The 57,136-nt window shown below is 31.7% G+C and carries 64 protein-coding genes (2 of these 64 running past the window's edge); 29 read left to right on the plus strand and 35 right to left on the minus strand.

Features of this window, described 5'->3' with window-relative positions:
- The 4 genes in view from ACIJYA_RS01175 to msrB are tightly spaced (at most 27 nt apart) and all read left to right on the plus strand, a layout consistent with a single transcriptional unit that may run on beyond the window.
- Positions 1-650: the 3' portion of an NAD(P)/FAD-dependent oxidoreductase gene (locus tag ACIJYA_RS01175; protein WP_435088657.1), read on the plus strand. Its footprint begins 592 nt before the window's first position; only the last 650 of its 1,242 coding nucleotides appear in the window; its start codon lies off the left edge, out of view; the stop codon is at positions 648-650.
- A gap of 27 nt (positions 651-677) precedes the next feature.
- On the plus strand, positions 678-1,547 hold the full coding sequence (locus ACIJYA_RS01180) for a DMT family transporter (RefSeq protein WP_435089240.1): 870 nt from the start codon (positions 678-680) through the stop codon (positions 1,545-1,547).
- Complete coding sequence (locus ACIJYA_RS01185) at positions 1,540-2,490, plus strand: D-2-hydroxyacid dehydrogenase family protein (RefSeq protein ID WP_435088658.1); 951 nt, start codon at positions 1,540-1,542, stop codon at positions 2,488-2,490. The genes ACIJYA_RS01180 and ACIJYA_RS01185 overlap by 8 nt, the downstream gene beginning before the upstream one ends.
- Before the next feature lie 3 nt (positions 2,491-2,493).
- Positions 2,494-2,865 (plus strand): peptide-methionine (R)-S-oxide reductase MsrB, encoded by a 372-nt coding sequence (msrB, locus tag ACIJYA_RS01190; RefSeq protein WP_435088659.1) that lies wholly within the window; start codon positions 2,494-2,496, stop codon positions 2,863-2,865.
- A 28-nt stretch (positions 2,866-2,893) separates the two neighbouring features.
- Here msrB and grxC read toward each other — a convergent pair whose 3' ends face one another.
- Both grxC and ACIJYA_RS01200 read right to left on the minus strand, forming a co-directional pair.
- The gene (gene grxC, locus ACIJYA_RS01195) at positions 2,894-3,148 is read right to left on the minus strand and encodes a glutaredoxin 3 (RefSeq protein WP_435088660.1); all 255 of its coding nucleotides are present in this window, start codon (positions 3,146-3,148) and stop codon (positions 2,894-2,896) included.
- Positions 3,149-3,151: 3 nt separating this feature from the next.
- Entirely contained in the window at positions 3,152-3,448 is a 297-nt protein-coding gene (locus tag ACIJYA_RS01200; RefSeq protein ID WP_435088661.1) for a TIGR03643 family protein, read from the minus strand.
- A gap of 120 nt (positions 3,449-3,568) precedes the next feature.
- Between ACIJYA_RS01200 and ACIJYA_RS01205 the strand changes: the two genes are divergently transcribed.
- From ACIJYA_RS01205 to ACIJYA_RS01275, 15 genes are all read left to right on the plus strand, one after another.
- Positions 3,569-4,183: a LysE family translocator gene (locus ACIJYA_RS01205; protein WP_435088662.1), complete on the plus strand. Its 615-nt coding sequence runs from the start codon at positions 3,569-3,571 to the stop codon at positions 4,181-4,183.
- A 111-nt stretch (positions 4,184-4,294) separates the two neighbouring features.
- Complete coding sequence (locus ACIJYA_RS01210) at positions 4,295-5,533, plus strand: amino acid ABC transporter substrate-binding protein (RefSeq protein ID WP_435088663.1); 1,239 nt, start codon at positions 4,295-4,297, stop codon at positions 5,531-5,533.
- Between the two features lie 63 nt (positions 5,534-5,596).
- Positions 5,597-6,490 carry a branched-chain amino acid ABC transporter permease gene (locus ACIJYA_RS01215; RefSeq protein ID WP_435088664.1) on the plus strand — a complete coding sequence of 298 codons (894 nt, stop codon included), beginning with the start codon at positions 5,597-5,599 and terminating at the stop codon, positions 6,488-6,490.
- On the plus strand, positions 6,490-7,542 hold the full coding sequence (locus tag ACIJYA_RS01220) for a branched-chain amino acid ABC transporter permease (protein ID WP_435089242.1): 1,053 nt from the start codon (positions 6,490-6,492) through the stop codon (positions 7,540-7,542). Before ACIJYA_RS01215 ends, ACIJYA_RS01220 begins: the two co-directional genes overlap by 1 nt.
- Positions 7,542-8,282, plus strand: coding sequence for an ABC transporter ATP-binding protein (locus ACIJYA_RS01225; RefSeq protein ID WP_435088665.1), 741 nt, complete (start codon positions 7,542-7,544; stop codon positions 8,280-8,282). The genes ACIJYA_RS01220 and ACIJYA_RS01225 overlap by 1 nt, the downstream gene beginning before the upstream one ends.
- Entirely contained in the window at positions 8,282-9,067 is a 786-nt protein-coding gene (locus tag ACIJYA_RS01230) for an ABC transporter ATP-binding protein (protein WP_435088666.1), read from the plus strand. The genes ACIJYA_RS01225 and ACIJYA_RS01230 overlap by 1 nt, the downstream gene beginning before the upstream one ends.
- Entirely contained in the window at positions 9,067-9,771 is a 705-nt protein-coding gene (locus tag ACIJYA_RS01235; protein WP_435088667.1) for an AzlC family ABC transporter permease, read from the plus strand. Before ACIJYA_RS01230 ends, ACIJYA_RS01235 begins: the two co-directional genes overlap by 1 nt.
- Positions 9,761-10,084, plus strand: a complete 324-nt coding sequence (locus tag ACIJYA_RS01240; protein ID WP_435088668.1) for an AzlD domain-containing protein — start codon at positions 9,761-9,763, stop codon at positions 10,082-10,084. Before ACIJYA_RS01235 ends, ACIJYA_RS01240 begins: the two co-directional genes overlap by 11 nt.
- On the plus strand, positions 10,084-10,995 hold the full coding sequence (glaH, locus tag ACIJYA_RS01245) for a glutarate dioxygenase GlaH (RefSeq protein ID WP_435088669.1): 912 nt from the start codon (positions 10,084-10,086) through the stop codon (positions 10,993-10,995). Before ACIJYA_RS01240 ends, glaH begins: the two co-directional genes overlap by 1 nt.
- Positions 10,996-11,027: 32 nt before the next feature.
- The gene (locus ACIJYA_RS01250) at positions 11,028-11,795 is read left to right on the plus strand and encodes a pyrroline-5-carboxylate reductase (RefSeq protein WP_435088670.1); all 768 of its coding nucleotides are present in this window, start codon (positions 11,028-11,030) and stop codon (positions 11,793-11,795) included.
- A 2-nt stretch (positions 11,796-11,797) separates the two neighbouring features.
- Positions 11,798-12,586, plus strand: a complete 789-nt coding sequence (locus ACIJYA_RS01255; RefSeq protein WP_435088671.1) for an ABC transporter ATP-binding protein — start codon at positions 11,798-11,800, stop codon at positions 12,584-12,586.
- A complete protein-coding gene (locus ACIJYA_RS01260; RefSeq protein ID WP_435088672.1) occupies positions 12,586-13,293 on the plus strand; it encodes an ABC transporter ATP-binding protein in 708 nt (235 codons plus the stop codon). Before ACIJYA_RS01255 ends, ACIJYA_RS01260 begins: the two co-directional genes overlap by 1 nt.
- A gap of 1 nt (position 13,294) precedes the next feature.
- The gene (locus ACIJYA_RS01265; protein WP_435088673.1) at positions 13,295-14,305 is read left to right on the plus strand and encodes a branched-chain amino acid ABC transporter permease; all 1,011 of its coding nucleotides are present in this window, start codon (positions 13,295-13,297) and stop codon (positions 14,303-14,305) included.
- A 35-nt stretch (positions 14,306-14,340) separates the two neighbouring features.
- On the plus strand, positions 14,341-15,672 hold the full coding sequence (locus ACIJYA_RS01270) for a branched-chain amino acid ABC transporter permease (RefSeq protein WP_435089244.1): 1,332 nt from the start codon (positions 14,341-14,343) through the stop codon (positions 15,670-15,672).
- A gap of 120 nt (positions 15,673-15,792) precedes the next feature.
- Positions 15,793-16,554, plus strand: a complete 762-nt coding sequence (locus ACIJYA_RS01275; RefSeq protein WP_435088674.1) for a sulfite exporter TauE/SafE family protein — start codon at positions 15,793-15,795, stop codon at positions 16,552-16,554.
- A 57-nt stretch (positions 16,555-16,611) separates the two neighbouring features.
- On the opposite strand, the gene ACIJYA_RS01280 is transcribed toward ACIJYA_RS01275, so the two are convergent.
- From ACIJYA_RS01280 to ACIJYA_RS01400, 25 genes are all read right to left on the minus strand, one after another.
- Positions 16,612-17,802 carry an ABC transporter substrate-binding protein gene (locus tag ACIJYA_RS01280; RefSeq protein WP_435088675.1) on the minus strand — a complete coding sequence of 397 codons (1,191 nt, stop codon included), beginning with the start codon at positions 17,800-17,802 and terminating at the stop codon, positions 16,612-16,614.
- 76 nt (positions 17,803-17,878) lie between these two features.
- On the minus strand, positions 17,879-18,763 hold the full coding sequence (locus ACIJYA_RS01285) for a DMT family transporter (protein WP_435088676.1): 885 nt from the start codon (positions 18,761-18,763) through the stop codon (positions 17,879-17,881).
- Complete coding sequence (locus ACIJYA_RS01290; protein ID WP_435088677.1) at positions 18,741-20,222, minus strand: aldehyde dehydrogenase; 1,482 nt, start codon at positions 20,220-20,222, stop codon at positions 18,741-18,743. The genes ACIJYA_RS01285 and ACIJYA_RS01290 overlap by 23 nt, the downstream gene beginning before the upstream one ends.
- Positions 20,223-21,005 carry an alpha/beta fold hydrolase gene (locus tag ACIJYA_RS01295; RefSeq protein WP_435088678.1) on the minus strand — a complete coding sequence of 261 codons (783 nt, stop codon included), beginning with the start codon at positions 21,003-21,005 and terminating at the stop codon, positions 20,223-20,225.
- A 1-nt stretch (position 21,006) separates the two neighbouring features.
- A complete protein-coding gene (locus ACIJYA_RS01300; RefSeq protein WP_435088679.1) occupies positions 21,007-21,594 on the minus strand; it encodes an amino acid synthesis family protein in 588 nt (195 codons plus the stop codon).
- Complete coding sequence (locus tag ACIJYA_RS01305) at positions 21,594-22,760, minus strand: LLM class flavin-dependent oxidoreductase (RefSeq protein ID WP_435088680.1); 1,167 nt, start codon at positions 22,758-22,760, stop codon at positions 21,594-21,596. The genes ACIJYA_RS01300 and ACIJYA_RS01305 overlap by 1 nt, the downstream gene beginning before the upstream one ends.
- A 1,124-nt stretch (positions 22,761-23,884) precedes the next feature.
- Entirely contained in the window at positions 23,885-24,223 is a 339-nt protein-coding gene (locus ACIJYA_RS01310; protein ID WP_435088681.1) for a hypothetical protein, read from the minus strand.
- Complete coding sequence (locus ACIJYA_RS01315) at positions 24,224-26,674, minus strand: primase-helicase family protein (RefSeq protein ID WP_435088682.1); 2,451 nt, start codon at positions 26,672-26,674, stop codon at positions 24,224-24,226.
- A complete protein-coding gene (locus ACIJYA_RS01320; protein WP_435088683.1) occupies positions 26,667-26,978 on the minus strand; it encodes a hypothetical protein in 312 nt (103 codons plus the stop codon). Before ACIJYA_RS01320 ends, ACIJYA_RS01315 begins: the two co-directional genes overlap by 8 nt.
- Positions 26,962-27,387, minus strand: coding sequence for a hypothetical protein (locus tag ACIJYA_RS01325; protein WP_435088684.1), 426 nt, complete (start codon positions 27,385-27,387; stop codon positions 26,962-26,964). The genes ACIJYA_RS01320 and ACIJYA_RS01325 overlap by 17 nt, the downstream gene beginning before the upstream one ends.
- Positions 27,347-27,556, minus strand: coding sequence for a hypothetical protein (locus ACIJYA_RS01330; protein ID WP_435088685.1), 210 nt, complete (start codon positions 27,554-27,556; stop codon positions 27,347-27,349). The genes ACIJYA_RS01325 and ACIJYA_RS01330 overlap by 41 nt, the downstream gene beginning before the upstream one ends.
- Entirely contained in the window at positions 27,546-28,301 is a 756-nt protein-coding gene (locus ACIJYA_RS01335) for a hypothetical protein (protein ID WP_435088686.1), read from the minus strand. The genes ACIJYA_RS01330 and ACIJYA_RS01335 overlap by 11 nt, the downstream gene beginning before the upstream one ends.
- Positions 28,302-28,324: 23 nt before the next feature.
- Positions 28,325-28,753, minus strand: a complete 429-nt coding sequence (locus ACIJYA_RS01340; protein WP_435088687.1) for a hypothetical protein — start codon at positions 28,751-28,753, stop codon at positions 28,325-28,327.
- 100 nt (positions 28,754-28,853) lie between these two features.
- Positions 28,854-29,051: a hypothetical protein gene (locus ACIJYA_RS01345; protein WP_435088688.1), complete on the minus strand. Its 198-nt coding sequence runs from the start codon at positions 29,049-29,051 to the stop codon at positions 28,854-28,856.
- Entirely contained in the window at positions 29,048-29,569 is a 522-nt protein-coding gene (locus ACIJYA_RS01350; protein WP_435088689.1) for an ssDNA-binding protein, read from the minus strand. Before ACIJYA_RS01350 ends, ACIJYA_RS01345 begins: the two co-directional genes overlap by 4 nt.
- The gene (locus ACIJYA_RS01355) at positions 29,566-29,859 is read right to left on the minus strand and encodes a hypothetical protein (protein ID WP_435088690.1); all 294 of its coding nucleotides are present in this window, start codon (positions 29,857-29,859) and stop codon (positions 29,566-29,568) included. Before ACIJYA_RS01355 ends, ACIJYA_RS01350 begins: the two co-directional genes overlap by 4 nt.
- A gap of 179 nt (positions 29,860-30,038) precedes the next feature.
- Positions 30,039-30,464, minus strand: a complete 426-nt coding sequence (locus ACIJYA_RS01360; protein WP_435088691.1) for a hypothetical protein — start codon at positions 30,462-30,464, stop codon at positions 30,039-30,041.
- Between the two features lie 248 nt (positions 30,465-30,712).
- Positions 30,713-32,311 (minus strand): tyrosine-type recombinase/integrase, encoded by a 1,599-nt coding sequence (locus tag ACIJYA_RS01365; RefSeq protein ID WP_435088692.1) that lies wholly within the window; start codon positions 32,309-32,311, stop codon positions 30,713-30,715.
- Positions 32,312-32,510: 199 nt separating this feature from the next.
- Positions 32,511-33,476 (minus strand): 2OG-Fe(II) oxygenase family protein, encoded by a 966-nt coding sequence (locus tag ACIJYA_RS01370; protein ID WP_435088693.1) that lies wholly within the window; start codon positions 33,474-33,476, stop codon positions 32,511-32,513.
- Positions 33,476-34,426, minus strand: coding sequence for a DMT family transporter (locus tag ACIJYA_RS01375; protein WP_435088694.1), 951 nt, complete (start codon positions 34,424-34,426; stop codon positions 33,476-33,478). The genes ACIJYA_RS01370 and ACIJYA_RS01375 overlap by 1 nt, the downstream gene beginning before the upstream one ends.
- Positions 34,423-36,006 (minus strand): choline dehydrogenase, encoded by a 1,584-nt coding sequence (locus ACIJYA_RS01380; protein ID WP_435088695.1) that lies wholly within the window; start codon positions 36,004-36,006, stop codon positions 34,423-34,425. Before ACIJYA_RS01380 ends, ACIJYA_RS01375 begins: the two co-directional genes overlap by 4 nt.
- Positions 36,003-36,539 carry an HD domain-containing protein gene (locus tag ACIJYA_RS01385; RefSeq protein ID WP_435088696.1) on the minus strand — a complete coding sequence of 179 codons (537 nt, stop codon included), beginning with the start codon at positions 36,537-36,539 and terminating at the stop codon, positions 36,003-36,005. Before ACIJYA_RS01385 ends, ACIJYA_RS01380 begins: the two co-directional genes overlap by 4 nt.
- Positions 36,540-36,544: 5 nt before the next feature.
- Positions 36,545-37,378, minus strand: a complete 834-nt coding sequence (locus ACIJYA_RS01390) for a TauD/TfdA dioxygenase family protein (protein WP_435088697.1) — start codon at positions 37,376-37,378, stop codon at positions 36,545-36,547.
- Positions 37,378-37,845: a thioesterase family protein gene (locus ACIJYA_RS01395; protein ID WP_435088698.1), complete on the minus strand. Its 468-nt coding sequence runs from the start codon at positions 37,843-37,845 to the stop codon at positions 37,378-37,380. The genes ACIJYA_RS01390 and ACIJYA_RS01395 overlap by 1 nt, the downstream gene beginning before the upstream one ends.
- Positions 37,846-38,574, minus strand: coding sequence for a class II aldolase/adducin family protein (locus ACIJYA_RS01400; RefSeq protein ID WP_435088699.1), 729 nt, complete (start codon positions 38,572-38,574; stop codon positions 37,846-37,848).
- Between the two features lie 34 nt (positions 38,575-38,608).
- Here ACIJYA_RS01400 and ACIJYA_RS01405 point away from each other — a divergent pair, with 34 nt between their 5' ends.
- On the plus strand, positions 38,609-39,496 hold the full coding sequence (locus ACIJYA_RS01405; RefSeq protein WP_435088700.1) for a 3-keto-5-aminohexanoate cleavage protein: 888 nt from the start codon (positions 38,609-38,611) through the stop codon (positions 39,494-39,496).
- The gene (locus ACIJYA_RS01410) at positions 39,496-40,437 is read left to right on the plus strand and encodes a 3-hydroxyacyl-CoA dehydrogenase NAD-binding domain-containing protein (RefSeq protein WP_435088701.1); all 942 of its coding nucleotides are present in this window, start codon (positions 39,496-39,498) and stop codon (positions 40,435-40,437) included. Before ACIJYA_RS01405 ends, ACIJYA_RS01410 begins: the two co-directional genes overlap by 1 nt.
- Position 40,438: 1 nt before the next feature.
- Here ACIJYA_RS01410 and ACIJYA_RS01415 read toward each other — a convergent pair whose 3' ends face one another.
- The 4 genes from ACIJYA_RS01415 to ACIJYA_RS01430 all read right to left on the minus strand — a co-directional run bounded on the left by ACIJYA_RS01415 (position 40,439) and on the right by ACIJYA_RS01430 (position 44,357).
- Positions 40,439-41,227: an SDR family oxidoreductase gene (locus ACIJYA_RS01415; protein ID WP_435088702.1), complete on the minus strand. Its 789-nt coding sequence runs from the start codon at positions 41,225-41,227 to the stop codon at positions 40,439-40,441.
- A gap of 3 nt (positions 41,228-41,230) precedes the next feature.
- Positions 41,231-42,256 (minus strand): quaternary amine ABC transporter ATP-binding protein, encoded by a 1,026-nt coding sequence (locus ACIJYA_RS01420; RefSeq protein ID WP_435088703.1) that lies wholly within the window; start codon positions 42,254-42,256, stop codon positions 41,231-41,233.
- A complete protein-coding gene (locus ACIJYA_RS01425) occupies positions 42,256-43,275 on the minus strand; it encodes an ABC transporter permease (RefSeq protein WP_435088704.1) in 1,020 nt (339 codons plus the stop codon). Before ACIJYA_RS01425 ends, ACIJYA_RS01420 begins: the two co-directional genes overlap by 1 nt.
- A gap of 65 nt (positions 43,276-43,340) precedes the next feature.
- The gene (locus ACIJYA_RS01430; protein ID WP_435088705.1) at positions 43,341-44,357 is read right to left on the minus strand and encodes a glycine betaine ABC transporter substrate-binding protein; all 1,017 of its coding nucleotides are present in this window, start codon (positions 44,355-44,357) and stop codon (positions 43,341-43,343) included.
- Between the two features lie 129 nt (positions 44,358-44,486).
- Here ACIJYA_RS01430 and ACIJYA_RS01435 point away from each other — a divergent pair, with 129 nt between their 5' ends.
- Positions 44,487-45,611: a TauD/TfdA family dioxygenase gene (locus tag ACIJYA_RS01435; RefSeq protein ID WP_435088706.1), complete on the plus strand. Its 1,125-nt coding sequence runs from the start codon at positions 44,487-44,489 to the stop codon at positions 45,609-45,611.
- Between the two features lie 2 nt (positions 45,612-45,613).
- Here ACIJYA_RS01435 and ACIJYA_RS01440 read toward each other — a convergent pair whose 3' ends face one another.
- Genes ACIJYA_RS01440 through ACIJYA_RS01455 form a run of 4 tightly spaced genes read right to left on the minus strand, consistent with a single transcriptional unit; the run spans position 45,614 to position 49,033 of the window.
- Complete coding sequence (locus ACIJYA_RS01440) at positions 45,614-46,255, minus strand: glycerophosphodiester phosphodiesterase family protein (RefSeq protein WP_435088707.1); 642 nt, start codon at positions 46,253-46,255, stop codon at positions 45,614-45,616.
- A 1-nt stretch (position 46,256) separates the two neighbouring features.
- Entirely contained in the window at positions 46,257-46,634 is a 378-nt protein-coding gene (locus tag ACIJYA_RS01445; protein WP_435088708.1) for a VOC family protein, read from the minus strand.
- A gap of 3 nt (positions 46,635-46,637) precedes the next feature.
- Positions 46,638-48,068: an aldehyde dehydrogenase family protein gene (locus tag ACIJYA_RS01450; protein WP_435088709.1), complete on the minus strand. Its 1,431-nt coding sequence runs from the start codon at positions 48,066-48,068 to the stop codon at positions 46,638-46,640.
- Positions 48,069-48,091: 23 nt separating this feature from the next.
- Complete coding sequence (locus ACIJYA_RS01455; protein WP_435088710.1) at positions 48,092-49,033, minus strand: NAD(P)-dependent oxidoreductase; 942 nt, start codon at positions 49,031-49,033, stop codon at positions 48,092-48,094.
- A 60-nt stretch (positions 49,034-49,093) separates the two neighbouring features.
- Here ACIJYA_RS01455 and ACIJYA_RS01460 point away from each other — a divergent pair, with 60 nt between their 5' ends.
- The 7 genes from ACIJYA_RS01460 to ACIJYA_RS01490 form a co-directional block, all read left to right on the plus strand.
- On the plus strand, positions 49,094-49,837 hold the full coding sequence (locus tag ACIJYA_RS01460) for a maleate cis-trans isomerase family protein (protein ID WP_435088711.1): 744 nt from the start codon (positions 49,094-49,096) through the stop codon (positions 49,835-49,837).
- A gap of 4 nt (positions 49,838-49,841) precedes the next feature.
- A complete protein-coding gene (locus tag ACIJYA_RS01465; RefSeq protein WP_435089246.1) occupies positions 49,842-51,008 on the plus strand; it encodes a M24 family metallopeptidase in 1,167 nt (388 codons plus the stop codon).
- A 39-nt stretch (positions 51,009-51,047) separates the two neighbouring features.
- Complete coding sequence (locus tag ACIJYA_RS01470; RefSeq protein WP_435088712.1) at positions 51,048-52,133, plus strand: ABC transporter ATP-binding protein; 1,086 nt, start codon at positions 51,048-51,050, stop codon at positions 52,131-52,133.
- A gap of 125 nt (positions 52,134-52,258) precedes the next feature.
- Complete coding sequence (locus ACIJYA_RS01475) at positions 52,259-53,380, plus strand: extracellular solute-binding protein (RefSeq protein WP_435088713.1); 1,122 nt, start codon at positions 52,259-52,261, stop codon at positions 53,378-53,380.
- 69 nt (positions 53,381-53,449) lie between these two features.
- A complete protein-coding gene (locus ACIJYA_RS01480; RefSeq protein WP_271523879.1) occupies positions 53,450-54,697 on the plus strand; it encodes an ABC transporter permease in 1,248 nt (415 codons plus the stop codon).
- 2 nt (positions 54,698-54,699) lie between these two features.
- Positions 54,700-55,554, plus strand: a complete 855-nt coding sequence (locus tag ACIJYA_RS01485; protein WP_435088714.1) for an ABC transporter permease — start codon at positions 54,700-54,702, stop codon at positions 55,552-55,554.
- A 53-nt stretch (positions 55,555-55,607) separates the two neighbouring features.
- Positions 55,608-57,136 carry the 5' portion of a 3-hydroxyacyl-CoA dehydrogenase NAD-binding domain-containing protein gene (locus ACIJYA_RS01490; protein ID WP_435088715.1) on the plus strand. 694 nt of this gene lie beyond the right edge of the window, so the window shows 1,529 of its 2,223 coding nt (coding positions 1-1,529); its start codon is at positions 55,608-55,610; the stop codon falls past the right edge of the window.

Below are 57,136 nucleotides of genomic sequence, written 5' to 3' on the forward strand. Positions count from 1 at the left end.
CAAGAAATCCAAGAAAGATCCTTTTAAAACTTTTTGATTTATTCTTAAAGAAAGGTGGAAAATTTAATAAGGTAAATATTAAAGATATTAATTTTGATGAAGAAAAACCAGTTTTTAAAACTGAAAATCAAAGTTTTATTTTTGATAAAGTGATAATTGCTTGTGGTGCTTTTTCTAAAAAGTTAACAGATAATTTAGGTGAAAGAATACCTCTAGATACTGAAAGAGGTTATCATGTTCACTTTAAAGGCTGTGATCATTTATTAAGTAGACCAGTTATTTTTTCAAATAGAGGTTTTGGGATTACTCCAATGGAACAGGGTTTAAGAGTAGTCGGAACCGTTGAATTTGGTGGATTAGATAATCCGATATCAAAATCAAGAGTTAAAAACTTAATTGATAATGCCAAATATATGCTTGGAGATTTACCCGAACATGAAGATGAATGGTTGGGATTTAGACCTTCATTACCAGATTTCCTTCCAGTAATGGGTCCATCAAAAAATCATAAAAATGTTTTTTATTGTTTTGGGCACCATCATTTAGGTTGGACATTAGGCCCAATTTCTGGAAAGATTGTTTCTGGAATGATCGCAAACGAAAATACAAATTTAAATTTAGATCCTTATAGTTCATTAAGATTTAGTTAATTTATGCAAAATGTAAGAGCGTACATAATGCTAGTGTGCGCCACACTATTTTGGGCAGGCAATTTCATGGTAGGAAAATTTGCATCTTTAGAAAACATTCCACCAATGTCACTTGTATTCTTTAGATGGTCTCTTGTTTGGTTAATTCTTTTACCTTTTACCTACAAAGAAATAATTAAAAATAAAGTTATAATTATAAATAATTTGCCTTTGTTATTTTTTTTAGCTTTTACAAGTGTTGGATTATTTAATACTTTTACGTATTTATCCTTAGTTCACACCCAAGTAATTAATGCTTCTCTTTTTAATACAGCTATTCCTGCAGCTATAATTTTTTTATGTTTTTTATTCAAAATTGAAAAAACTAACAAATTTCAAATACTTGGATTGATATTATCTGTATTTGGAATTTTATCGATAATTACAAAACTTGATTTAAACGTTTTGTTAACTTTAAATTTTAATAAAGGAGATCTTATAATGATTGGTGGAGTTATTACCTGGGGTTTGTATTCTGCTTTTTTAAAAAATAAAAAATTTACTTTACCACTTTTAACTCTGGTTCATGTTTTATGTACTTTTGGTTTAATATTTATATTTCCACAATTTCTTTATGAGTACTCTCAAGGACTAAGAGTTAGTTTTAACTCGAATCTTTACTACACTTTAATATATCTGGCATTATTCCCAAGTATAGGTTCTTATTATTGTTGGGCAGGAGCAGTTTCAATCATAGGAGCTAATAGAGCGGGTATTTTTTTATCATTAATCCCTTTTTTTAGTACAATAATGGCAATAATTTTTTTTAATGAACAATTTAATTTTTTTCATTTAATTGGATCAATTTTAATTATATTAGGTTTATTTTTATCAAATAAGAAAGTTCAAAATGCTTAAAGTTGCAATATTAGATGACTATCAAGATGTTTCACAAGAATTTGTGGATTTAAAAAAATTATCTGGAAAATATGAGTTTAAAATTTTTAGTGAACCTTTTTTGGATGAGGCTGATGCCATCGAGCAACTAGCTGATTTTGAAGCACTGCTAATTATGCGTGAGCGAACACCAATAACAAAAAATATAATCGATAATCTAAATGATCTTAAATATATCATCACAAGTGGCTCAAGAAATAAAGCGATTGATTTAGAGGCTGCTAAAAAAAGAAAAATTATAGTTTGTGGTACAGAGATTAACTTTAATCCCACATGTGAATTAACTTGGGCTTTAATATTGGGGTTATCAAAAAATCTTAAAACTGAAATTGATAATATGTACCAAGGCTACTGGCAAACAACGATAGGCTTTGAACTTAAAGGAAAAATCATTGGTTTAATTGGCCTTGGAAGAGTGGGTTCACAGGTTGCTAAAATCGCAAAGGCTTTTGGCATGCAAGTAATGGCTTGGAGTGAAAATTTAGATTTAGACAAATGTAAAGAATTAGATGTACTTCCATGTACTAAGGAAGATTTAATTAAAACATCAGATTATATCTCAATTCATGTTCAAGGTGGAGAGCGTTATAAAGATTGCATAACAATTAAAGAATTTGATCAAATGAAAAAAACAGCTTTTTTAATTAATACTTCTAGAGGTTCAATTGTAAACGAAGATGATTTAATAATTGCTTTATCAACCAATGTTATTCTTGGTGCAGGATTAGATGTTTATGAAAAAGAACCTTTGCCAGAAGGAAATAAATTAAGATTTTTGTCAAATGCGTTACTCACACCACACATTGGTTATGTAACTGCTGAAAATTATAGTATTTTTTATACTCAGATGATTGAAGATCTTGAGGCTTGTGTTGAAGGGAAACCTTTAAGAGTTATAGAATAAATAATGACAAAAAAAATTAATCCTAACCTTACTGCAGAACAACAATTAGTTTTATTTGAAGAGGGAACTGAACTGGCAGGCACAAGTGAACTTAATCATGAGAAAAGAGAAGGAAGTTTTCATTGTGCTAATTGTGGAGAAAAGTTATTTGACTCAAACACAAAATATGAAAGTGGATCTGGTTGGCCTTCATTTTATCAGTCATTACCTGATGTATTTGAAACTAAAACTGATCATCATTTAGGTTACGCTAGAACTGAATACCACTGTAAAAAATGTGGTGGACATCATGGACATATATTTGAAGACGGACCAGAGCCAACTGGAAAAAGATACTGTAACAATGGTGTTTGTTTGGTTTTTAAGCCAAAATAACCCAATTTTATTTAAATAAAATTATTTTTTATTTTAAAAGATCTTGTAGCTTGTTCTCTTTTTCTAAAGTTCTAACATCATCGTAGCCACCCATATGTTGATCATCAAAGAAAATTTGAGGAATAGTCCTTTTACCATTAGCTTTTGTAATCATCTCATCCATGGCACCATCAACTGTTGCAATGTTAATTTCTTTATATTCAACGTTATTTCTAGTTAATAATTTCTTAGCAGCTTCACAGTAATTACAAAGTGGCCCTGTATAAATGGTAACTGATTTCATCTCTTATAAATAATCATTCTTTTTAATTTTACTAGTAATTTCTTTTCTAGAGTATTCAAATTTTTTCCTATGTTTTATACTTTTTTGATTAACTCTTTTTCTCCATAATCTAAAGGAGGTAGGTTTCACTGATCTTCGCATAATCTTAATAACCTCAGATTCTGTCTTACCAGTCTTTTTTTCTATTTCTTCAAAAGTGATCCTATCTGCCCAGGCAGCCCAAACGATCCAATCTGGATCATCCACTTTTGGCTCTGGATTTTTAACTCTAGTTATGGGGGTGTGACCTTTTTTTTTCATAAATCCTTTATATTTGAAAAAAATGATTAATGCATTTTTTTTAGGGTATGATATTATGATTTTGATAGTCCATCTTAGCCATCTTTAGCTCCCGGTTTTTTTGGACTATCTATCCTTAAAATGTTTCCCTTAAATTATTTCCTATTTTTACAAATAATCCTGTTTTTATTTATTACACCTGGTACCCCTCGAATTGTAATCATTTCATACTCAATGAATTATGGAGTTCAAAAATGTATTTGGACTGCACTGGGAGATATTACGGCAAATTTTATACAAGCTACTTTAGTTATTTTTGTAATTGGATCTTTTTTTGTCGATAATCCAAATTTTTTAAATATTTTTAAATGGGTTGGAGTAACTTATATTTTATATCTTGCTTATGATCTTTATAAATCAAAACCTAAAGATGTAAGTTCAGATAACATTTCATCAAAAAGTTTATTTTCTTTTTTTAGAGATGGTTTTTTAGTTGCAGGAACAAGTCCAAAGGCATGGATGTTCTTTCCATTAATATTTCCACAGTTCATTGATTTTAATTCAAACTATGTTGTTCAATTCTTTATTTTAATTACAACGTATGTTGTTTTAGATTTTTTATCTTTGATTGCTTATGCAGTGCTTGCTAGAAAATTAATTGTTTGGATAAAAGCTAATCCTAAGGTTATTAATACAATTTCAGCGTGCGTTTTAGTTATTATTGCGATTATCATTGCTTTTATTCAAAAGTATTAAGTTGCAAGGTGTGTATTAGTTATAATAGCTATGCATAATACTATCTTGTTAATTGATCATTTTAAGGCTTTAATTAGTTTTTAAATTTAAAAACTAGAAAAGGAAAATAAAATGAAAATTAGAAACATAATTATTACATTAGTTTCTGCAATTGCACTTTTAATTTCAGCTTCAACTGTATCTTTCGCGAAGGTTGTTGGAGATAAAATTATTTTAGGTGCAGCTGTTTCATTAACTGGAAAATATTCATCAAATGGTGTTCATACTCAAAACGGCTATAATTTGGCTGTTGAGAGAATTAATAGCATGGGTGGTGTTAAAGTTGGTGGAAAAAATTACAAGTTTGAAATCATTTATTACGATGATGAGTCAAACTCTGGTAGAGCAGCTCAACTTGCAGAAAGATTAATCAAACAAGATGGTGTTCAGTTCATGCTTGGGCCATACAGCTCAGGACTTACTAAAGCTATGGCGCCTGTAACTGAAAAATATGGAATACCAATGGTAGAAGCTAACGGTGCATCTAGATCGTTATTTACTAAAGGTTATAAATATTTATTTGCAGTGCTTGCACCAGCAAATTTATATCTTGATGTGGCTATTACAACTGCTGTTGAATTAAATGGTGGAAAACCAGTTAAGATTGCAATGGCATTTGAACAAGATGCTTTCTCACAAGACGTGAGACTAGGTATTGTTGATGCTGCAAAGAGAACTGGTTCTAAAATCATTATTGATGACAAATTACCTAAAGAGCTAAATGATATGGCTGCTACTTTATCTAAAGTAAAAGCTACTAAGCCAGATGTATTAGTTGTATCAGGTCACACAAAAGGTGCATTAACTGCAATCAGACAAATATCTGAAATGAAAGTTGATGTTCCAATGTTAGCAATGACCCACTGTGATGCTGCTAAATTATCTAAACAACATGGTAAAGCTTCTGAGTACGCACTTTGTGCTTCTCAATGGCATAAATCATTATCATACAAAGATAAGTATTTTGGTGGTGGTATGAAATATGCTGGAGACTTTAATTCTAAGTTTGGATATGAGCCTCCTTACCAAGCTGCTGAATCTTCAGCTGCTTTATTAGTTTACAAAGATGCGTTCGAAAGAGCAAATTCATTTGATACTAAAAAAGTTAGAGATGCTTTAGCTGCAACTGACATGCAAACTTTTTATGGAAATATAAAATTTGCAGAAGGTGGTCAGAACATTTCTAAACCAATGGTTCTTTTCCAAGTAATCTGTGATGATGGTGGAAAATGTGAAAATAAAGTTGTTGCACCACTTAAATGGGCTTCAGCTGAGTTAGTTCACCCAATACCATCTTGGTCTAAAAGATAATATCTAATATGAAAATGCTCCCTAGTAATAGGGGGCATTTTTGAATAAACACTTAAAGAATTTATGGATTTTCTAATTTTCCAAGTACCAATGTTAATGGTTCAAGCGTCAATGGACGGAATACTATTAGGTATTTTATTTGCATTAATTGCTTATGGAATGGCATTGCAATGGGGAGTAATGAATATAATTAACATTGCTCAAGGGGAATTAGTAATCATGGGTGGTTACATCGCTTACTTTATGTATTTGTCAGGAATACACCCAGCCTTTGGAATTATTGTGTCACCAATTATTATGTATTGTGTTGGTTGGGGAATGTACAAACTTGTTATTAACAAAGTAGTAGATAAAGATTTATTTACATCAATACTTGCAACATTTGGAATAAGTATTCTGGCACAACAGTTAATGAACTTTGCATTTGGTGCAGATGTTGTGGTTGCTCAGTCAAATTTTGGAACAACCATGTTGTTTGATAATATGGTTACAATTCCTAATGCTAAAATATTTTCAGGTGCAGTTTGCGTAATATCAGCAATTATTCTTGTTGTTTATATGAGAAAATCTAAATTAGGCCGTGCAATTAGAGCAACAGCACAAAATGCAAGAGCAGCAAAGATTTTAGGTGTTGATACTGAAAAAGTTTATGCAGCAACTTTTGGAATTAACGCAGCTTTATGTGGAATAGCGGGTGCGTGTATAGCAATTACATTTACGCTTCATCCTTATACGGGATTACCTTATACCGTCAGATCTTTTATGATTGTAATTATTGCTGGATTAGGAAATTTACCAGCAGTAGCAATATCTGGAATGGGACTAGGAGTATTTGAAGAGTGGGCAGATTACCTACTTGGAACAGAATTTAGAATAGCAGCAGTATTTTCGTTATTAGTAATCATACTGGTTTATAGAAGATTTAAATTATCAAGAAAAAGAGAGTATTTAAAATGATGAATAAAAATACTCTTTTATATCTGGGACTATTAATTTTTGGATTAATTGGAGCATTTATTTTTCCCGCTTATAAGCTTCAGTTATCATTTCTTTATATTCTAATCGTACTAGCAATGACGTGGGATGTTCAAGGTGGTCAAATGGGATATAACACATTTGGCAATATACTATTCTTTGGTATTGGAATGTATGTTGCATCCAGTACACAAATAGCAATGTTTTTCTCATTAGCTGAATGGACAGACGCTGGTGGAGAAAAAACTTTTGTTCACACAATTCCACAATTCTTTCAAGGTTTTGGTGTGGGTATAATTTTATCAGGAATAATCCCAATGATTATAGCTGGAGTTATAGGTTATGGAATTTTAGGTTTAAGAGGTCACTATTTTGCTATTTGCACTTTAGCATTAGGAATTGCTGCTGGAGAAATAGCTGGGGGAATAGAAATCATTGGAGCTGGTCAAGGTATGACTGTTCCTGTTTGGCCAAAAGGATTTGGTTCTAACGAGTCTTCATCACAATTTTTATATTACTTAAGTTTTGCTTTAGTGGTTGTAACTTTTATTACTTTAAAGTGGGCATACAGTACAAGGTTTGGATTAGTTCTAAATGCAATAAGAGATAATGAAGACAAAGCAGAAGCAATGGGAATTCATACAATGAGATATAAAATTATTGGTTGGATGGTCTCAGCATTTTTTGTTGGAATAGCTGGTGGACTAATGGGTCATATCAATGGTTACATTGAGCCGACAGAAATAGCATTTGCTGGACCAACTTTTGGAGTGTTCATGGTATTAATGGCAATACTTGGTGGAAAAGGAACTTTATGGGGACCACTTGTTGGCGCAACTGTTTTTCATTTATTTAAAGAAGGTTTTTGGACATACTTTTTGGGTTGGCAGTATGTTGCTTTAGGAGTTTTAATTGTAGTAATCGTTGTTTACTTTCCTGAGGGAATAATGGGATGGTTAAGAGAAAAATACCCAGAAAAATTTGGTGAAACAATTGATGAAGCAGATCGAAAGGCGCAGGTAGAATTAAAATAATGTCTATATTGGATGTAACAGGAGTTAGTAAATCTTTTGGTGGTGTAAAAGCTAACGTTGACATTTCAATGTCCGTTGAACAAGGATCAATTGTTGGATTAATTGGACCAAATGGATCAGGAAAAACAACATTATTTAATTCTATTGTTGGAACCTATCCAATTGACAAGGGTTCAATTAAATTTGATGGAACAGAAGTTTCTGAATTACCTGTACCAGTTGTTGCAAAATTAGGATTGTTAAGAACTTTTCAACAAACAAGAATCTATGGAAAATTAAACTGTATTGAAAATATGTTAATTAGCCATAAGCCTGAAAATGATGGAATTCTTACTGTATTTCAAAAAATACCATCTGATTTAACTGATAAAGCTGAAACTTTATTGAAATTTGTTGGTCTTCACCAAAAAAGAAAGCTTAGAGCAGGAGACCTTTCTTTTGGTCAGCAAAAATTATTAGAACTTGCTATGGCATTAATGAATGAGCCTAAAATGCTTTTATTAGATGAGCCAACAGCAGGAATTAATCCAACATTAATAAATGGAATTATTGATCGTTTGATCAAAGTAAATAAAGAATATGGAATTACTTTATTGGTTATTGAACACAATATGAAAGTGATTATGAATTTAGCTCAAAAAGTTTTCTGTTTAGCCCATGGTCAAATGTTAGCTGATGGAACACCTGAAGAGATTAGAAATGATAAGCGTGTGTTAGATGCTTACTTGGGGGCCCAATAATGTCTAATCAATATGATGTATTAGGAAAAGCACCAGGTGTAGAGGAGTTACAAAAATTATCTCCTGATAATAATCATGTAACTATTAATAAGCTATCTGCTGGTTATGGAAAAATGGAAATTCTTCATGATTTTGATTTACGAGTTAGTAAAGCTCAATCTTTATGTTTGATTGGACCAAATGGTGCGGGAAAATCTACAATCCTTCATTCAATTTATGGTTTTACAAATATTTTTTCAGGACAAATAGAAATTGATGGAAAAGAAATTACAAACTTAACTCCAGCAGAAAAATTAAAGTCATGTGGTATCGCCTATATCTTGCAAGACAATTCTGTTTTTCCAGACATGACAGTGGAAGAGAATTTATTGATGGGTGGTTATATAAAAGAAAATACAGATGAATCTTATCAAGAAGCAGAAAGAATTTTTGAAAAATATGAACGATTAAGAAACAGAAGAAACCAACCAGCAAAAGTTTTATCTGGTGGTGAAAGAAGATTACTGGAAATTTCAAGAGCACTCGTAATGAAACCATCTGTTTTATTAGTTGATGAGCCTTCAATTGGACTGGAGCCAAGATATATTGATATGGTTTTTGAAATTTTAAGAGACCTGCAGATAACAGAAAAAAAAACAATCATATTAGTGGAACAAAATGCTAAAAAGGGATTAGAGTTTGCTGACATTGGATACGTTTTAGTATCAGGGCAAACTGCTATTGCTGGCAAAGGGGATGACTTGTTAAATAATCCTGATGTCGGTAGATTATTCCTTGGAGGCTAATGATTAATAAAGATTTTTTCTTTAGAGGCTTTAAATCTATTATAAAACCCGACAGTCCAGCACTTGCACTTGGTTGCTGCTTCATAGCAATTGGAGCTTTACTTAAAAATTTAGGGTTTAATATTCAAGAAAGTATTTTTTCAACCATGTTGACTTATGCTTTACCTGGATCACTAGTTATGGCTGAGTCATTATTAGTTGGTGCTTCGTTATTAAATATTTTTCTAGCTGTTTGGTTTGTTAATGCTCGATTATATCCAATGGCTGTTTCTTTATTTCCATTAATGATGCACAAAAGTCAACCAAAGTGGAAGTATTACTTCTCATGTCATTTCATTGCAGTGTCAGCATGGCTAATAATGAAAAGTAATTATAAAGACATTGAAAAAAAACACAGAATAGACTTTTGGATTGGAATTGGCTGTGCAACATGGACTACCGCTGTAGTAGGTACATTTATTGGATTTTTTGCATCAGATTATTTGGATAAAAATATGATGATGGGTTTAGCGATTTTAAATCCAATTTATTTTTTATGTATGATGGTAGGTGCAATGAGAACTATCCAAATAGGTGCGTCAGTAATATTAGGTTTGCTTTTGGGGCCAATATTTTATTTTTTATCTCCAGAATGGTCAATTTTACTTGGTGGTGTTATTGGTGGAACCATTGCTTATTTTGTAGGAGAACTTAATGTCAACTAGTGTAGTTCTTGCAATCTTAGTCACTTCACTTGCAACTTTTTCTTCAAGATTGCTAGGTGTGATTTCATCAGAAGGAATAAAAGAAACTTCGAAATTATTTAGATGGTTTAATTGTTTGGCCTATTCAACTTTAGCAGCCTTGATAGCTAGAACAATTATTTTTCCTGTAGGAGTATTATCTGATGCAAGTTATTTAAGTAGAGCAACAGTGGTATTGTTTTGCTTATTTATTTTTTTTATATCTAAAAGAAATTTTGTTTATCCGACTGTAATTTCTGCTATCATGATGACATTATTAAGCGAGCACTTATAATGGAAAAAATTTCTGGTTTAACAATTTCAGAACATACTAATTCAAAAAGAATAATTAATATTGATCTTGAAAATGAAATTATTGAAAAACTAATATTCCCTTTCAATAAATTTGATTTAACAGCGTTAGAACTTAGACCCTTTACGCGATTCACTATTGCAAAAAGCTTAGATGATTTAACAAATAATAAGTTAAGCAAATTAATGAACTCCATCATTAGAGATAGATCTACAGGTTGCTTTGTAATTGGTCCTAAAAATATTACAGCAAAAATTAATGATAAATTTTTAGTTAAGCTATCTACTGCTATTGCACACTTAATAGGAGTACCCAATCATGACTCGATGGCTGGTAAGTATTATGCGAGATTTGTTGTGAAACATGAAGATAAAAGTGACTCGTATTTAAGAAAAGCATACAGAAATATGGATCTACACACAGATGGAACTTATGTTAAAGAGGTTACTGATTGGCTGTTAATGTCCAAAATTGATGAACAAAATGTAGAAGGTGGAGAGACTGCAATGTTACACCTCGATGATTGGGAACATTGTGATGATTTATACAATGATCCTGTTGGAAAACAGAATTTCGTTTGGGGCTCACCTAAAAGTAAAAATGTAGATTACAAAGTAGAACATCCAGTTTTTTCATCAGATGAAAATGGCAAACCTAATATTTCTTATATAGATCAGTTTCCAGAGCCCAAGAATATGGAACAAGGTAATTTTTTACAAAGATTATCAGATGCTTTAGAAGAAAGTAAAAATAAAACTATAACTAAATTACCAGTCGGATCTTCAATAATTGCTAACAATTACTTTTGGTTACACGGAAGAAAACCTTTTAAAGAAAACGAAGAATTAAGTAGAGAATTATTAAGAATTAGAGGCTCTTTTTTTATTAATTAATTCAATATAATCAATATAAAGTATTCAAATTTATGAATTTAGGATTTATAGGCACAGGCAAAATATCATCTTCAGTAATTACTGGTATTTGCACATCTAAAATTTCATTTAATAAAATTATAATCTCTGCAAGAAATAAAAAGATCGCCAGAAGTTTAAAACAAAAATTTAAAAAAATAATTATCGCTAAAGATAATCAGCAAATAGTTGATAAATGTGATTGGGTATTTTTAGCTGTTACACCTATTGTTGGTGAGAAAATAATTAAAGATCTAAAATTTAAATCAAAACAAACAATAGTAAGTTTTATTTCTACAATTACTTTGTCTCAATTAAAAAAAGCAATAAAAGTTAAAGCCAAGATTGTAAGAGCCATACCATTGCCACCAATATCATTAAAAAAAGGGCCAGTCCCGATATGTCCTCCTGATAAAAAAGTAAAAGCTTTCTTTGATAAAATTGGAACTACTGTTGAAATTAAAAATGAAAAATCATCTATTAACTTTTGGTCTACCTCAGGAATGATGGCACCTTTTTATCAACTATTAAATAGTATGACTAATTGGTTAGTTAAAAGAGGAGTCAAAAGAAATAATGCTCAAAAATATATAACATCATTATTCTTAGCATTATCAGAAGATGCAGTTGTAAATTCAAAAAAAGATTTAAAGTATTTAGTAAAAGAGTCACAAACCCCAAAAGGTCTTAATGAACAAGGTGTTAAAGAACTTTCTAAAGCTGGATTTTTCAAGTCATTAGACAAAACATTGAATAGTATTCATAAAAGACTTAGCAAATAAAAATGTCAGAAAATATTTTAGAAATTAATAATCTATCTAAATACTTTGGGGGTTTAGCAGCTGTGTCTGATTGTTCTTTAAAAGTTAAGAAAGGAACAATAACAGGAATTATTGGCCCAAATGGATCTGGTAAAACCACATTATTCAACTTAATTGCAGGTAATTTAAAATCATCAAGTGGCTCAGTTACTTTTGATCAGGAAAATATTACAGATGTTCCGTCATATGAATTATTTTCAAAAGGATTACTTAGAACTTTTCAAATTGCTCATGAGTTTTCAAATTTATCTGTATTAGAAAATTTAATGATGGTTCCAGGAAATCAATCTGGAGAAAAATTAATGACTGCATTATTAAAACCAAAACTAGTTGAAGAGGAAGAAACATTAGTTAAAGAAAAAGCTAAAGAAGTTGTAGATTTTTTAAACTTAGGTCATTTAACAAACGAACTTGCTGGAAATTTATCAGGAGGTCAAAAAAAACTGTTAGAACTAGGTAGAACCATGATGGTAGATGCCAAATTAGTTTTACTTGATGAGGTGGGGGCTGGTGTTAATAGAACTTTACTTAAAGATCTTGGAACAGCTATTGAAAAGCTTAATAAAGAGAAGGGTTATACATTTTGCATGATTGAACATGATATGGATTTTATTGGTAGATTGTGTGATCCTGTAATAGTCATGGCAGAAGGTTCAGTTTTATTTGAGGGAAAAGTTGAAGATGCTAAAAAAGATGAAAAAGTAATAGAAAGTTACCTTGGTAGAGGCTCAAAACTTAAGGATCAAAATTAATGGCATATTTTGAAGGAAATGAAATGACAGGCGGATATGGCAATGGGCCAGATATTATTAATTCTTGTACCGTGAATGTGAACCAAGGAGAGATTGTTTCAATTCTTGGGCCAAATGGGGCTGGCAAATCAACAGCCATGAAAGCTATGCTTGGTTTGCTTAATTTAAAATCTGGATCAGTAATTATAGATGGCAAAGATATTTCAAAATTATCCCCTCAAGACAGAGTAAAAAAAGGAATTTCATTTGTGCCTCAAACTAAAAATGTTTTTGCAGGAATGACTGTTGAAGAAAATTTAGAAATGGGTGCTTTTTTAGTTAATGATGAAATCAAAGATACTATAGATGAAATTTATAATTTATTTCCTATTCTTAAAGAAAAAAGAAATCAATTAGTTGGAGAATTATCTGGTGGACAGAGACAACAAGTGGCTCTTGGTCGTGCATTAATGATCAAGCCAACAGTTTTAATGTTGGATGAACCAACAGCAGGCGTTTCGCCAATTGTAATGGATGAGTTATTTGACCATATAGTAAAAGTTAAAAGAACTAATGTTGCAATATTAATGGTAGAGCAAAATGCTAAACAAGCTTTAAATATTTCAGACAGAGGCTATGTCTTAGTAACTGGAGAAAATCGTTATTCAGGAACTGGTCAAGAATTATTAAATGACCCAAGAGTAAGAAGCTCTTTTCTAGGTGGATAATATGGATATTCTGAATTCAATTATACTTTTATTAAATTATATATTTATTCCTGCGCTATCTTATGGTTCTCAATTAGCACTTGGTGCAATTTTTGTTACATTAATTTATGGAATTTTAAGATTTGCTAACTTTGCAACAGGAGACATGATGTCATTTGGAACAATGGTTACAATTTTATTTACGTGGTATCTGCAATCACTAGGTTTTTCATTGGGAGTTTTGCCAACAGCACTAGTAGCAATTCCATTTGCTATAATGTTTATGATTGCCTACATGCTTTTCATTGATAAGTTTGTTTTCAGATATTACAGGGTAAACAAAAGTCCTCCAGTTCAACTCGCTATGGTAAGTATTGGTGTTATGTTTGTAACTCAAGCAGTTGTAAGAATTATTATTGGACCAGCAGACCAAAGGTTTTTTGATGGACAAAAATTTATTATCAAAGCAGGAGAATTTAAAGAAATAACTGGTCTTAATGAGGGCTTGGCCATTAAGTCTACTCAAGTACTAACTATATTTGTAACTATTGTTTTAGTTTCATTATTATTTTGGTTTTTAAATAAAACGAAAACTGGAAAAAGCATGAAAGCTTATTCTGATAATGAAGATCTGGCATTGCTTTCTGGAATTGATCCAAAAAGAATTGTTATGATTACCTGGATAATTGCTGGTATTTTAGCAACAATTGGAGGAGTTTTATATGGTTTAGATAAAAGTTTTAAGCCATTTACCTACTTTAATAACATGCTTCCAATATTTGCTGCTGCAATAGTGGGGGGAATAGGAAACCCATTTGGGGCATTTTTAGGGGGTTATGTTATTGCTTTTTCAGAAATATTTTTAACTTATGCTTATAAAAAATTCTTTATGTATATTTTACCTGAGAGTATGGAGCCTGAGAGTTTGGTTCAGCTTTTATCGACAGATTATAAATTTGCAGTTTCGTTCTCAATATTAGTCATAGTACTGCTCTATCGACCCTCGGGAATATTTAAAGGGAAAGTCTTGTGAGAAAAAATTTAAATGTAATTGCTGCTTACAGCATCATGATGGGCTTGATAATTCTAGTTGGAATTTTTCAATCATGGAACATAGCTTTATCAATATTTAATATGTGCTTAATTTCAGCAGTGATGACAATGGGTGCCAATATTCAATGGGGTTATGCTGGATTAATTAACTTTGGAATTATGGGATATACTGCCCTAGGTGGACTAGCAGCAGTTTTAATATCTGTAGATCCTGTTCAAGAAGCATGGCGTGCAGGAGGTTTCGATATATTAATGTGCCTATGGTTAATTATAGTAATGGTATTAGCTATTCGATTTATTTTAAAAAATTTTGAAAAATCTAAATTAAGAACTTATGGAATTGCTGGAATTATAGTTGCTGGAATTGTAATTATCAGAATTACTGCTGAACCAGGAATTGAAGCTATTGAAGCAGTTAACCCTGCTAAAACAGGATTTCTTGGAGGTTTTGGATTACCAATTATCTTTTCATGGATCGTTGGAGCTTTCTTTGCAGCGGGTTTAGCTTTTATAGTTGGAAAAGTTGCCTTAGGTTTAAGAGCTGACTATTTAGCAATTGCAACATTGCTTATTTCTGAAATTGTTATTGCAATAATTAAACATGAAGACTGGTTAACAAGAGGTGTTAAAAATGTAATTGGCCTTAAAAGACCAGCGCCATACGAAGTGGATCTTCAAACAACTGATTGGTTTATTAATTTAGTTGAAAAATTTAATTCTGGAAAATTAGCTTTAATTTCTAATATAGCAGATCGACAGGCTGCACTTAATCAACTTGTTATAGAAGGATCATCAGTATTTGTTAAACTTTGTTATTCTGGACTATTTTTAGTTGTTGTGATTGTCCTTTTAATTTTAACTCAAAAAGCTCTTTACTCTCCTTGGGGTAGAATGATGAGAGCAATTAGAGACAATGAGGAAGCTGCAAATGCAATGGGAAAAAATGTTGTTAAACAACATTTGTTAATTTTCATTTTAGGTTCGGCAATTGTTGGAATAGCTGGAGCCATGTTAGTTACTCAAGATGGATTATTCACACCAGGAAGTTATAGACCCATGAGGTATACTTTTCTTATTTGGGTTATGGTTATAGTTGGCGGTAGTGGTAACAACTTTGGAGCAATATTAGGTGGATTTGCAGTATGGTTTTTATGGATAGAAGCTGCACCAATTGCATTATTTTTAATCAATTTATTCACTTCTGGAATGGCAGATACACACGTTTTAAAAATTCATTTAATAGAAAGTGTTCCTTATTTTAGATATTTAATGATGGGTCTTGGTTTGTTGTTGATAATGAGATATCGACCTAAAGGTATACTTCCAGAGAAAATAGAAATAAAATAACTAATAAATGAAATATATTATATTAGGTGCCGCAATAGCTTGGGCTATGTATATAGCAGACAAGTATATGTTTTAATTAATAAAGTTAAGACCAATATTTTAACAAAGCTCTAAATCAAAATGATTTTATTAGATTATCTAAACTTCAGTCTATTTGAACTTTTTCTAATAAGTTTGATTATACTAGTTGCATCTATAATTAGAGGGTTTAATGGTTTTGGGTTTTCGGCTACTTCTGTTTCAGGACTGGCGTTTATCTTGCCAGCTATAGAAATTGTTCCAATTATTCTGATACTTGAAGTGGCAATTAGTATTTTTATGATTCCTTATATTTGGAATAAGATTAATTGGAAATTTGTGTTTCAAATTTTAATAGGTATTGTTATTGGCTCACCAATTGGACTTTATCTTTTAAAAATTTTTTCCCAAAATTTAACTCACTTATTAATTTGTATTATTATAATATTTTTTTCAATTCTTTTAATGAAAGGTTATTCAAATAAAAAAATTGATAATAATTTTATAAAGATTTTAACTGGGGTTATTTCTGGTGCATTGAATGGATTATCAACATTGGGTGGTTTGCCAGTAGCTTTATTTTTACTCATCACAAGTATGCAACCAATTTTTATAAGGGGTTCTTTAGCAGCATTATTTTTTATAACTGATACTTATGCATTTTTTTTAAGTTATTTTGGAGGAATTGTTGAAATGACTACTTTGTATAGATCTATTCCACTTATAGTTATTTTACCTTTAGGTGTTTTTATTGGTAATAAATTTTTTGTTAAAAGTAGAGAAGAAACTTACAGAAAAGTAGTTTTTTATTTTTTGATAACCATCTCAGTAATTGGTATTTTTAGAATATTGTATAATTTTTAAATAAAAAAAAACCCCCAGCAATTTTCAATGCTGAGGGCTTTAAAATTAAGATATTAATTATCTTTGTTTTTTAGTTTTGAATTTTCCGCCTTTAATTTCTTGCTCTAAGAAAGAACCTTCAGCTTCACCAACATTAGTAAAAGTTACTCCAGTTGCACCTTCGTAATTTATCTTTTTACCTTTTGCTAATAAATCTAGTCCTTTTTTAAGCTCACCTGGATAAATTTTTGTTCCAGGAGCGTTAGCAACACCCATTACATTTTTTGCAATTGATGCTCTGTCAGCAGAGTTACCTGCTTGCATTGCTAAAACTATTAATGCAGCTGCGTCGTATGACTCACCTGTGTATGGACCAGAAGAATCAATGCCACCAGCTTTTGCTACTTCAGCAAATACTCCAGCACCTTTTCCAGTTGATCCAGGCATAGTTCCAAAAGATTTATTTAAACCTTTTCCAAATGCATCAACAAGTGATTGCCCAATCATACCATCTGATAAAACAAAAGTATCAAAAGCACCTGAGTTTAATGCAGCTTGAATCATACCTTTTCCACCTTGGTCAAGGTAACCGATTACAGCCATAGCATCACCACCCGCAGAAGCTAATGTTGCAACTTCAGATGAGTAGTCAGCTTTACCATCTTCGTGAGCAGTAACAGCTGTAACTTTAATACCATGAGCTTCAGCAGCAGCTTTATAAACATCTGCCAAACCTTTTCCATAGTCATTATTAGTATAAGTAATAGCTACACTTTTAACTTTTCTATCATTTGTTACGTCAGCTAAAATTTGTCCACCTCTAGCATCAGAAGGAGCTGTTCTAAAAAAGAACCCATTGTCATCTAGAGTTGTTAATCCTGGTGAAGTTGCAGAAGGTGAAATCATTACTACACCATTTGGTACAGCAACATTTGATGCAATCGCACCCGTTACACCTGAACAGTCAGCTCCCATAATTGCTGCTACACCTTGTGAGATAACACCTTCAGCTGCTGCCGTTGCTGCTGCTGAGTCAACACAAGTTGAGTCTGCTCTTACTACTTCAATTTTTTTTCCACCTAATAGTGAACCTGAGTCAGAAGCTTCTTTAAAAGCAAGCTCTGCAGATCCAGCCATAGCTGGTGTTAGCGATTCAATAGGACCCGTAAATCCTAAAATAATCCCCATCTTGATCGCATGTCCGTCTGCCATTACATTTGTTCCAAAACTTGAAACAAGCATAAATGCAGCAATAAATAGTTTTTTCATTATCTTCCTCTTTAATTGTTAACAATTTATAAAAACGTAATTAAATTACGATTATTCTTATTTTACAATGGTTAAATTATCTCGTTTTATGAAGTAAAAATACAGAAGTTAAGACAATTATGCTTCCAATAAGAAAAAGAAGCGTAGGCACTTCACCAAAAATTAAGAAAGATAACCCAATGCCAAAGATTGGGAATAATGAATATGAAGGAAAAATTTGTCCAACAGTATAAAATTTATATAGATAAAACATTAATAGGTGTGCGCCCAAAGAAACAATAACAGCCTGATAAAATATAAAAACCCAAGTGTTAATATTTATTGATTTAATATTAGAGATTGTATGACCTTCAATAAAGTAAGATAAGATCATTAATATAACAAAACCAAATAAACCAGTAAACGCATTGGTTAAGCTGATATCTAGATTCTTTAATTGTCTAGAATAAACTTGGGCCAAACCAAAAAACAATGCCATTAAGCCTGCATAAAATAAACCTATAAAATTGTTAGCTAACTCAGGGTCAAAGAATATTATTAATATTCCAAAAAAAGCACAAAAAATTAAAATCCACTTTTTAGAACTGATATTTTCACCCAGCATTACTCCACTTAACAACACCCCAAAAGGTATAGCTAATTGTGAGCCAACAATTACAGGTGAAATAATTGATGAATGATAAAGGGATAAAGTCATAAACACATAAACCATTACTCCCATTGAAATTGAAAAAGCAATCAATGATGTGAGATATTTTCTTTCTGGTATTTTAAATCGCCAGTATGGAATTAATATAATTAATACAATTCCCATTCTTAGTGAAGCCATAAGGATAGGGGGGACGGAATTGTTTAATGCTAATTTTGTAACTGGAAATGCACTTCCGTAAGCAATTGCAATAAATAGTAAAATGAGTAAATGCTTTAAAGGCAATCTATTATCCCATTGTAAATGGGTCATCCATAGGATCTTCAGATGAATTAAACCAAGTAGTTTTTATTCGTGTATATTCTTTAATAGACTCTATACCAGCCTCCTTGCCGTAACCACTATCTTTAATTCCTCCAAATGGTGCTGATGGTGATATCAATCTGTATGTATTTACAAATACTATCCCAGCTCTAACAGCTTTTGATACTCTCATAGCTCTGCCTAGATTAGTAGTATAAATTCCTGAAGACAAACCATACTGGTTATCATTCATTTGATTTATTGCTTCTTCTTCATTTTCAAATTTCATTACTGATAAAACAGGACCAAATAATTCATTTTCTGCTGTAGGTAAATTATGGTTTTCACATTCAATTATAGTTGCAGGAAAATAATATCCTTCATTTGAAATTGATGATCTTTTTCCTCCACATCTAATCTTTCCACCTTGTTCAACTGTAGCTTTGATATTTTTTTCAATATTTTCTAATTGTTTAAAGCTATTTAAGGGCCCCATTTGGGTATCTGGATCCATAGGTGATCCTAATTTTATACCTTCTGCTTTTTTAACAAGTTTATCTAAAAATTCGTCGTAAATTTTAGACTGAATATATAATCTTGATCCAGCAATACAGCTTTGTCCACTTGCCGCAAAAATACCTGCAGTAATTCCATTTAAAGCATTTTCTTGATCGGCATCATTAAATAAAACTACCGGACTCTTTCCACCTAATTCTAAACTTACTTGAGATAAATTTTCTGCAGAATTTTTTACAATATGACGAGCTGTTTCAGGACCTCCAGTAAAAGCAATCTTCTCAACAAGATCATGAGTAGTTAAAGCTTTACCACATGGTTCCCCTAATCCAGTAATTACATTAACTACACCTTTGGGTAAGCCTGCGCTTTCAATTAACTTTGCAAATTCTAAAAGTGTGACAGGAGCTAATTCTGAGGCTTTGATTACAACAGTATTTCCCATCGCAAGTGCTGGTGCTAACTTCACAGCAGTTAATAGCATTTGTGAATTCCAGGGAATTATTGCAGCTATTACACCAATAGGAATTCGTGTTGTTGTAACTTGCATATTAGGCTTATCAATAGGCACAACTGTTCCTTCAACTTTATCAGCTAATCCTGCATAATAATCATAGTATTCAGCAATATAGCTAGCTTGAGTTTTTATTTCTTTAAATAATTTTCCAGTATCTATTGTTTCTATTTTACCTAAATGCTCAGCATTAGTTCTTAATTGATCAGCAATGTTTCTTAAAAATTTTGCTCTTTCTTTTGGATGAAGGTTGGACCAAGAACCATTAAAAGCATCTTGGGCAGCTTTGACTGCTTTATCAACATCAACCTCACTAGCCTCTGGTACAGTAGCCCACACTTTATTGGTTTCTGGATTTAAAGTCTCAATCTTTTTACCCGATGAAGATTCAACCCATTCACCATTAATATACATTTTAAAATTTTTTATTTCAGACATTTAATTATAAATAAAATTCTTAAGATTTATATTTACATCATCTGCACACTCGATACTACAAAGATGTTTTCCATTTTTTACTTCAACAAATTTAGAGTTTACAAGGTCTTTCGACAAAGATTCAGACATTGCAACGGTTGACCCTGGGTCATCTGATCCTGTCATAATGAGCGTTTTGGTTTCAATTTTTTTAATTAACTCAATATCATCTCTATGATTTGCAAACAATTTATAAGCTTTTAAAAAATTATTATGATCCTTAGGTTTCTTGTTTAAAATATTCATGAACTCATTATAAATTTCAGGATTTTCATCTAAATATTTGTCACTAAACCATCTTTTTAATGCTTGTCTTGATATAGGTTTATTTAATTTAGCTTGTTCAAATCTATCCAAAACTTTTGATCTTTCCTCATCAGTTCTTTGATAAGTTGTCCCCATTAAAGTTAATGTATTTAAATATTCTTTAAATTTTATTGTAAAATCTATAGCTATTAATGATCCTAAAGAAAAACCAATGAGGTTAATTTCTTTAATATTTAAAAAATCTAATAGTGACTTAAGTTGATTAGAAAAGTCATCTAAAGATACTTCATTATCTATTAATTCAGATTTTCCATGTCCCAATAAATCATAAGTTAACGTTGAAAACTCATTTAATGAATTTATTTGAGGTTTCCACATTTGATGATCAAGACCAACACCATGAATAAATACTGATGGAATTGTTTCTTTGTTTCTATAAGAGTAATAGCTACCCTTCAGGTCAAAACCTTGAGACATTTTATTTAGGATCTAGCCCCATTTCCTTCATATCTTGATAACGGTCTCCAGTTCTTGCGTGAGCTCTACCTGATGAAGCGCCACCTATAGCAATTACAATTTCATCATCAAACGGCGCGTCATGAATGGTGAATTCGTGTGTTAAATAATAAGGTCTTAAACCAGAGTCTGTTTTATGCATCATTGGAATTGACATTTTGGATCCCGCAGGCCCTCTTGTGTTTGTAAAACTTAGGTAAGAAGTTCCACCAACTGCATCCCTAAATTTATTTCCAAATCTTAAAGTATGAATAAATGCTGATGCATGCTCAATTTCTCCATTAAGACCAACAGTTCCAGCTTTACCGTAGGCTAAAATTTTATCAGGTGAGCCAATTTCTTTTATCAATTCTGGAACTAGAATGTCTCCTAATTTTGGAGCAAGATCTAAAATAATTGGCTTTAAATCCTCAACAAAACCTTGATCAGCCCATGGGTTTTTAAAAACAGCTGCAACCGATACTAACAACACAGGTTCTTTTGCTTCCTTGCCACCTTCGATAAAAGTTTTATCTACAAACTTTGTAAATTTTCTTAATTCAAGTTTCATTAACTAGCTTTCTCCACATCATCATTATTAAAATTAATTTTTGGTATTACTTCATCATTAAACAGTTTTATACTTCTCATACAAGCCTCATGATCTATACCAGGAAAATTAGACCATACTTGTAAATTTTGAAGATTTAACTCTGATTTAAGTTCATTAATTTTATTAACAACATATTCAGGAGTTCCAAATAATAAATTTCTTTTGTGAAGAAAATCATAATTTAATAAATCCAGTTTGTGTTTAGTCTCTGGCAATTCTTCACCTGGATCCATATGATTTCCTAAACCTCTCCAATGACATACCCATTTCATATAATTAATAATATGTTCACCAGCCATTTTTTCTGCTTCTTCCATTGTTTCAGCAACAAACATATCCCTAACTAATGATATACCTTCACCTAAAGGAACATCTCTATTCTCAGCTTTAGATTTTGCTTCCTGATAAATTTCAAATCTCTTCTTTAATGCTTTAACTGTTGGGATCCACATAATGGTATTTAATCCATTTTGAGCTGCCCATTCAATTGATCTAGCACCATCGACAACTTGCCATATTGGTGGATGAGGACTTTGTTTAGGTTTTGGAACAATACTTATCTTTTTAATTTCATTTGTTTTTGTATCTAAAAATTCCTCACTGGGCGGGCTCATGTCATGTTGCCATGTAAAATTTGGAGAAGGGTAGGTATAAAACTCACCTTGATGACTAAAAAACTTTTCAGTCCAAGCTTTTTTCATTATGGTTAAACTTTCTTCAAACAATCTAAAGTTTTTTGCTTGGTCTTTAAGATCAGCCTCTTTATTCATATTAATAGCTTCCCTTCCATAAATTCCTCGACCAATTCCAACATCAACTCTTCCATTTGATAATTGATCAAGTAAAGCAATATCTTCTGCTAATCGGATAGGGTTGTGAAATGTAATTACATTACAAGCTTGTCCAATTCTAATTTGTTTTGTTCTTGCCGCCGCATCAACGCCCATCATTAGGGGATTTGTACAAGACTCCATTCCTTCATGATTAAAATGATGTTCTGTATACCAAATTGAGTTCCAATTATTTTTATCACAATAAGTGGTGATCTCTTTTACCTCGTCTAATAATTGATTGTATGGTTTATGACTCCAATTAGTCGTATTACAAAAATATCCAAATTTCATTCAAACCTCCTAAATAATTAAATTTAAGACGATCGATCCCACTTTCGCTAACATACATTCCTTTAGTCGATGAGTTATGTATCGCTCTAATTTAGCGTAAACACTAGCATAATTTAAGGTTTCAAGGAATACAGATTATTCGTCAAGGTTCTTTGACGAGGTTAAAAAGGGGATATCTCAAAATTTCCACCAATTTTCCACCAATAAAAACCCCCAGGTGTAACGATACACCCAGGGGTTAAACGAATTATTACTAATGATGTTTCATATATATAGGTTTACGATCAAAATACCTAATACAAATACTCCCATAGATATCCCATAGAACTCAAGGTGTTACTTCAAGTGTTACCCCAAGTGTTACCCCAAGTGTTACTAGATCTCGTATGGACCTTTTTTATTTATATTACGACCTCTGTTTGTGGATTGAAATAAGTTGGGCCTAGTCTTATGAAGTACGGGGTTATAATGATCTCGGTTATTTGAACTCATATTAATCAGTCCACTTCCATATTGTTTCCGTATTGGTTGTTCCAGGGACTTCCTTAATCGTTCTTGTTTCTTTTCCTTGGCCAACTCAATGGCGTCCGGCAATAACTCTTGGATGTCATCTGGTACATTATGTTTAAGTTTAGCCAACATTCTGATCTCATTGGTTCTTTGAAACTGTGGTTTATAGTTTGGGTTATTACTATTAAAATGATTGCCTCTGTTTCTCTTTTTTGTCCCCAGGGAAACTGGCTTTGAAACTTGCTTAATGGGACCGACCTTGACGTCCCCATTGAATAAATACTTTCCGTTTTCAAAAATATATTGGTCTTTATACTGACCTCTTCGCATACGTTTTTTTAAAGTATCTGTTGGTATACCTAGCTTTTGACTGAACTCTGATCTGGTTAGTTTAAATTTGCTCATAGTGTTTAAGTTAACAAGGTAAATTCGTCACCTTTTAAAGTGTCCCCACTATACAGGACCAAGCGAAAGTTTTAAATTAGAAACTCTCCTTTAACTCACTAACTCACTAACTCACCCTATTTTAAGGTTCATCCTAAATAAATAAATATATCTATATGTACTGACAGTACCAGGTAAACCGGTTTATCTGTTTTTGGTGAGTCATTGAGTTACTCTTTGATGAGCTTGAAGAAGTCATCTAGGTCAATTACTGCCAATGCTTTCCTAGAGTTCTTTTTCATCACAACACAGGGTACTAACTTATGTTGACCTTTGGACGCCTGGGAATACCAAGAGTACACAGTTGAAAGTTTGTTCTGGTGCTTACATTCGAAATTCACGCCAACTAAACGCCTTGCAACTTTAGACAACTTTAAGTCTGGTCCGTTCTGTCCATTCTTTGCAGTCACTATGTCATTAGGTTTAAGATGTGGAAAAGCTTTGAGTATTTTATCACGCACGAGGTTTTGTAAGTGAGCGCCTTTTCTTTTTTTAGTAGTAGGTGTCATTTATTCTTCCCCCTCTGGACGTTCACAAATACAAGACCCACAAAAACTACAGGGAATTCCTGTGTTACATTTTGAACAAGAACCATCTACGGACGTTGATATTGCAGTCCCACAGTCCCAACACCTAGTCGCCCTGGTTTTCACATTTGTTTTAACTTCTGGTTTAACTAGGTTTGCTTCAAATCTTTCGTGATCTGGATGATGTTTGTTGATATCTTTCCATTCAACTTCGGTAGATTTCAGTTCGTCTTTACCTTTGTAACCACCTTTTTCGTAGATAGCACCAAGCTCACTTTGTGATAATTCAGTGTACTTTTTACCATCTTTAGTAGTTACATCTTCTATGATGTGTACTCTGGGTCTGGTACCATCTGAACATCTTACTTGAACTTTTTTAATGTGGATTTCATCAAGTATTTCATCCAGTTTAGACAAGTCCCAATAAGTGCCTCTATAAGATAATTCTCTTTTCAAAGCACTATCAAGATCATCCCGGTTTATTAAACCTTGATAAGCCCAAGTATCTTCTGTGGTCCAAGTCTTTGATTGAAATGGAAATCTTCGTTCTTCAAATGAAGTCCAAATCTTTTTCTCAAAGTCGTCCATACTGTCTTTGATTAATTGCTCTTTATCTTTATTCATTGGGGCGTCAGTAAAGAACATCTCTTCATCTTCAATGGTAACTTCATTAAGTAAATGCCATTTGAAAGCACTTGGGTTTTTGATGTGTTTAATAATTTCTTTTTTAAAACCCTCGTCATCAAGTTTTTTTCTAACTTCAAACTTCTTTTTATTAATTGTAATAACAAAAAGTCGTCTGTCCTCTGGATCAATCTTCATTGGCTTTCGATCATTTGAAAACATAAAAAATTGACAGAAATTAGGAATTTCAATTTCTTGCTTCCCTTTTGGATTAATCCATAAAGTAGGTTCAGTGATATAAGGTTTAAGTTTATTAGATAAAACTTTTCCCTCTTTACCACCCCCGGATAACACAAGTTCATTTAATACAATGATTTGTTTACCATCAACAAGGGTTGAGTGCTCTCTTGTTAGATCATTAAAAGTTACATTGGTTTTAACATTATGTGTGCCAAAGATACTTTCCATAAGCAAAGCAAATAAACCTTTCCCAGCGCCTTGAACTTTACCTTTGATAACAATACACCATTGTATTTTAACACCAGGTTTCTCAAGCATAAACTTTAATACTTTTTTGATCGTGTTCCAATTTTCTTCACCTAACAACCAACTGTAATACTCATTGATACTTTGGGTATCACCTTTGATAGACTCGATGTTAACTGGTCTGTAAGTGTTTAGGTATAGGCCAGGTTCTATCCCAGGGACTTCTCTAGGTTTTATTTCAATTACTCCAGGTTTTAATCCTGCGTGACACAAATAAGATTTAACTTTTTGTATATTATCACTTTCAAGTAATTGTCTGGCCATCGGTTGAACATTTTTACCTTTAGTATAATGGGCCCAAGTATCATTCATCTGTTCTTTGGTGAACCAATCGTTTTCTTTGAAATTCCAAAAATCAACTCTTTTGATTACATAAACATTCTGATCTGTAATTTCTTCTGAAACTGCGAACAGGACCTTGTCGTTAATGTAAGGTAAAACTCCACAATGTGCTTTGACATAGTACGGAAAGTTTTTAAGAAAATAATCGTTGTCATATTTTTCAGCACTCTTTAATGCGTGTGCAATATCTTTTGCTACATTAACTTTTGGTGTTGAGTTTAAGTCATCAACCAGTGGTTTCCCAAAGTGTTGATTAATTTCCTCAAGTGTAACCTCAAGTGTTTCATCGTGTTTAATATTTAAAGCGCAATTAAATAAAGCTTTGTGTCTACTCTTACCATCTTCTGTTGAGCTCAATTTCCCAACAGTTGAAGCAATCAGTGGGTACTTCCGGTATTTCCAACTGAAATAAAACTGTTCTTGGGTTAGTGGAATTCCTCCAGGTCCATAAGCACAAGTATATTCATTGTGATATGGCATAAACCACCAAGCGCCTGGCTTATTATCACCCGGTATCGTTGGTAAAGTGTGGCCAGTATCACATTTATATAAGAGGACTTTTTCGATTTTTTCTTCTAGCTCTTTTGCTTTAGCATTAGCCAAAGTAACATCAGTTGGCTTATCAAACCAACCAACAACTCGCCAACGCTTACTCTTGGTCCTTATACATCTATATTCTGTACCAATCTTATTCCAAACATTATCTGTAATTTCTTTTGGATCAATTTTAATATCTATATCAACACCATAGAATTCTACTTCTCTAGTATCTTCATTAACTGGTGACAAACCTTGGACCAACTCACCTTTAATATGACTTGGCCAATCAATATGTGATTTTTGTTCATAGATTGAACCTTGTGATGTCATAACACCCGTGTGATGTTTAGCGCCATTAAAAATTATAGGTAGTTTAGTCATTGACTACCTCAAATAGTTTTAATTGATCTCTGTCAGTTCTAGGTCCTGGAAATATATCTTTAGGTGAGTAGTATTGATGAACACCTCCTAGCTTAAAGTTTGAGCAAGAATATAATTCTTTATCTCGTTTGTGTTTTTCTTCAACCATACAGTTTGCATAAAATTGAATTTTATCTCTTGAAAGATTATTCTCTTTGTCAGTCATTTGTTGAAAAGCCCACAAGTCAACCATATGTTGATCGTTAGCGTCGTTGGTAAATCTCAAGTTACCGGGGATTTTTGAGTCTTTAATTTTTTTTGTCATCTTTTGTACCTTTTCGTTTAGTTTTTTTATTTAGTTTAAAAATGTGACGAACCTTTCCACTCTCTAATAATTTAGAGTCCTGGGAAAATTCATAGTCCTTGCTTTCTGGTAAGTTCTTTCTGTGCTTTCTAATATCTATGCCAAGCTCTTCTGCGAATTTGCCCATTTCGGCTAACCCGTTGTAAGCTCTAACAATGTCATTGTATTTTTTGGTCCAATCTTCTTTTTCTCTTTCGTGAACAGATTGATTGTTCCAAAATGCTTTTGCGTATTCTATAAATCTACTTGATGTGTTAGCAAGTGAGCCATCATACCAATCGATTACTTTTTCTTGTACTCGAATAATAAATTCTAGGTCAGCAATTTTTTTATCTTTTACAGATTTCTTTTTTATGGTTTTCGTTTTCATTAGTTACTTCTTCGTTAGTTAGAAGTGACTTGAAATTTTTAACCATTGTTTCTACTGTTTTAGCTTGGGATAGTTTTTCACCAGGCTCAATTTTAGTAGATAGTTCTTCAAGATCAGAATAAGTTTTATTCTTCAATGATATACCTCGATAATTAAATTTACAGGTCATCATCACCTCCATATGTTTTAGGTTTAAGTTGTTTCATTCTGCTTTCTGATCTTTCTATTATTTTTGATGAACCAGGTATTAAACCGGGTAGACCTTGAGTTGCCTCAAGTTCTTTTTGTTTCCTAGTGTCATCAAGAATTTTCTTAAATTTTGCTTCTGCTATCTCATCTTTGGGATCTCTTTTATATGGTCTATAACTCATATCGAATTCAGGAATAGGCGATAAAACTGTGGGTTTTACTAGTGGTTTAACAAATGGTTTAACACTAGGTTTAACACTAGGTGTTACTGTTACTGCCTTTTTTAACTTCTGTATCTCTGGAACATACTTCTCATAAGCTTCATTATGTTTCCTGGCACTAACAACATCTTTAAAACCTATATCTTTTTTATTATTTGAGAATAATCCAGTTGCACTATCATATTTTACAATCTGCTCTTTTGGGTCCAAGTCATCGTATTTAATTAAATTATCAACTAAATTGTCACCAATTTTTTCAAAGACATCTTTTTTCTTTGGTAATTTGTTCGGTGAATAATTAATTACTTGTTGTGTAATTTCTGATTGTAGTTCTTTTTGTAGTTCTTTTTCATTTTTTTTAATCGATGCTTGAAGTGAAGTTGTATCAATTCCAAGTTCATTCCTTTTAGCCAACATTCTTTTTTGATTTGGTAAGTTACGTTTTAAATCAGCAAGTCTATTTTGTTCTGGGGTATTATTGTTTTTAGTGAGTGATTTTATCATTTGGCTATACTGGTGAATTTTCATTAATCATTTTTCCCAAATGTTCCAAAAGGTAGTCCCTGAATATCTAAATTTTTTAAATACATCTTCACACCTCTGACTAACTCTTTAGCTGATCTTGGTTCATAGCCATTTTCAGAAATAAAGATCGATTTCATTTGTCCTGGCGACATATTAGTGAAGTCAACTGAACCTCCCTCGGCCAAAACAATTTCTCGTAGCTCTGAAAGGTCTAAAGAATTTATGTATTCATCGATATCACCTTTGAAACCATTTTCGACTGCTTCCTTATAACCTTGTGTAATATTATTCATAAACTCTAAATCCGTATGTGTCATTGGATCTTTCTCTGCTACCTTAATATTTTTAGCTTCTGCTAGCTTATTTAATAATCTTGCAGTAGATCCATCACTCTTCCCCTCAAGTCGTTTCTCAACATTGTTTATTTTCATTTTTGTTTCCTTATTAGTTTATTTATTTTTTCCCTGGCTCTTTTGATGTACTTCCTCGCAATCTTTTGAGCCAAGTTTTTTTTGTTTGTTGTTGTTTTCATTATTGTACCCCTCCAGTTACTTTTACATCTTCTAATTTAGTTTTTTCTAAATCTTTTCTCATTTTTGCTAACATTGAAGTTTTAAAAACTTCTTGAATAGCATTAGCCAAACTTTCAGATGTTGGGTATTTCTTTTTGAAACTCTCCCTTTGTGTCATTGTCATATTATATATTTCGTTTATTTCTGATTGCTTCATACGATTAAACTCCCATCTTCATTAACTGGTTTAAATCCCGAAGTAGCTGATGTTCCCTCTTCAAGTTTACTTATTTGACAACCGGCCATTCTTAATGTGCAACCTATTCCAGTTCCGGCTACATTGTATCCAACTGGCTCATATGAAACACTCAAGATAGATCCACCCCAAACTTGAATATCATCGCCTAAAGGTTCAGCTTTCCTATCTTTTAATTTAGGTTTGAATTTGCTTTTGAAGTGAAACTCAACTTTACCCTCTGGTATGTTTAAGTCGTCATCAATAGTCTTATAAGGCTTATTTGCTTTAACTATTTTCTTATTAGGGTCCAGGTCGTGTTGTTTCTTAACCTCTTGTGCAATTACATCATCTATCTTCTTGATGTCACTTCTGGCTTTCTCTAGGTCAACCAAGAGTTTCGTGTGATAAACACCATCTTGATTAAACTCTGTGTCAGGTTGATTTACATAAGGATATTTTGCTTCACCAAATGCCGAGTATTGATATTCTTTATTCATATTGCTTCCTTTTGATTGTTAGGTTTATTAATGAACATAACTGTGTTGCTCTTTCTAACTTGTAGAGCTCTATCAGTTACATTTTCTTGAGTACGAGGAAGATAATAATAATGATAAAATATTTTCGGGTTCCAAATATAACTTTGATTAGTTAGTTTAAGTCTACCTGGAATAACGGAATATTTAACACCCTCTATGATCTGAACATCAACACCAGTCTTTTTGATTGTGTTGATCTCACGTTCTAACCATTTGTAACTAACACCACACTCTTTAGCCAACTGCTTCATTGGTAGGAATGGTTGTGAAAAGTTAATACTGTGGATGTCTGTTTGATTTATCATTGTAATTTATCGTTTTCGTTATCATTACTCTATTAATAACATAACATCGTCATAAATGTCAACGATGTTTTTCGATATTTACACAATTATATTATCCTTAAAAAAGCATAAAATCGTCAAGATTTTTAACGAATTTTGTCGATTACTGACTGTGGGATAGGGTTGTCTGCTTTTTGATGACTTTTAGGATATACAAAGTTTCTGCTTTTAAACTCTTTATCTTGCCTTGGTTCAGCTATTAACTGTGCAAGTTTCTTAACTTCATTCTCTGGGTTAAATGTTGGTAAGGGGAAAGTATCATATAGTCTTTTAAACTTATGGGCCCACACAACTTTTCTTACTGTGTCAATTCTTTTACCCACAATGTTTTTATCGTGTTCGTTAAGACGTTCCCAAATATACAAAGTAAATCTCATCATCTTCCAATGATACTTCAAGTTGGTTTTGTTACCGGGTTTAGTTCCGTATTCTTTTTTTAAAGTTACCAAAGCTTTCTCGGGATCAACTTTGTTTTCTTTTAAGAACTCTATAACTTTCTTATATTCACTCATACATCGTTATCTTACTTAACGATGATACAGTCAAGAAATTAGATCCAAGGGTCCATTGGGTTTAGGTTTTTCAATGTTTTAAAAGGTCGATACACCTTTGTGTCAGAATGGATGTTATAGTTTACTATGTAGATCAAGGGTTTGGACGTAAGGTCTTAATAAAAACTTTTTCACTAGGTTTACTAGGGTAGGTGGGTCTAAAAAAAATAATTTTTAAATTTACCCTACCTATCCCATAATTTCCTATGCTATTTTATTTTTCTAAATTTTAAAACTTCTGCAACCTGGGTAGCACTTTTGATGACTTCTTCCTGGTGCTCTTGGTAATAAAATCTTTCAAGTGTTTCTGGTCGTAAATGTCCAGTCAACTTCGATGCTCTTTGAGTATCCCCTTTGAATACTTGAGTTGCTAAAGTTGAATAAGTTTTCCTAAAGCTTTTCAAGGCACCAAATGAAATATCAGCTTTTTTCTTAACCTTTTGCCAACAATTAAAGACTACTTTCATTCTACTATCATAACCATTTAGATATTCTGGTGTAATATCAGCAGTAGTTAACACTCGAATTGATGGGAATAACCAAGACACTTTGTTGTATATTTGATAACCCTCCGTATTTCGTTGATCTTCAAGCATATCTAAAACAAACTTCACTGGTTCAGTGATAGTTATGAATTGATCTTCTCTTATTTTAGATATCTCTTTAGGTATTTGGATTATTCCCTGATCTAAATTGATATATTCTTGTTTTATCTTTATAACTTCTTGAAATCTTCTTCCGGTAAACATCATAAACAGAATACAAGCAGTACTAAAAGGAAACTGTTGTTTTAGCTCAATACAAGCTTCTTTTATTCTCACTAATTCGCCAATAGAAAACTTATGTCGGTTATATTTTGTTGCAAAGTTAACTAACTCTTTAGGCCTTTTTAGAACCACAGTAGCACCAGGGTTGAAACCAGGGTTAGACCCCAGGTAGTCTTTTTCTGACGCAAATGCCCACAAATATTTTAAAGCTTTCAAACAATTTTTTTGTGTTCCATAAACTTCATATTTCTTGATGTAACTCTTCATCATACCTTTATCCAAACAAGTGATTATATTATCGCTTATTGGATCATCGTATAAAGAACTGACACCGGAAACATTATAGTGTTTACCTTTTGGAAATACTCCAACTCCACCGGGAAACAACTTAAATAATTCAGTCCAATCTCTAATAGAGTTTTTTCGATCTGGCCCACTTATCTTTGTGAAGATAGGTTTATTCCTAAAGGTCATAATTCCATCACCCTCGAATTCAGTAAACTTTATAAATCTACCTCTTTTATTGTAACCACATAAATACCTAAAAATATCGGTCATATGTATTTTGGCCAATGAACCCTCAACTTTAAGTCTTGGGAATGATAGTTTACATATTTGTTCAATTACTTGTTTGATTGTAGGTGTTTCATATCTATCAATTACATCTTGATAGTTAGGTCTTTGCTCTTCCAGGTAGGCCTTTGGATCAACCAACCATTTTAACTTTTTGTTCCTAATGGTGTTCCCCAAGTCATCCATAAGTTTCCTTACTTCTCGGCATTTGAACTTTGGTTTAAAGGCACCAATATTTACTTCAAATCTCTTACCTTTGAATGTTCCTCGTACTAAAAAATACTTCTTATGAGTATCTTTCATATATTGAAGTTTCAAACCCTCAAGATATTCAGATCCATCTTTGTCAGAAAACTCGAAACTTATTATTTTATTATTTCGTTTACCGAAATCTTCTGGGGTTAAATATATGTTTTGAATTGTTGAGTTATCAAAAAGAATAACTCCATTTTTACCACTTTTTTTCATCAGTTTCACTTTCGTTTTATCGTTAATATTAGAATCGGTTTTAACTTTGATGAAAGGAAAGTATTGGTATTCGCTAGTTCCAGTAAAGGTTAGGGAAGATTAGGGACTGTCTTATTGCTCGATCGATCCCACTTTCGTAAACCTAAACTTTATTCACCGACGAGTTATGTATCGCTTTAATAAAATAACATTATTAATCTTAGCGCTGATATTCAATAAATTTCTTTAGAGAGTTCTTTAAGAAATGTTGAAAAAATATGCTTTTTTTATCGCTATTTAAGTTATTTAAAAAAGAAGGGTGCATTTTAAAATCATAAGAAGGTTCAAAGAAAAAAGGAACAGATATCCTTTTTGACTTATTCCATAATACCCTATGATTTGTGGCTTTAAATTTACCTTTGCTTAAATACTCTAGGGCTAATCCAGTGTTTACTATGAGAGCGTTTTTATTAAATGTAATATCATACCATTTTTTATTTTTTCTATTTTGAACTTGAAGACCACCTTTCTTATCTTGATATAGAACAGTAAAAATTCCACTATCCACATGTGTTTCGCACCCAAGTGCAACGCCATCTTGTTTTGAAATTTCAACAGGTTTTGTTTGATTGGGATAATAATTGAATCTTAATGTGCTAAGAGTTTTTATTCTTGAGAAAGCTTGATTACAAATTTTTAAATCTTTTTTATATAGTTTAATTATAACTTTAAACAATATTTCACTTAAAGAAAAAATATCATTAAAATAATTCGATAAACTTTTTATTGAGGATTTATTGAAGGATTTATTCAAATTTAGATATTCAATATATGGAGATTTATGCTTTTTTAAATCATGAGGTTTAATTTTAAAATCACCTAAGTCCAAACCTTCTTTGCCATTTACTGTATTTGGAAAATATCCTCTGTAAATATTTTTATTTTTTTTATTCCATTTTTTTGGTGCTAACTTTTTTTTATTTTCATCTGATGAATTAAAAAATTTATTACCAATTTTACAAATATTATTTATTTTTTTATTATCTATACCATGTCCTGTTATTTGAAAAAAACCAACATCTTTGCATGCCTTTTCAATTTTTCTTATTACATTTTTTGCTGAAATAGAGTCAAAATCTGATTTTAACAAGGGTGAAATATTAATTATTGGAATATAGTTCCTCATTATCTGTTTGGTGTATCTGTAACAATCATTTGATCTTTTACTTTTTCTCTAAAATAAATATATATGCCAGCACTTATAATTATTGAAACACCAACAAAGGTCCTTGTTGTTGGAATATTATTAAATAGAATAAACCCTGTTAATATAGACCAGATTATTAGAGAATATTCATAAATTGATACAACAGAAGGTGAGGCTATACTGTATGCATTGAATACAAAATAAAATGCAAAAGCCCCAATACATCCCATCGCTACAATAAATGGCCAAGCAAAGGAGGGATTTGTAAACCATTCTCTAAAAATAAATTGAAATGTTGGATTGCTAAAACTACCTAACTGTCCTTTTCCTGTAAAAAGGAAAAACAAAATACTAATTAAGATCGCACCAAAGTATAAATGTATCATTTGAGTATAAACATTGTCTTTATGAGAGGTGATTTTAGTAATGGTCATTGATATTGCGTAACACAAAGCACAAGCAACAGGTGCCAATTTCATATAATCAAAATTATTAAAATCAGGATTTAAAACTATATATACTCCAATAAAACCAATAAAAATTGCAGCCCACCTTCTAATTCCAACCTTTTCTTTTAAAACAATCGTAGCCAATATTGAAACAAAGAACGGGCTTGAGAAAAATAATGCATTAGCCATGGCTAAAGACATGTAAGTAAGTGAAATATAAAAAAAACTAAAACCAAAAAAGAAACAAATAACTCTTAGAATTGTTAAAAAAGGGTAGTGCGTTGTTAAGTTTATCTTTTGTTTTGATAACTTTAAATATCCAATAAGTAAAATTAATGCAACGAAAGTTCTTCCAAAGTATAATTCATATAAAGCTGAATCTTCATAAATAAACTTAATTAGAGCATCCTGCATTGAAAATAATGCCATTCCAATTAAAATAAAAAGGATACCTTTAGAATTGTTTTGAGGCGTTATCATGAATTAAGAATAAAATCAGATGCTCTTTCTGCAATCATCAATACAGGAGCATTAAGATTGCCACTAGTAATTTCTGGCATTACTGATGCATCAACTACTCTAATATTTTGTAAACCATGCACTTTAAGTTTTTCATCTACAACAGCCATGTCATCTACACCCATTTTAAGAGTACAAGATGGGTGATAAGCTGTTTCTGCCTTAGATCTTATATATTCTTCAAACATTTCATCTGTTTTAACATTTTCACCAGGCCCTGTTTCTTTTCCTGCAAAAGGTTTTAATGAATTTTGGCCTAAAATCTTTCTTGCTACATGAATACATTCTATTGTTTGTTTTAGATCATCCTCATGTTCTAAATAATTAAATTGAATTTTTGGATAATCATATGGATTAGAACTATTTAAAGTAATATGTCCTCTGCTTTTTGGATGATTAGGACTTGCATGAAGTTGATAACCATGGCGGTCAGGGTCAACTAACCCATGATCAATTACAAAAGCTGGAAAAAAATGAAATTGTATATTTGGATATTCTCTTTCAGGTGAAGACTTACAAAAACCACCAGCTTCTAGAAAAGAAGTAGAGCAGGGACCAGTTCTAGATAAAAACCACTGAATACCAATTCTCATCATATTTAATTTATTCACATAGGAATATAAAGTATCTGAAGTTTTGCACTCTTGTTGCACATACGTTTCCAAATGGTCTTGTAAATTTCTTCCAACACCCTCTAAATTGTGGATTATTTCTATACCATTATCTTTAAGATGTTTGCTTGGGCCAACTCCTGAAAGCATTAATAATTGCGGAGAGTTTATTGCACCACCACTAAGGATTACTTCTTTATTTGCATAAATTTTTTCTATTTTGTTTTTAATTTTTACTTCAATACCAATAGCTTTTTTTCCATCAAAAATAATTTTTTCAACAAAGGCATCAGTAAAAATTTTTAAATTTTTTCTTTTTTTAGCTGGATTTAGATAGTATTTTGAAACACTAGCTCTTTCACCTTTGTGGATAGTTACGTCATACATCCCAAAACCTTCTTGATCTTTACCATTCATGTCTTCATTAATTTTATATCCAGCCTCTCCAGCTGAATCGACAAACGCTTTAAATAATGGATTTTTATTTTTAGACTGATTAACTGGTAAAATTCCATTTCCACCTCGATATTCATTTTCACCTTCAGACCAAGTTTCTATTTTTTTAAAGAAGGGCAAGACTTTTTCATATGACCAGTCTTTCAACCCAAATGAAGCCCACCTTTGATAATCATTAGGATTTCCTCTTACATAAACCATTCCATTATGAGCAGAACAACCACCTATCATTTTACCTCTTGGGCAAAAAAGATTTCTATTATGTAGGTGAGGCTCTGGTTCTGAATAGTATTTATAATTATATTTGGGATCATGCATTGTATATAAAATTGCAAGTGGCATGTTAACTTTCCAAATATCGCTTGGTTTACCAGCTTCAAAAACAGCCACATTGTTTTGACTATTTTCCGACAATCGATTTGCTAGAACACAACCTGCTGAACCTGCGCCAATAATTAAATAATCAAACTTCATATCAACTTAGACGTTAGCAATTTTTGATAGTCATGGATAGATTTCATTTTGACATTAGTTTTTTTAGCTGCTTCATCAAATTTTCTTAAAAGTATTGTCGACTTGAAGTATTCTTGAGCCTCAAATTTAATAAATTCTTCACCATTCAGGACTCCACCTTGTAATTGTAAGCTTGTTTTTGAAGCTTCTGAAAGCAATCCAAAGTATTGTTTATCTTTAGCAAGGTATCTTTTTGCAAGAACATGATATTTTATTGGCTCAGCAATCTCTTTTTTAAAAATTTTTTTTAAATATTCATAACCAATATCTTCATGTTTGCCGTCTAAATTTTCTCTAACTAATTCATCAGGATTTTCCAAAATAAAATGACCATAATCATGTAACAAACAAGAACATATCAAATCATCATTGCATTTAGCTTTTTCTGCAAGCATTGCAGTTTGTATCATATGTTCCGACATGGTAACTTTTTCACCAATATAAAGAGACTTATTGTTAGTAAAATTTGAGATTATTTTATCAATAACTTGCATTAAAATTATTGAGGATGATCACCTTCGATTGCAATACGATCCATTATTCTCTCATACCCTAAACCTCTGCCAGGAAAAAAATCAGCAATAGCATAATGAATAACGCTCCTATTATCCCAGATAGCGACTGTATTTTCGGTCCAATTAAATCTACAAGTTAGATCTAATCTTTCTTGATGTTCAAAAATTTCTTTTAAAATTTGATCACTTTCCTCTTTTTTCAGACCAATAATCTGTTTTGTATAAGTCCAGTTAACAAATAATATTTTTTTACCCGTTTCTGGATGAGTTCTAACAATTGGATGTTCGTTAGAGTAAGAGTCGTAATTTCTTTTTTCATTTCCTTCCATGTGCTTGTAATTATCAATGAAAAATTCTGCTCCAAGAGAACTATGAATTGCTTTTTTATCTATTATTTTTTCTTGAATTTTTGGATCTAATGTTTCCCATGCTAATTCCATATTTGAAAAACATGTATCACCTCCAACTGGAGGTATTTTGATTGATTTAAGTATTACAGCTTTTGTAGGCTTTGAATTATAACTTACATCACTATGCCAATTTTCTCCCCATTGGTTTTTTTCTTCTTTTCCTTTAATAATTCTTACAATTTCTGGATAATTATCTAGTCCCTTTACATATGCATGAGTTTCTAAAGGTCCAAATCTTTCTGCAAGTGCAATTTGTTGTTCCTTAGTAATGGGTTGGTCTCTAAAAAAAATTACCTTATGCTCTAAAAGTAAATTATTAATTTTTTTAAAATTTTCATCAGATACATCTGTTAAATCAATTCCTTTAATTTCAGCACCCAATGCTCCTGATAATAGTTTAATTTCCATTATTTTTTTAACTTTCCAGTAATTATTAAATCATTATTTTTAAAATTTGATTTGTTTAGATTTATAAAATTATCCATTAATTTTATTTTTTCATCTTCAAACTCTGCAACTCTTCTTTTTTTTAAATCAATATATAATGACAACATTTCAAGTGTAGCAGAAAGTTTTTTTGATGATTTTTCAATCATTTCCATTTTAAAATGTAATCTTTTTTTATCGTGATCAAAAAATGTAAGATTAATTTCTACTTTATCACCTTCTTTAACCTCGTTATTATAAGTTGTATGCGTCTCTACAACCATTGTGCTCATATTTGCTGTTTTTGCAGACTGTTCTCCCATTTTAAATTTTTCTAAAATTATTTCCCATATTTGATCAAACACCAATACATAATAAGCCATATTCATATGGTTATTGTAATCGGTCCATTCTTTTTTAATAATTTGATTTGCTATATGTACAGACATTTAATTTTTATATTCTGGTTCTTCTTTATCTAAAATTAATCTTATTTGTTCAAGATGCAACTTTGCTAAATCAATAGGATAATCAGACGTTTCTTGAGCTGTTTTTTCTGCTACTTCGTTACTAACAACATTTAATTCTTTATTAGTAGCTAAGGCAGTTAAATAAGTTTCTGCTGCTTTTTCAAAATAATATAAATAATTAAAACCCTCTGCTACTGTTTCGCCTGTAGTAATAACCCCATGATTAGCTAAAAGCATATGTTGCTTATTTCCAAGTGCATTAGCCATTTTGATAGACTCGTCTTCAAATCCTAATCCTCCAAACTCATTAAAAACAGAAACTCTATTATAAAATATCATTGTATTTTGATCTATGGGTTTCATGATAGGATCTCTTAAAGTTGATAAAGCCGTTGCATATTTTGAATGCACATGAAAAATACATTTTGCATGAGGAACTTTTTGATGGATAGTTCCATGAATATTGATTGCTGTAGGATCAATCAAATTAGGTTCATTTTTTAAATCATTAATGTTTTCTTTTGTAACTAAAATTAAATCACTAGCTTTAATTTGACTAAAATGAATACCTGCTTTATTCACATAAAAATCAGTTGTTGAACCTGGAACACAAGCACTGAAGTGATTAGCTACACCTTCGTGCATATTTAATCTTGCAGTCCATCTAAATGTTGCTGCTAAATCTTTCTGTAATTCTGTTATTTCCATTTTTAATAAATTAAACTATATTTAAATATAAATTATGAGCAATAAGGTTTTTATATCATGTGCAGTAACTGGTTCAGGTGATACTGCGAGCAAACATCCAGATTTACCAAAAACTCCAGAGCAAATTGCAACTGCTTCAATTGAGGCTGCAAAAGCAGGGGCTGCAATAGCTCATATTCATGTAAGAGAAGAAGATGGTACTCCAAGTAGAAGATTAGAATTATATAAAGAAGTTGTTGATAGAGTTCGATCAAGTGACACTGATGTAATTATAAATTTGACTACAGGCATGGGAGGTGATCTTGACATAGGCCAAGGTGACAATCCTTTAGATTTTGGTCCAATGACAGATATGGCAAACGTTATGGAAAGAATTGCAAATGCTGAACAGTTTCTTCCAGAGATTTGTACACTAGATGCAGGAACTCTAAATTTTGGCGATGGCTCAACTATTACCGTGAATACCCCAAATGATTTAAGAAAAGCTGCAAAAAAATTAAAAGAAATCAATGTTAAACCAGAAATAGAAGCCTTTGATTTGGGTAATATGTGGTTTGGAGCTCAGTTATATAAAGAAGGATTATTAAGTGATCCACCAATGTTTCAAATGTGTTTAGGAATACCCTGGGGTGCACCTGCAACTACTTTGGCAATGCAAGCTATGAAAGATATAATGCCAAAAGAAGGTGTGTGGTCAGGTTTTGCAATTTCAAAAAATGAAATGCCATTTGTTGCTCAAACAGTTTTAATGGGAGGCAATCCAAGAGTTGGGTTAGAGGATAATTTATATTTATCAAAAGGTAAGCTTGCTACTAATGCTCAATTAGTTGAAAAAGCTATAAGAATTATTGATGAAATTGGTTATATGCCAATGACACCAGCAGAAACTAGAGAAAAATTAAAGCTTGTTAAACACAAGTAATGTCTCAAATCAAAAAAGTTACAGTAATTGGAACGGGAGTAATTGGGGCTGGTTGGATTATTCGATGTTTAGCCCATAACAAAATTGTTCATGCTTACGATAAAGATATTAAACTAAAAAAAAATTTGATAGCTGAGATTAAAAGAACTTGGCCGCATGTAAAAAAACTTTTCAATAAAAAAACACTTAATCTTAAAAATTTTAAATATTTTACCTCTATTGAGGAAGCACTTAAAGACGCAGATCTTATTCAAGAATGTGCAAGTGAAAATTATGCTTTAAAAACTAAGTTGATGAGCACCATTGGAAAATATGCAAAATCAAATGCAATTATTTCATCAAGTTCATCGGGATTATTGCCAACAAGAATTTATTCTAAATGTAAAAATCCTGAAAGAGCTATGATTGGACATCCTTTTAATCCGGTTTACTTATTGCCTGCTGTAGAAATTGTTCCAGGAAAAAAAACTTCAAGAAAAAATTTAAATTTGGCAAAAAAATTTTACAAAACAATTTCCATGAACCCAATAATGGTTAAACATGAATTACCTGGTTATTTATCTGATAGATTGCAAGAAGCTTTATGGAGAGAGGGACTACACATTATTAAAGAGGGACATGCAACGACTGAAGATTTGGATAGAGCAATTGAAGATGGTCCAGGTCTTAGATGGTCATTAATGGGAACTTTCTTAACTTTTCATTTAGCTGGAGGAAAAGCTGGAATGAGACATATGCTAAAACAATTTGGACCAGCTTTAAAACTTCCATGGACTAAATTAAAAGCCCCAACTTTATCTAATAAGTTAATCGATAGATTGGTTGAAGGTACTAAAAAACAATCCAAAGGAAAATCAGTTACTAAAATTTCAAATATCAGAGACGAATATTTAGTAGAGCTTCAAAAGCTTAGAAAAAAATATGAAAAAAAATTAAGATAAATTAATCATTTCTTTCTGTGTGACCGTCAACAGAAATCACCTGACCTGATACTTTACTTGAATCATCTGAAATTAGAAAAGAACACATCTTTCCAATGTCTTCTTCCAATATCCATTTTTTCATTGAGCTCATTGAAACAAAATCTTTTTCAATTACTTTTGTTGAAACTTTAGTAAATTTTGCTTTATCTTTTACAACTCTTTTCATTCTATCTCCCTTAATTGTTCCAGGACATACAGCATTAACTCTAATATTAAATTTACCAAGTTCCATGGCTAAGGTTTTTGTAACTCCAATAATTGCCCATTTACTTGCCGCATAAGGAGATCGAAGTGGAAAACCAAGTATGCCAGCAGTTGATGAAATATTGATTATTGAACCGTTTTTAGATTTTTTAAGTAAAGGAATAGTTTTTTTTGTAAAATAAAAATGGCTGTTCACATCCACATGTAAAGTATTTTCCCAGTCTTTGGACTTAAGTTTTTCAAGTGATCCAGTTGGCCCCGCAATGCCCACATTATTAATTAAAGCATCAATCTTTTTAGTTTTCTTTTTAATTTTTTCAAAAAAATCTGAAACCTGATATTCATTTGATGCATCACAGAGATAAGCAAATAATTTTTTATTTTTTAATGGATGTTTATTTAGTTTGTTAAGAAATTTACTATCTATATCACAAAGATAAACGTAGGCTCCTCTAGCAAGACAAACTTTTGCTGTTGCCAAACCTATTCCAGATGCTCCTGCAGAAATTATAATTCTTTTATTCTTTAATGATTGGTTAACCATTAACTATGACTTTGTTAAAGATGATTGAAGTTCTTTATTAGTTATATATCCTTTAACATTTCCACTCTTATCAACTACTTCGCAGTTTGCATTAGTACAAACAATTTGAGGCAAAAATTCTTCAATAAACTGGTCTTCCTGCACTTTAACTAAATTTGATTTATCAATACTATTTACTTCATTAGCATTTTTCATGATTATTTTTGCTTTTATTACTTTTGCTCTATTTACGTCTTTAACAAAAGCTTTTACGTAATCATCAGCTGGTTTCATTATTATGTCCACTGGTGTTCCAACCTGGACTAATTTTCCGGCATTTAATATTCCTATGTGATCTCCAAGTCTTAAGGATTCATCAAGGTCATGAGTAATAAATATTATTGTTTTTTTTAATTCTGATTGAAGATCAATCAATTGTTTTTGCATGTCACTTCTAATCAAAGGATCTAATGCACTAAATGCTTCATCCATTAACATAATGTCGGAGTTTGTTGCTAAAGCTCTTGCTAAGCCAACACGTTGCTGCATTCCACCAGATAGTTGGTTTGGAAACTGATTTTCAAAACCATTTAGACCAACATCATCAATCTTTTCCATTGCAATTTTATCTCTTTCTTCCTCAGTTTTACCTTGCATCTCCAATCCGTAGCCAACATTTTGCATTACGGTTTTGTGTGGAAATAGACCAAATCTTTGAAAGACCATACTAATTCGATTTCTTCTCCAATCTATTAGCTGTTCTGGATTACAATTCATAATATTAGTGCCATCTATATGAATTTCTCCTTCTGTTGGATCAATTAATCTGTTTATGTGCCTAATCAATGTAGACTTTCCTGAACCAGACAACCCCATGCACACAAAAGTTTCGCCTTCTTCTATTTTTAATGAAACATTATCCAATCCTACTGTATGGCCAGTTTGTTCTAAAATATCCTCTTTTGTTGCTCCATTCTTAACCATGGGCATTACAGACTGAGGATTGTTACCAAAAATTTTATATATGTTATTAATTTCTATTTTTGACATTATTTTTTTTCTTTTTTAGTTGGAGAGTTTCTTTCTTGAAGTGTCTCCCCATATGATTGAGTAATTCTATCCAATACAATAGCCAGTAACACAATTGCAATTCCTGCTTCTGCAGCTCTACCTACGTTTAATTGTTGGAGACCCAATAAAACTTCATCTCCCAAGCCTCTTGTTCCAATCATTGATGCGATAACAACCATAGATAATGCCATCATAGTACATTGGTTAATTCCTTGCATAATATTAGGTAGTGCTAATGGAATTTGAACTCCCCATAATTTTTGTTTTTTTGAAGCACCAAAAGCATCTGCAGCTTCTGTTACCTCAGTATCAACTAGTCTAATACCTAGGTCCGTTAATCTAACCAATGGAGGAACTGCATAAATAAAAGTTGCAATAATTGCTGGGACCGCACCTAACCCAAATAACATTATTCCTGGTATCAAATACACAAAAGCTGGTATTGTTTGCATTAAATCTAATATGGGAAGAATTTTTTCCCTAACTCTATTAGCTCTAGACATCCATATTCCGATTGGAACACCAATAACTAGACATAAAAATATACTTATTAGCATAATTGAAGTTGTTTCAATTGCTTTATCCCAAAATCTTGGGTGTAAAAATCCAATAAAGAAAGTACAAAAGCCAACTGCAACAGTAGTTTTAATTTTTTTCCCACTGGCAAAGTAAGCAAGTATTACAACACCGATAATTACTAAAGGCCATGGCGCTTGAACTAAAAAGTTTTTTAGTCCCATCAACATCGCAAGTAAAACATTATTTATTGCTTCAAAAATAAAACCATAATTTTCATTAAGTGCTTTAAACATCTTATTAATCCATGGCATCAGTGGTAAATCTAACCATTTAGGCCAATCACTTAACCACGAAAAATCTTTAAACAATTCTCCTATAGTTTCAGGTTTTCTTTTTGATGAACTGTAACTTGTAATTAATAACCATATAAAAATTCCTAACAATCCTAGGTTAAATAAATTTTTTTTATCTTTGAACATATGGTTGATTTTTTAATTTAAAGAAAGAGCCCCAAAGGGCTCTCTCAAATTATTTTATCTTAAAATTAAAGTGCTGCTTTTACTTTTTTAGCAACATCAGCAGGAACCCAAGAAGTCCAAGCTGTTTCTGATTTTAAGTATTCTTTAGCAGTTAATTCCATATCACCATCTGACTCATCTTCGTAGAAGGCCAACATTTTATTAACTGTAGCAGTAGGAATTGAGTACTCAGATAAGAACTTAGTTTCTGCAGGATGAGCAGCGGCCCATTTAGTTAATACAGATTTAGTTAATGCCATATCTCTATACTCACATGCACAAGATTTTGTATATGCTTCTGGTCCTTCTGCTTTGATTTTTTCAACAACAACAGACATATCATCCCAACACTTTTTGACAAACTTAGGTTCTGTTAATCTAACTAGATCAACTTTACCCATTAAGCCAGTAGGTGCCCAGTAGTAAGTAAAGATAGGTTTTTTCTTAGCAAAAGCACCGGCGATAGCAGCATCTAATGCACCACCAGAACCTGGGTCAAAGTTTGTATAGAAAGCATCTAGACCATACTCTTTTTGTTTTACTAAGTTTACTGTGTAACAAGTCCAACCTGAAATACAGCTAGTCATTCTACCTTTTGAAGGGTCTTCAGGATCTTTAAATAACGCAGCTATTTTTGGATCTTTCATGTCTTCAACTGATTTTAAATTATATTTATCAGCAGTAGTTTTATCTACGTAAAAAGCTTGCTGAGAGTCAGGAGTGTTAACACCAATATTTTTGATAGTACCTGCTGCTTCGTGAGGTTCATAATTTGCAATAATATTGTCATACCAAACTTCAGTAATCACATCTAGTTGACCATCATAGTGAGCAGCCATAATAGGTGTAGTACTTCCTTTAGTTACAGAAACTTCACATCCATATCCTTTTTCAAGTATGAAAGTAGTAATTGCAGTATGAATATTTGCACTACTCCAGTCAAAATCTCCCAATCTTGCTTTGCAGTCACCCGCATTAGCACTAGTTGCTAATAATGATGATACGAAGAAAGCAGAAAGAACTAATTTTTTCAAAAACTTCATTAAATTATCTCCTTAGGTTAAGTTTTAATATTAAGATTTAATAATGAATGAGGCCAAAACACAAGCAATGAATCTTTTTACAACTATAAATTGAATTGAATTTTCACCCTTTATATATAATGATTGCTCATGAGCTCAATTTCAAAACTAGAGGAAAATTCCGACCATTTAAAAGTTACTTGGGATGATGGCGAAGAAAGTAAGTTTAATTATTTATGGTTAAGAGACAATTGTCCATCTGCACACGATAAAGATTCACGCCATAGAATGTTTAACATCTTAAATGTTTCAACAGATATAAGGCCAAAAAATTATAATGTTAACAATAAAGGAATTTTAGAAATAAAATGGAGTGAAGGTGATCACAAAAGTTCATATGATCCTTTATGGCTAAGAGAAAATTGCTACACAATAAAAAATAAAACTATATATGTTTCACCATACAAGCTTTGGGATAATTCATTACAGAATAATTTAAAATCAATTGAAATAGATCATGATGAAATAATTAATTCAGAAGATGGATTGGTAAAATGGTTAGAACTTTTACATTATACAGGAATAGCAATTGTTAAAAATGCACCAGTAGAAAAAAATTCTGCTTTTAAGGTTTTAAATAGAATTAGTCATACACGAGAAACTTTTTTTAAAACTCCATTTGAAGTAATTAATATTCCAAAACCAAATAATTCAGCCTATACAGCTCATGCTTTAAAAAATCACATGGATCTTCCTTGGTTTGAAAATCCTCCAGGTTATCAATTTTTACATTGCCTAATTAACTCTGCTAAAGGCGGAAACTCCTCAGCCGTAGATGCCTTCACTGTTGCAGATTATTTGAGAAAGAATGAAAAAGAAATATTTGATACTTTGGTTTCAGTGCCACTAAAATTTAAAGATAAAGATTACACACAAGAAGCTCATAGAAGTTTTCATTCTCCTGCAATTACCTTAACTAAAGATGGAGATTATAACGATATTAGATTTAGTGTTGCTACTATGGACACACTAGATTGTAGTCCTGATATAATGGAAAAAGTTTATAAAGCACATCATCGATTTGGAAACCTTTTACATGATGAAAAATATCAAATTAATTTTAGATTAGAACCAGGTGATATATTCTCATTTAATAATAGAAGACTTTTGCATGGAAGAACTGAATTTGATCCAAACTCAGGGCACAGACATTTGCAGGGTTATTATATGGATCGAGATGAAATTATTGGAAGATTGAATTATTTAAAAAAGTAATTTTATAGATTTTCAAATATCAAATTATTATTTTTCTTAAATTTTTTAAATTCAGATTTTATCTTTATTGTATAATAATATTTTTCAATTTTTAATTTCTGAATTTTTTCATTCTTTAGATATGATTTATCTAAAATTAAACAATTAATCTTTGGGTCATTGGATTTTTCTATTATTTTTTTTACACTTGTGGGACGACAAAAAGAAAGACCAACTTTAGTATTTTTTTTAATACTTAATAATTGATAAATATTTTTATGTTTAAAAGAGATAAACACACATTTTGTAAATTTTGATGTTTCTTTTATAAGTTTTTTTAAAAGAGATTTTGATAAAAGGGGTTTAATTTCAATGAAAAGAGGATGCTTGTTGTTTGAGAATTTAAGTAGATCTTTTAAAAGAGGAACTGGTTTACCTAATTTTGTACTTATCTCATTTATTTGAGAGTAATTTAGATTTTTAACACTTAAATTTTTTTTAAAAATTCTTTTTAATGTAAAGTCATGAAAACATATAAATTCATTATCTTTTGTTGCATGAATATCTGTTTCTATCCCAAAACCTTTTTTAAATGATTGTTGAAATGAGTTTAAAAGATTTTCTTTAAATCGTTTATTTACTATTCCTCTATGTATTAGATGCATCTTAATTATCTATTTTAGCAAATGCACAAATTTTATTTCCATCAAGATCTCTAAAATAGCAATAATAATCACCTGATCTTATTCCAGGAGCTCCCTCATCTTTTCCGCCTAGTTTTATTCCAGTGTTATAAAAATTATTCACTAAATCTTTTGAGCTAACTAAAAAAGATATTTGAGTTCCATTTCCAAAAGTTGCTTTATCTTTATTTGCTGGATTAGTGACATAGAATTCAACTTCATCAGGTTTTTCTATTGAGGCAAAGCCAGCATATTTTTCATTTGTTACAACTCTTTGTAATTCAATTGTATCAAGTAGAGTGTCATAAAATTTAGTTGCTTTATTAAGATTGTTAGTGCCAACCATTACAAAGCCAATCATAAATTACTTCCAGCCTGTAACCGTTTTAACTTCAAGATATTCTTCAAGTCCCCACACTCCACCTTCGCGACCATTTCCAGATTGCTTATACCCTCCAAATGGAGTTCCAGCATCAGCTGCATTGCCATTTATATATACACATCCTGATCTTAATTTTTGTGCAACTCGGTGAGCTTTAATCTTATCTTCAGTTTGTAAATAATTTCCTAAACCATAAGATGTATCATTAACAATATTTATAGCTTCTTCTTCTGTATCAAATGGAATAATTGATAAAACTGGACCAAAGATCTCCTCTTTAGCTATTCTCATTTCATTTGTAACATCAGTAAAGATTGTAGGTTTAATAAAGTAACCTTTGTTCAAGCCATTAGGTAATTCAGGTCCACCAGCTGCCAATGTAGCGCCCTCTGAAATTCCACTTTCAATTAAACTTATGATTTTATCATATTGAGTTTTTGAAATTACAGGACCGATGTGATCACCTTTTTTTGAAGCTTGATCAACATAAATTTTATTTGCTTCATCTACAGCATCTTTAACCGCTCTTTCATAAATTGATTTTTCAACTAACATTCTTGTTGGTGCATCACATGATTGACCAGAGTTACTCATAACATTTCGAATACCATCTCTTACTGCATTTTTATAACTATCTGCAAAAACAATATTCCCACCCTTGCCACCAAGCTCAAGACATACTCTTTTAATTGTGTCTGCTGCATTTTTTGAAATTAATCTGCCAGCTCTTGTAGAGCCTGTAAACGAAACCATATCAATATCAGGATGACTAGATAACTGTGACCCAACTCCAACTCCATCTCCATTAACTAAATTAAACACACCTTTTGGAAAGCCTACTTCGTCTATCATTTCAGCAAATAACATCCCTGAAACAGGTGCAATTTCAGACGGTTTTAAAATCATTGTACAGCCTGTAGCAAACGCTGGTATCACTTTAAGCGCTATTTGATTTATTGGCCAATTCCATGGAGTAATTAATCCACAAATTCCAATAGGTTCATAATAAATATGGTTATTTGATTTTTCATCAAAGTGTTTATCAAATTTAAAATCTTTTAATCTTAAAATAAAATCTTCTAAGTGAGCTTGACCCGATGCAGTTTGGACATTTGTTGACCAATCCATCGGTGCTCCCATCTCTAAAGAAATAGCTTTTGCCATTTCCCCAAATCTTTTTTTATAGATTGAAAGTAATTTTTCTAAATATTCTATTCGTTCTTCCTTAGTAGTTTCTTTCCAACTTTTAAAAGCAGTTTTTGCTGCTTTAACAGCTAGATCAGTATCTTCTTTTGAGCCTAAAGAAATAATTGCAAACGGATCTTCATTACAAGGATTGATAACCTCACAATCATTTTTTTTATATGGGTTTACCCATTCTCCATCGATGTAGAATTTTTTTTTATCTAACATTTGATCTTAACTTAACATAATTATTATATTTCATATCCTTTTTCTTCAGGCTCATTATCAGTAAGTTCCTCTGGAAATCCATTAGCTCTAAAATCTATGTTATTAAGATCTTCCATTCTTTTAACAATCATTGAAGACCAAGCTCTTGAACCATATTTTTTTTGACCATCTTTAAAAATTTCAACAACTTTTGGAGAAATTTCCAGAGAAGTACCTAACTTTTTTGCAAGATCATCAAATAAACCTGTATCCTTTAAAACTAAATCCATAGTAAAATTTATATTATAAGAACCATTTAGTATAACTTGACTCTCTGTTTCATGAACAAAAGAATTTCCTGATGACACTGCAATCCCTTTATAAGCTTTAGCAAGATCTAAATTTGATTTTTTAGCAACTGTCCAAGCTTCACCCAAAGCAACTAAATGAACAGATGCAAGGTAATTTGTAATAACTTTTAAAACTGTTGCGCTACCTAATTCACCAGTGTGCAAAACTTTTCTACCCATTACAGCTAATGCAGGTAAAATTTTATCAAATGCATTTCTTTCACCACCAACAAATATTGCAATATTCCCTGTGGCAGCTCTATGACATCCTCCACTTACTGGTCCATCTAAAGGAATAGCTTTTTTTTCAATTATTTTTTTGCCAATTCTTTTAATTTCAGCTTCATCTGTCGTACTCATTTCCAACCAAATTTTATTTTCTGATAATCCACTGATCACTCCATCGTCTGCCTCCATGACCTCAGCACAAATTTCAGGAGAAGGTAAGCATGTGATAATTAAATCAACTTGTTCAGCAAGTTCTTTTGCAGAGTTTGCAACTTTTGCACCTGAGTTTTGGAATGATTGAGTAAGAATTTTATCTAAATCCCTAACTGTCAAATCAAAGTTATTTCTTAACAAACTCCCTGCTAATTTCCCCCCAACATTACCTAAACCAATAAAACCAACCTTCATTAATTTCTCCTTAATTTTGATGAATATTTAGGAGTCGATGTTATATTTGTTTTAAAAATTATGCACTCTGTAAAAATTGAACCAAAATATGCGGAACTTTCAAACCCAAGAGTAGGATTAATTGCGTTAGCCACAGATTTTAGAATAGAAAAAGACTTTATTAGCGTCATTAAAGATCAAAATATAGATTTTTTTGTTAACAGAATTCATTGTTATTTTCCGTTAACAAGTGAAAATTTAATTAAAATGTCTGGCACTGTTACAGAAATATCAAAAGATATTTTGCCAAATGAAAAACTAGACTGTGTTGTTTATGGATGTACTTCGGGAACTATTGCAGCAGGTTATGAGAATATTAAAAAGAAAATTAATTTAGCAAAACCTGAGGCTGAAGTTACCACACCAAGTACGGCAGCAATTAATGCTTTAAAAAAAATGAATGTTAAAAAAATTGCAATCTTTACTCCGTATTCAAAAGTTTTAAACGATCAAGTGATTGAATATTTTAAAGGTGAAAATTTTGAGATTTCTTCAAATGCTTATTTTGATATTCTAAATGACTTGGATATAGGTAAAGTTGATGAAGATTACCTATATGAAACTTTATCAAAAATGGATTTAGGTGACGCAGATGCTCTCTTTATTTCTTGTACCGCTTTACCAGCACTTTCCATTATCGATAAACTTGAGAAAAAATTAAACAAAGTTGTTCTTTCAAGTAATCAAGTATTAATTTGGGATACCTTACAATCAATTGGAAAAAAAAATGCAATTGAAGGTTTTGGAAAATTATTTAAGAATTAGAAATATGGATTTTACAAAAGAAGAATATCAACGAAGATTAAAAAAAGTTCAAAAGATGATGCAAGAAAAAGGCATCGAGCTATTGATTTCACATGATACAAATAATTTAAATTATTTAACTGGTTATGATGCTTGGTCCTTTTATTATGCTCAATGCGCAATTGTTCACGTTAATGCTGAGGAACCATTATGCTTTGTAAGAGCACAAGACTCTGGTGGAGCTTATATTAAAACATATTTAAAAGATGAAAATATTATTGTTTACGATGAAAATTATATTCATACATGGCCAAAACATCCTTACGATTATCTAGTAGAAATAATAAAAGATAGAAAGTGGGATAAGCTTTCTGTTGGTGTTGAAATGGATGCTCATTATTACACGGCTTTTTGTCATGAAAAAATTAAGCAAGGCCTTCCAAATGCTAAAGTTGTAGATAGCGATAGACTTGTTAACTGGGCAAGATTAGTAAAATCAGATGCTGAAATTGGATACATGAAATCTGCAGCTTTAATTTCTCAAAAGGCAATGAAAACTGCAATAGATGTAATAAACCCAGGAGTAAGACAGTGCGATGCAGTAGGTGAAATTCAAAAATCATTATTCTATGGAACAGAGGAGTTTGGTGGAGAGTATTCTAGTATTGCAACTTTACTTCCTACTGGAAAAGGAACTTCAGCTTCACATTTAACCGCTACACAAGATAAGTTTGTGGAAGGAGAAGCTACTATTATCGAATTATCTGGAGTTTATAAAAGATATCATGCCCCTATGGCTAGGACAGTATTACTAGGTAAACCTGATCAGCTAAAAATCGATACAATGAAGAAAACTATTGAGGCGTTAGAAACAGGAATTAGTGCAGTAAAACCTGGAAATACTGCAGATGATGTTGCTCAAGCTTTTTGGAAAGTATTAGACAAATACGGTATCGATAAAAAATCAAGAACTGGTTATTCAATTGGAATTGGGTATCCACCTGACTGGGGAGAACACACACTTAATATATATAAAGGGGATATGACAGTATTAGAGCCTAATGTTTGTTTTCATATGATTGCAGTAATGCAATTTGGTGACTGGGGAGTTGAAGCATCTGAGGCCATTAGAGTCACAGAAACAGGAAGTAAATTATTTTGTAATATGAGTAAAGAATTACATATTAAATAAATTACTTGATTATCAATCTAACAAATGTTTTAAAGTAGTATGGCTAATGATCATTTTGTAAGATTTGAAAATGTAGATAAAAGTTATGATGGTAAGCAACTAGTCGTAAAGGGTTTAGATTTAGACATTGCTGAAGGAGAGTTTGTAACAATGCTAGGACCCTCTGGTTCTGGTAAAACAACTTGTTTGATGATGTTGGCTGGATTTGAAACTCCAACTAACGGACAAATTTATTTAGATAATAAAGTTATTTCAGATATTCCTCCACACAAAAGAGGAATTGGAATGGTATTTCAGAATTACGCTTTGTTTCCCCATATGACTGTTTATGAAAATTTAGCATTTCCATTAAGAGTTAGAAAAATTCCAAAAGATGAAGCTGACAAAAAAGTTGATAAAGCATTATCAATGGTATCTCTTCAAGGTTTTGAATCTAGAATGCCCATGCAATTATCAGGCGGACAACAACAAAGGGTTGCTGTTGCAAGATCATTAGTATTTGATCCACAATTGGTTTTAATGGATGAACCTTTAGGAGCTCTGGACAAAAATTTAAGAGAGAGCATGCAATATGAAATTAAACATATCCATGAAAGTATTGGTGTAACAGTTGTGTATGTTACGCATGATCAAACTGAAGCTTTGACGATGTCTAATAGAATTGCGGTTTTTAATGACGGAAAAGTTCAACAACTCTCGAGCCCTGATGAATTATATGAAAGACCTGTTAATTCTTTTGTTGCAGAGTTTATTGGAGAGAACAATACTTTTGCAGGTGAAGTATCAGATGTATCTGGAGATAAATGTAAAGTAAAATTAAATTCAGGAACTGAAATTTTAGCAAATCCTATTGTTGCAAAGGCAAAAGGAGACAAAACTACAATATCTCTTAGACCTGAAAGAGCATTGATTGATCCAGAAACTAAAATGGATAACAATCACAAAGGTAAGATCGAAGAAGTAATATATCACGGTGATCATACAAGATTAAGAGTAGATCTATTAGGGAATGATCAATTTATTTTAAAAGTTCCGAATAGCTCAAACAGAATGGATATTAAAGCAGGAAAAGAAATTAATATCGGTTGGAATAGTATTGATTGTAGAGCTTTAGATCCTAAATAATTATTTATAATTACCCACAAAAAAGATAAGACAAATTGGCATTAATCAGCTGTTGACTAAGCTATTCTATATTGTTTTAGTATCACTTTATAAAATAAAAACGTTAACGTTAAATAGGAGAATAAATGAAAAAAATAAGTAAATTATTACTTACTCTTTCTTTTGTACTTTCTGTAACAACTTCAGCATTTGCAGTTACTGTAGTATCTTGGGGTGGAGCTTACACAGAGTCACAAAAATTAGGTTACGGTGATCCTACAGCAGCGAAACTTGGAATACCTGTAAACTGGGTAGACTACACTGGTGGATTATCAGAAATTAAAGCTCAAAAAGAAGCTGGAAAAATAACTTGGGACATTATCGATGTGTACGCAAAAGATACTATCGTTGGATGTGACGAAGGTATTTTCCATGAATTCGATTTTGACAAAGACTTTGCACCTGCTCCGGATGGAACACCTGCAAGTCAAGACTTCTTTACAGGCATGCCTTCAAAATGTGCAGTTGGAAACATTCTGTACTCTTGGAACTATGCTTACAATGATGCAACAATTGGTGATAAAAAACCAAGCACATTGAAAGACTTTTTTAACACTAAAAAGTTCCCTGGTAAGAGAGCTCTTTACAAAGGTGCAATGTCTAATTTAGAAATTGCTATCACTGCAGACGGTGTAAACCCTGGTAAAGGTTCTGACTTAACTTACAGAAAACTTGATGCTGATGGTGGAATTGACAGAGCTATGAATAAACTTAAAGCTCTTTGTGAAGATCCAAACGGCGGATGTGTATTCTGGAATGCTGGAGCTCAACCACCAGAACTACTTGCTAATGGTGAAGTAGTAATGGCTACTGGTTGGAATGGTAGATTCTTTAACGCACAAATGGAAGGAACTCCACTTGTACAAGTTTGGGATGGACAAATTCTTGACTATGAATACTTTGCATTAGTTAAAGACGGTCCAGGTTATGCTGACGGTTCAGCTTTGAAAGTACTTAGAGAAATGACTAGCTCAGAAGGTTTAGCTGGAAGTGCTAAGTACATTGCATACGCGCCTTGGAGAAAATCTTCAATCGCAGTTATGGAAGCTGGAGAGCCTTGGTTTAAAGATGGTAAGACTAACATGGTACCACATATGCCAACAGCACCCGCTAACACAAAAAGATACATCCTTATGAACCCTGAGTTTTGGGCAGATAACCAAGACGAAATTGGTGAAAAATGGGAAGCTATGAAAGCTGGTCTATAATTTAGTTTTATAGATTAGTATTTTGTACTATATTGAAAGGGCAGTTATTTATAACTGCCCTTTTTTATTATGAGCAAAGAACAAATATTATCATCTGACGGATTACCTTTAGAGGTTAGCTTAAAAAAAGCTGAACGAAAAAATAAACTTAAAGCCGTTGCACTCGTTGCTCCATTATTTTTATTTATTTTAATAATTTATATATTTCCAATTGGAGATATGCTTTTTAGAAGTGTTGATGATCGAATGATTACTAAAATGCTTCCTAAGACATTTGCTGCGATGGAAAAATGGGATGGCCAAGATTTGCCTGAAGAGCCGGTTTACAAAGGTCTGTACGAAGATTTATCTTATTTAAAGAAAACTAAAACTTACGGTAAAATTATAGCTAGATTAAATTATGAAAAAGGTGGCTTTAGTAGCTTAATTAAAAAAACAGTTAGAAAAATTAATAAATTTGAAGAAGGTAATTACAAAGAGCAATTTATTAAAGTTCATAAAAGGTGGGGTCAAAGTGAATATTTAGTAGCTCTTAAAAATACAGCTCCAAACTGGTCTTACGCCAAATATTTAAAAGGTATAGATAGAAAATTTGATCAAGATAGAAATATAATTCAAGTTCCAGAGGATAGAAGAATTCACAAAACTTTATGGTTAAGGACATTAAATGTAGCTTTTTGGGTTACCATATTCTGCTTTATTCTTGCTTACCCAATCTCACATTTACTAGCAACACTACCTATGAAATACAGTAATTTACTTATGATTTGTGTGTTACTTCCTTTTTGGACATCATTATTAGTAAGAACTTCTAGTTGGATGGTTTTACTCCAGCAACAAGGTCCAATTAATGATTTAATTGTTTGGATCGGCTTAGCTGCTGACGATAATAGACCGGAGCTTATGTATAATGTAATTGGTACATTTGTTGCAATGACACAAATATTATTACCTTTTATGGTTTTACCTCTTTATAGTGTTATGAAAACTATATCACCTAGCTTGATGAGAGCTGGAAAATCATTAGGCGGAACACCACTAGTATCTTTTGTTAAAATTTATTTTCCATTAACAATTCCTGGAATTGGTGCTGGATGTTTATTGGTATTTATTTTAGCGATAGGATATTACATTACCCCTGCATTAGTGGGTGGAGCAAGTGGATCATTAATTAGTAATACAATTGCTTATCATATGAAGAGTTCATTAGACTGGGCGTTTGCATCTGCTCTTGGAACTATGTTGTTAGTTGGAGTACTAACTATTTATTGGATTTATAATAAACTTGTAGGAATAGATAATATTAAATTAGGATAATTATGGCATTACCAAGTCACACACCTTTAAATTATAGAATTTGGCATTACACATATCTGTTCTTTTGTGGTTTAGTTTTTTTCTTTTTGATAGCACCTTTGTTTGTAATATTGCCATTGTCATTTAATGCTGAGCAATACATTCACTTTTCTGCAAAAATGTTAGCATTAGATCCTGAAGGGTTTTCTCTAAGATGGTATGAAGATATGATTTATGGAACTAAGAATCCATGGGGACTTGCTACTAAAAATAGTTTAATCATAGCTTTCTTTGCAACAATAGGATCAACCATTCTTGGAACTGTTGCTGCATTAGGTTTAAGCAGTAGATACATGCCATATAAAGCTGCATTCATGGCTTTACTAATTTCACCCATGATTGTTCCTTTAATCATTTCAGGTACAGCAATATTTTTCTTCATGGCAAAAGTTGGCTTAGCCGCAACTCACACAGGAATTATATTATCACATATAATTTTAGGGACTCCATTTGTAGTAATCACGGTTACTGCAACATTAACTGGTTTTGATCATAGTGTAACACGAGCTGCAGCAAGTTTAGGAAGCAATCCAGTAAACACATTTATGAAAATTACATTACCATTAATTATGCCGGGGGTTATTTCAGGAGCCTTGTTTGCTTTTGTAACTTCATTTGATGAAGTTGTGGTTGTACTGTTCTTAGCTGGATTAGAGAACACTACTATTCCAATTCAAATGTGGGTAGGATTAAGAGAACAATTAAGCCCAACTATTATGGCAGTTGCGACATGTTTGATTATTATGTCTACTTTAATCTTGGTTAGTGCAGAGCTTTTAAGAAGAAGATCTGAGAGACTAAGAGGAATTAATAGATAATTAATTTACTTAATTATATTTTTTCAATATAAATTTCTTCTCAAAATTAAATTATGTATATTAAAAAAGTTGTAGTAATTGGATCAGGAACCATGGGGAGTGGGATTGCAGCTCATTTGTGTAATGCAAAAGTACCAGTTACATTGTTGGATCTTACAACAGAAATATCGGAAAAAGCGAGAGATAGAATATTCAAGTCAAAACCACCGTTACTGTTAGATAAATCACAAATTGAAAATATTAAAGTAGGTAATATTAATGATAATTTTGATGTGGTCAAAGAAGCTGATTGGGTCGTTGAAGCGGTAGTTGAGAGAATTGATATAAAGCATAATATTTACGAAAAAATTTTCAAAAATAGAAAAGAGGGAGCAATTGTTTCATCAAATACTTCATCCATTCCTATTAAAGTTTTATCTGAAAAATTAACACCAGAAGAAAAAAAAGATTTTTGTATCACTCACTTTTTTAATCCTGTGAGGTATATGGGCTTATTAGAAATAGTTAAAAATGAAAATAATGATTTAGCTAAAATAAACTCGTTAAAGAAGTTTTGTGAGGTGGAGCTTGGAAAAGGAGCAATTGTTTGTAATGATACTCCAGGATTTCTAGGGAATAGAATAGGTGTTTTTGCAATGCAAGTTGCTATGACCGAAGCTTTTAAAATGAAATTAAGTATTGAGGAATCGGATGCAATATTTGGAAGACCAATGGGAATTCCAAAAACAGGAGTTTTTGGCCTTTATGATTTAATTGGAATTGATTTAATGGCTGATGTTCTTAAAAGTTTCATTAAAGAATTGTCAGCAAATGATCCTTTTCAAGAAGTCGCTAAAGAAATCCTTCTTGTAAAAAAACTAATTGCAACAGGTTATACAGGTCGAAAAGGTAAGGGTGGTTTTTACCGAATGAATAAAACTGGTGCAACGAAGGTTATGGAAGCAATTAACCTTGAAACTGGTGAGTATTCAATAAGTAAGAAAATTAACATAGGCACAGATAAAGTTGATCTTAAATCTTTGATTTCAAGAGAAGATAAATTTGGTGAGTACGCTTGGTCGGTTATTTCAAAAATCATAAAATATTCATCGTCTTTAGTACCTAGTATTACAAAAGATTTTAATGACATTGATGAAGCAATGAGATTAGGTTTTAATTGGGCCAAAGGCCCATTTGAGATGTTGGAAGAAATTGGTGTTGAAAATTTTTTCAACAAAATTGATAACTTTAACGGAAATGAATTTTTAGAAAATTTATCTAAAAGTAAAAATCAAGATTTTTATGGTTCAAGACAAAAATATACTGAAATTGAGACATTAGGAAAAGTTAAGAAAAAAGCTGTGGGTATTGATGGAAATAATTCAGCTCAGATTTACCGTTTTAATGATTATAATATTGTTGAATTTACAACTAAAGCTAACGCACTTGATTATGATTCAATGGATGCTCTTAAAAAGGCAACTGACAAACCTTTAATTATCATCAATGAAAGTATGCAGTTTTCTGCTGGAGTAAATTTAACCTATACGATGGATTTTGCAAATAAAGGTGATTTTAAATCTATTGAAAAATTTATTAAATA

Source organism: Candidatus Pelagibacter bacterium nBUS_29 (assembly GCF_051200905.1).
Lineage (GTDB): Bacteria > Pseudomonadota > Alphaproteobacteria > Pelagibacterales > Pelagibacteraceae > Pelagibacter.

Coding starts and splice junctions, on each gene's coding strand:
- ACIJYA_RS01270 (WP_435089244.1), top strand. CDS start 14,341: ATGATGGGCTTGATAATTCTAGTTGGAATTTTTCAATCATGGAACATA.
- ACIJYA_RS01345 (WP_435088688.1), bottom strand. CDS start 29,051: ATGAAGCAATCAGAAATAAACGAAATATATAATATGACAATGACACAA.
- ACIJYA_RS01220 (WP_435089242.1), top strand. CDS start 6,490: ATGAATAAAAATACTCTTTTATATCTGGGACTATTAATTTTTGGATTA.
- ACIJYA_RS01385 (WP_435088696.1), bottom strand. CDS start 36,539: ATGCAAGTTATTGATAAAATAATCTCAAATTTTACTAACAATAAGTCT.
- ACIJYA_RS01425 (WP_435088704.1), bottom strand. CDS start 43,275: ATGTTCAAAGATAAAAAAAATTTATTTAACCTAGGATTGTTAGGAATT.
- ACIJYA_RS01455 (WP_435088710.1), bottom strand. CDS start 49,033: ATGAAGGTTGGTTTTATTGGTTTAGGTAATGTTGGGGGGAAATTAGCA.
- ACIJYA_RS01405 (WP_435088700.1), top strand. CDS start 38,609: ATGAGCAATAAGGTTTTTATATCATGTGCAGTAACTGGTTCAGGTGAT.
- ACIJYA_RS01375 (WP_435088694.1), bottom strand. CDS start 34,426: ATGATAACGCCTCAAAACAATTCTAAAGGTATCCTTTTTATTTTAATT.
- ACIJYA_RS01310 (WP_435088681.1), bottom strand. CDS start 24,223: ATGACACCTACTACTAAAAAAAGAAAAGGCGCTCACTTACAAAACCTC.
- ACIJYA_RS01380 (WP_435088695.1), bottom strand. CDS start 36,006: ATGAAGTTTGATTATTTAATTATTGGCGCAGGTTCAGCAGGTTGTGTT.
- ACIJYA_RS01275 (WP_435088674.1), top strand. CDS start 15,793: ATGATTTTATTAGATTATCTAAACTTCAGTCTATTTGAACTTTTTCTA.
- ACIJYA_RS01260 (WP_435088672.1), top strand. CDS start 12,586: ATGGCATATTTTGAAGGAAATGAAATGACAGGCGGATATGGCAATGGG.
- ACIJYA_RS01480 (WP_271523879.1), top strand. CDS start 53,450: ATGAGCAAAGAACAAATATTATCATCTGACGGATTACCTTTAGAGGTT.
- ACIJYA_RS01205 (WP_435088662.1), top strand. CDS start 3,569: ATGTTTCCCTTAAATTATTTCCTATTTTTACAAATAATCCTGTTTTTA.
- ACIJYA_RS01320 (WP_435088683.1), bottom strand. CDS start 26,978: ATGACAAAAAAAATTAAAGACTCAAAAATCCCCGGTAACTTGAGATTT.
- ACIJYA_RS01265 (WP_435088673.1), top strand. CDS start 13,295: ATGGATATTCTGAATTCAATTATACTTTTATTAAATTATATATTTATT.
- ACIJYA_RS01305 (WP_435088680.1), bottom strand. CDS start 22,760: ATGAAATTTGGATATTTTTGTAATACGACTAATTGGAGTCATAAACCA.
- ACIJYA_RS01470 (WP_435088712.1), top strand. CDS start 51,048: ATGGCTAATGATCATTTTGTAAGATTTGAAAATGTAGATAAAAGTTAT.
- ACIJYA_RS01255 (WP_435088671.1), top strand. CDS start 11,798: ATGTCAGAAAATATTTTAGAAATTAATAATCTATCTAAATACTTTGGG.
- ACIJYA_RS01435 (WP_435088706.1), top strand. CDS start 44,487: ATGAGCTCAATTTCAAAACTAGAGGAAAATTCCGACCATTTAAAAGTT.
- ACIJYA_RS01350 (WP_435088689.1), bottom strand. CDS start 29,569: ATGAATAAAGAATATCAATACTCGGCATTTGGTGAAGCAAAATATCCT.
- ACIJYA_RS01285 (WP_435088676.1), bottom strand. CDS start 18,763: ATGACCCATTTACAATGGGATAATAGATTGCCTTTAAAGCATTTACTC.
- ACIJYA_RS01395 (WP_435088698.1), bottom strand. CDS start 37,845: ATGTCTGTACATATAGCAAATCAAATTATTAAAAAAGAATGGACCGAT.
- ACIJYA_RS01335 (WP_435088686.1), bottom strand. CDS start 28,301: ATGATAAAATCACTCACTAAAAACAATAATACCCCAGAACAAAATAGA.
- ACIJYA_RS01180 (WP_435089240.1), top strand. CDS start 678: ATGCTAGTGTGCGCCACACTATTTTGGGCAGGCAATTTCATGGTAGGA.
- grxC (WP_435088660.1), bottom strand. CDS start 3,148: ATGAAATCAGTTACCATTTATACAGGGCCACTTTGTAATTACTGTGAA.
- ACIJYA_RS01340 (WP_435088687.1), bottom strand. CDS start 28,753: ATGAAAATAAACAATGTTGAGAAACGACTTGAGGGGAAGAGTGATGGA.
- ACIJYA_RS01370 (WP_435088693.1), bottom strand. CDS start 33,476: ATGAGGAACTATATTCCAATAATTAATATTTCACCCTTGTTAAAATCA.
- ACIJYA_RS01200 (WP_435088661.1), bottom strand. CDS start 3,448: ATGAAAAAAAAAGGTCACACCCCCATAACTAGAGTTAAAAATCCAGAG.
- ACIJYA_RS01325 (WP_435088684.1), bottom strand. CDS start 27,387: ATGAAAACGAAAACCATAAAAAAGAAATCTGTAAAAGATAAAAAAATT.
- ACIJYA_RS01290 (WP_435088677.1), bottom strand. CDS start 20,222: ATGTCTGAAATAAAAAATTTTAAAATGTATATTAATGGTGAATGGGTT.
- ACIJYA_RS01365 (WP_435088692.1), bottom strand. CDS start 32,311: ATGAAAAAAAGTGGTAAAAATGGAGTTATTCTTTTTGATAACTCAACA.
- ACIJYA_RS01475 (WP_435088713.1), top strand. CDS start 52,259: ATGAAAAAAATAAGTAAATTATTACTTACTCTTTCTTTTGTACTTTCT.
- ACIJYA_RS01240 (WP_435088668.1), top strand. CDS start 9,761: ATGTCAACTAGTGTAGTTCTTGCAATCTTAGTCACTTCACTTGCAACT.
- ACIJYA_RS01430 (WP_435088705.1), bottom strand. CDS start 44,357: ATGAAGTTTTTGAAAAAATTAGTTCTTTCTGCTTTCTTCGTATCATCA.
- ACIJYA_RS01225 (WP_435088665.1), top strand. CDS start 7,542: ATGTCTATATTGGATGTAACAGGAGTTAGTAAATCTTTTGGTGGTGTA.
- ACIJYA_RS01410 (WP_435088701.1), top strand. CDS start 39,496: ATGTCTCAAATCAAAAAAGTTACAGTAATTGGAACGGGAGTAATTGGG.
- ACIJYA_RS01355 (WP_435088690.1), bottom strand. CDS start 29,859: ATGAAGCAGTTGGCTAAAGAGTGTGGTGTTAGTTACAAATGGTTAGAA.
- ACIJYA_RS01440 (WP_435088707.1), bottom strand. CDS start 46,255: ATGCATCTAATACATAGAGGAATAGTAAATAAACGATTTAAAGAAAAT.
- ACIJYA_RS01465 (WP_435089246.1), top strand. CDS start 49,842: ATGGATTTTACAAAAGAAGAATATCAACGAAGATTAAAAAAAGTTCAA.
- ACIJYA_RS01415 (WP_435088702.1), bottom strand. CDS start 41,227: ATGGTTAACCAATCATTAAAGAATAAAAGAATTATAATTTCTGCAGGA.
- ACIJYA_RS01185 (WP_435088658.1), top strand. CDS start 1,540: ATGCTTAAAGTTGCAATATTAGATGACTATCAAGATGTTTCACAAGAA.
- ACIJYA_RS01420 (WP_435088703.1), bottom strand. CDS start 42,256: ATGTCAAAAATAGAAATTAATAACATATATAAAATTTTTGGTAACAAT.
- ACIJYA_RS01300 (WP_435088679.1), bottom strand. CDS start 21,594: ATGAAACTTGAATTAAGAAAATTTACAAAGTTTGTAGATAAAACTTTT.
- ACIJYA_RS01400 (WP_435088699.1), bottom strand. CDS start 38,574: ATGGAAATAACAGAATTACAGAAAGATTTAGCAGCAACATTTAGATGG.
- msrB (WP_435088659.1), top strand. CDS start 2,494: ATGACAAAAAAAATTAATCCTAACCTTACTGCAGAACAACAATTAGTT.
- ACIJYA_RS01460 (WP_435088711.1), top strand. CDS start 49,094: ATGCACTCTGTAAAAATTGAACCAAAATATGCGGAACTTTCAAACCCA.
- ACIJYA_RS01250 (WP_435088670.1), top strand. CDS start 11,028: ATGAATTTAGGATTTATAGGCACAGGCAAAATATCATCTTCAGTAATT.
- ACIJYA_RS01360 (WP_435088691.1), bottom strand. CDS start 30,464: ATGAGTGAATATAAGAAAGTTATAGAGTTCTTAAAAGAAAACAAAGTT.
- ACIJYA_RS01235 (WP_435088667.1), top strand. CDS start 9,067: ATGATTAATAAAGATTTTTTCTTTAGAGGCTTTAAATCTATTATAAAA.
- ACIJYA_RS01295 (WP_435088678.1), bottom strand. CDS start 21,005: ATGTCTCAAGGTTTTGACCTGAAGGGTAGCTATTACTCTTATAGAAAC.
- ACIJYA_RS01230 (WP_435088666.1), top strand. CDS start 8,282: ATGTCTAATCAATATGATGTATTAGGAAAAGCACCAGGTGTAGAGGAG.
- ACIJYA_RS01330 (WP_435088685.1), bottom strand. CDS start 27,556: ATGACCTGTAAATTTAATTATCGAGGTATATCATTGAAGAATAAAACT.
- ACIJYA_RS01280 (WP_435088675.1), bottom strand. CDS start 17,802: ATGAAAAAACTATTTATTGCTGCATTTATGCTTGTTTCAAGTTTTGGA.
- ACIJYA_RS01315 (WP_435088682.1), bottom strand. CDS start 26,674: ATGACTAAACTACCTATAATTTTTAATGGCGCTAAACATCACACGGGT.
- ACIJYA_RS01390 (WP_435088697.1), bottom strand. CDS start 37,378: ATGGAAATTAAACTATTATCAGGAGCATTGGGTGCTGAAATTAAAGGA.
- ACIJYA_RS01450 (WP_435088709.1), bottom strand. CDS start 48,068: ATGTTAGATAAAAAAAAATTCTACATCGATGGAGAATGGGTAAACCCA.
- ACIJYA_RS01445 (WP_435088708.1), bottom strand. CDS start 46,634: ATGATTGGCTTTGTAATGGTTGGCACTAACAATCTTAATAAAGCAACT.
- ACIJYA_RS01210 (WP_435088663.1), top strand. CDS start 4,295: ATGAAAATTAGAAACATAATTATTACATTAGTTTCTGCAATTGCACTT.
- glaH (WP_435088669.1), top strand. CDS start 10,084: ATGGAAAAAATTTCTGGTTTAACAATTTCAGAACATACTAATTCAAAA.
- ACIJYA_RS01485 (WP_435088714.1), top strand. CDS start 54,700: ATGGCATTACCAAGTCACACACCTTTAAATTATAGAATTTGGCATTAC.
- ACIJYA_RS01215 (WP_435088664.1), top strand. CDS start 5,597: ATGGATTTTCTAATTTTCCAAGTACCAATGTTAATGGTTCAAGCGTCA.